The organism is Algoriphagus boritolerans DSM 17298 = JCM 18970 (assembly GCF_900108085.1).
In the GTDB taxonomy this organism is placed as follows: Bacteria; Bacteroidota; Bacteroidia; order Cytophagales; family Cyclobacteriaceae; genus Algoriphagus; species Algoriphagus boritolerans.
Genome location: NZ_FNVR01000007.1, coordinates 1 through 57,671, shown reverse-complemented (window position 1 = coordinate 57,671; position 57,671 = coordinate 1). Strand labels below are relative to the sequence as shown.

General features: G+C 42.7%; 43 protein-coding genes and 1 tRNA gene (1 of these 44 running past the window's edge). 30 read left to right on the top strand and 14 right to left on the bottom strand.

The genetic code is table 11. From position 1 onward, the window contains the following. Positions 1-4,276, bottom strand: the 5' portion of a protein-coding gene (locus tag C4S61_RS08545) for a CHAT domain-containing protein (RefSeq protein ID WP_103924377.1). The gene continues 1,136 nt to the left of window position 1, outside the view; 4,276 of the gene's 5,412 nt are visible here — the first part of the coding sequence; its start codon is at positions 4,274-4,276; the stop codon falls past the left edge of the window. Between the two features lie 500 nt (positions 4,277-4,776). Here C4S61_RS08545 and C4S61_RS08540 point away from each other — a divergent pair, with 500 nt between their 5' ends. Then, positions 4,777-5,436, top strand: coding sequence for a hypothetical protein (locus tag C4S61_RS08540; protein ID WP_103924376.1), 660 nt, complete (start codon positions 4,777-4,779; stop codon positions 5,434-5,436). 50 nt (positions 5,437-5,486) lie between these two features. Here the strand turns inward: C4S61_RS08540 and C4S61_RS08535 are convergent, their stop codons facing one another. From C4S61_RS08535 to C4S61_RS08520, 4 genes are all read right to left on the bottom strand, one after another. Then, positions 5,487-7,037 (bottom strand): alpha-amylase family glycosyl hydrolase, encoded by a 1,551-nt coding sequence (locus tag C4S61_RS08535; RefSeq protein WP_103924375.1) that lies wholly within the window; start codon positions 7,035-7,037, stop codon positions 5,487-5,489. A gap of 68 nt (positions 7,038-7,105) precedes the next feature. Beyond that, a complete protein-coding gene (gene fbaA, locus C4S61_RS08530; RefSeq protein WP_103924374.1) occupies positions 7,106-8,167 on the bottom strand; it encodes a class II fructose-bisphosphate aldolase in 1,062 nt (353 codons plus the stop codon). 105 nt (positions 8,168-8,272) lie between these two features. After that, positions 8,273-11,071 (bottom strand): alpha-amylase family glycosyl hydrolase, encoded by a 2,799-nt coding sequence (locus C4S61_RS08525; RefSeq protein ID WP_103924373.1) that lies wholly within the window; start codon positions 11,069-11,071, stop codon positions 8,273-8,275. 90 nt (positions 11,072-11,161) lie between these two features. Next, the gene (locus C4S61_RS08520; RefSeq protein ID WP_235009887.1) at positions 11,162-12,202 is read right to left on the bottom strand and encodes a SusE domain-containing protein; all 1,041 of its coding nucleotides are present in this window, start codon (positions 12,200-12,202) and stop codon (positions 11,162-11,164) included. 332 nt (positions 12,203-12,534) lie between these two features. Here C4S61_RS08520 and C4S61_RS08515 point away from each other — a divergent pair, with 332 nt between their 5' ends. From C4S61_RS08515 to C4S61_RS08500, 4 genes are all read left to right on the top strand, one after another. Then, positions 12,535-13,563 carry a LacI family DNA-binding transcriptional regulator gene (locus tag C4S61_RS08515; protein ID WP_103924372.1) on the top strand — a complete coding sequence of 343 codons (1,029 nt, stop codon included), beginning with the start codon at positions 12,535-12,537 and terminating at the stop codon, positions 13,561-13,563. A 196-nt stretch (positions 13,564-13,759) separates the two neighbouring features. After that, complete coding sequence (locus C4S61_RS08510; protein ID WP_103924371.1) at positions 13,760-16,198, top strand: glycoside hydrolase family 31 protein; 2,439 nt, start codon at positions 13,760-13,762, stop codon at positions 16,196-16,198. A 37-nt stretch (positions 16,199-16,235) separates the two neighbouring features. Next, positions 16,236-17,561, top strand: a complete 1,326-nt coding sequence (locus C4S61_RS08505; protein WP_235009885.1) for an MFS transporter — start codon at positions 16,236-16,238, stop codon at positions 17,559-17,561. Between the two features lie 72 nt (positions 17,562-17,633). After that, complete coding sequence (locus C4S61_RS08500; RefSeq protein WP_103924370.1) at positions 17,634-18,506, top strand: ABC transporter substrate-binding protein; 873 nt, start codon at positions 17,634-17,636, stop codon at positions 18,504-18,506. Here the strand turns inward: C4S61_RS08500 and C4S61_RS08495 are convergent. The 5 genes from C4S61_RS08495 to dnaG all read right to left on the bottom strand — a co-directional run bounded on the left by C4S61_RS08495 (position 18,456) and on the right by dnaG (position 25,285). After that, positions 18,456-20,360 (bottom strand): tetratricopeptide repeat-containing sensor histidine kinase, encoded by a 1,905-nt coding sequence (locus tag C4S61_RS08495; protein WP_146064366.1) that lies wholly within the window; start codon positions 20,358-20,360, stop codon positions 18,456-18,458. The two genes, C4S61_RS08500 and C4S61_RS08495, sit on opposite strands and share 51 nt — an antisense overlap. A gap of 171 nt (positions 20,361-20,531) precedes the next feature. Next, positions 20,532-21,317, bottom strand: coding sequence for a 5'/3'-nucleotidase SurE (gene surE / locus C4S61_RS08490; RefSeq protein ID WP_103924368.1), 786 nt, complete (start codon positions 21,315-21,317; stop codon positions 20,532-20,534). A gap of 5 nt (positions 21,318-21,322) precedes the next feature. Further along, positions 21,323-21,961 carry a hypothetical protein gene (locus C4S61_RS08485; protein WP_103924367.1) on the bottom strand — a complete coding sequence of 213 codons (639 nt, stop codon included), beginning with the start codon at positions 21,959-21,961 and terminating at the stop codon, positions 21,323-21,325. Positions 21,962-22,051: 90 nt separating this feature from the next. Beyond that, positions 22,052-23,263 (bottom strand): bifunctional 3,4-dihydroxy-2-butanone-4-phosphate synthase/GTP cyclohydrolase II, encoded by a 1,212-nt coding sequence (locus C4S61_RS08480; RefSeq protein ID WP_103924366.1) that lies wholly within the window; start codon positions 23,261-23,263, stop codon positions 22,052-22,054. Positions 23,264-23,347: 84 nt separating this feature from the next. Next, on the bottom strand, positions 23,348-25,285 hold the full coding sequence (gene dnaG, locus C4S61_RS08475) for a DNA primase (RefSeq protein WP_103924365.1): 1,938 nt from the start codon (positions 25,283-25,285) through the stop codon (positions 23,348-23,350). Between the two features lie 157 nt (positions 25,286-25,442). On the opposite strand from dnaG, the gene C4S61_RS08470 reads away from it, so the two are divergent. The 6 genes from C4S61_RS08470 (at position 25,443) to C4S61_RS08445 (ending at position 32,908) form a co-directional block, all read left to right on the top strand. Beyond that, positions 25,443-26,537, top strand: coding sequence for an Mrp/NBP35 family ATP-binding protein (locus C4S61_RS08470; RefSeq protein WP_103924364.1), 1,095 nt, complete (start codon positions 25,443-25,445; stop codon positions 26,535-26,537). Positions 26,538-26,542: 5 nt separating this feature from the next. Continuing rightward, positions 26,543-26,791, top strand: coding sequence for a NifU family protein (locus tag C4S61_RS08465; protein ID WP_103924363.1), 249 nt, complete (start codon positions 26,543-26,545; stop codon positions 26,789-26,791). Between the two features lie 13 nt (positions 26,792-26,804). Next, positions 26,805-29,885 carry a M43 family zinc metalloprotease gene (locus tag C4S61_RS08460; RefSeq protein ID WP_103924362.1) on the top strand — a complete coding sequence of 1,027 codons (3,081 nt, stop codon included), beginning with the start codon at positions 26,805-26,807 and terminating at the stop codon, positions 29,883-29,885. 126 nt (positions 29,886-30,011) lie between these two features. After that, the gene (locus C4S61_RS08455) at positions 30,012-30,767 is read left to right on the top strand and encodes a PASTA domain-containing protein (protein ID WP_103924361.1); all 756 of its coding nucleotides are present in this window, start codon (positions 30,012-30,014) and stop codon (positions 30,765-30,767) included. Between the two features lie 46 nt (positions 30,768-30,813). Next, positions 30,814-32,610, top strand: a complete 1,797-nt coding sequence (locus tag C4S61_RS08450) for a T9SS type A sorting domain-containing protein (protein ID WP_235009883.1) — start codon at positions 30,814-30,816, stop codon at positions 32,608-32,610. 1 nt (position 32,611) lies between these two features. Continuing rightward, the gene (locus C4S61_RS08445) at positions 32,612-32,908 is read left to right on the top strand and encodes a rhodanese-like domain-containing protein (protein ID WP_103924360.1); all 297 of its coding nucleotides are present in this window, start codon (positions 32,612-32,614) and stop codon (positions 32,906-32,908) included. Positions 32,909-32,948: 40 nt separating this feature from the next. On the opposite strand, the gene C4S61_RS08440 is transcribed toward C4S61_RS08445, so the two are convergent. Continuing rightward, positions 32,949-34,058, bottom strand: a complete 1,110-nt coding sequence (locus C4S61_RS08440; RefSeq protein ID WP_103924359.1) for a site-2 protease family protein — start codon at positions 34,056-34,058, stop codon at positions 32,949-32,951. Continuing rightward, positions 34,051-34,680 (bottom strand): HAD family hydrolase, encoded by a 630-nt coding sequence (locus tag C4S61_RS08435; RefSeq protein WP_103924358.1) that lies wholly within the window; start codon positions 34,678-34,680, stop codon positions 34,051-34,053. The genes C4S61_RS08440 and C4S61_RS08435 overlap by 8 nt, the downstream gene beginning before the upstream one ends. A gap of 99 nt (positions 34,681-34,779) precedes the next feature. On the opposite strand from C4S61_RS08435, the gene C4S61_RS08430 reads away from it, so the two are divergent. From C4S61_RS08430 to C4S61_RS08420, 3 genes are all read left to right on the top strand, one after another. Further along, positions 34,780-34,853 (top strand) — tRNA-Ile (locus tag C4S61_RS08430). Positions 34,854-35,325: 472 nt separating this feature from the next. Next, complete coding sequence (locus C4S61_RS08425; protein ID WP_103924357.1) at positions 35,326-36,183, top strand: alpha/beta hydrolase; 858 nt, start codon at positions 35,326-35,328, stop codon at positions 36,181-36,183. Between the two features lie 85 nt (positions 36,184-36,268). Beyond that, positions 36,269-37,405 (top strand): 1-acyl-sn-glycerol-3-phosphate acyltransferase, encoded by a 1,137-nt coding sequence (locus C4S61_RS08420; protein WP_103924356.1) that lies wholly within the window; start codon positions 36,269-36,271, stop codon positions 37,403-37,405. 14 nt (positions 37,406-37,419) lie between these two features. Here the strand turns inward: C4S61_RS08420 and C4S61_RS08415 are convergent, their stop codons facing one another. Then, positions 37,420-38,673: a GAF domain-containing sensor histidine kinase gene (locus tag C4S61_RS08415; RefSeq protein ID WP_103924355.1), complete on the bottom strand. Its 1,254-nt coding sequence runs from the start codon at positions 38,671-38,673 to the stop codon at positions 37,420-37,422. A gap of 139 nt (positions 38,674-38,812) precedes the next feature. Here C4S61_RS08415 and C4S61_RS08410 point away from each other — a divergent pair, with 139 nt between their 5' ends. The 16 genes from C4S61_RS08410 (at position 38,813) to C4S61_RS08335 (ending at position 56,875) form a co-directional block, all read left to right on the top strand. Continuing rightward, entirely contained in the window at positions 38,813-39,385 is a 573-nt protein-coding gene (locus C4S61_RS08410) for a peptidylprolyl isomerase (protein WP_103924354.1), read from the top strand. Then, positions 39,382-40,452, top strand: a complete 1,071-nt coding sequence (locus C4S61_RS08405; protein ID WP_103924353.1) for a Gfo/Idh/MocA family protein — start codon at positions 39,382-39,384, stop codon at positions 40,450-40,452. The genes C4S61_RS08410 and C4S61_RS08405 overlap by 4 nt, the downstream gene beginning before the upstream one ends. Positions 40,453-40,526: 74 nt before the next feature. Next, entirely contained in the window at positions 40,527-44,867 is a 4,341-nt protein-coding gene (locus tag C4S61_RS08400; protein WP_103924352.1) for a PAS domain-containing protein, read from the top strand. Between the two features lie 3 nt (positions 44,868-44,870). Next, complete coding sequence (locus C4S61_RS08395) at positions 44,871-46,865, top strand: ATP-binding protein (protein WP_103924351.1); 1,995 nt, start codon at positions 44,871-44,873, stop codon at positions 46,863-46,865. Continuing rightward, a complete protein-coding gene (locus C4S61_RS08390) occupies positions 46,858-47,292 on the top strand; it encodes a response regulator (RefSeq protein ID WP_103924350.1) in 435 nt (144 codons plus the stop codon). The genes C4S61_RS08395 and C4S61_RS08390 overlap by 8 nt, the downstream gene beginning before the upstream one ends. A 5-nt stretch (positions 47,293-47,297) precedes the next feature. Beyond that, positions 47,298-48,326: a PAS domain S-box protein gene (locus C4S61_RS08385; RefSeq protein ID WP_103924349.1), complete on the top strand. Its 1,029-nt coding sequence runs from the start codon at positions 47,298-47,300 to the stop codon at positions 48,324-48,326. Beyond that, positions 48,316-48,702, top strand: a complete 387-nt coding sequence (locus C4S61_RS08380; RefSeq protein ID WP_103924348.1) for a response regulator — start codon at positions 48,316-48,318, stop codon at positions 48,700-48,702. Before C4S61_RS08385 ends, C4S61_RS08380 begins: the two co-directional genes overlap by 11 nt. Before the next feature lie 76 nt (positions 48,703-48,778). After that, positions 48,779-49,537: an SDR family NAD(P)-dependent oxidoreductase gene (locus C4S61_RS08375; RefSeq protein ID WP_103924347.1), complete on the top strand. Its 759-nt coding sequence runs from the start codon at positions 48,779-48,781 to the stop codon at positions 49,535-49,537. Between the two features lie 257 nt (positions 49,538-49,794). Continuing rightward, entirely contained in the window at positions 49,795-50,658 is an 864-nt protein-coding gene (locus tag C4S61_RS08370) for a fumarylacetoacetate hydrolase family protein (protein ID WP_103924346.1), read from the top strand. Continuing rightward, positions 50,655-51,479: an amidohydrolase family protein gene (locus C4S61_RS08365; protein WP_103924345.1), complete on the top strand. Its 825-nt coding sequence runs from the start codon at positions 50,655-50,657 to the stop codon at positions 51,477-51,479. Before C4S61_RS08370 ends, C4S61_RS08365 begins: the two co-directional genes overlap by 4 nt. Positions 51,480-51,698: 219 nt before the next feature. Further along, positions 51,699-52,469 (top strand): L-fucose dehydrogenase, encoded by a 771-nt coding sequence (locus C4S61_RS08360; RefSeq protein ID WP_103924344.1) that lies wholly within the window; start codon positions 51,699-51,701, stop codon positions 52,467-52,469. A 10-nt stretch (positions 52,470-52,479) separates the two neighbouring features. Beyond that, a complete protein-coding gene (gene fucP, locus C4S61_RS08355; RefSeq protein ID WP_103924343.1) occupies positions 52,480-53,790 on the top strand; it encodes an L-fucose:H+ symporter permease in 1,311 nt (436 codons plus the stop codon). 256 nt (positions 53,791-54,046) lie between these two features. Next, positions 54,047-54,382, top strand: coding sequence for an L-rhamnose mutarotase (locus C4S61_RS08350; RefSeq protein ID WP_103924342.1), 336 nt, complete (start codon positions 54,047-54,049; stop codon positions 54,380-54,382). Between the two features lie 203 nt (positions 54,383-54,585). After that, a complete protein-coding gene (locus C4S61_RS08345) occupies positions 54,586-55,230 on the top strand; it encodes a SatD family protein (protein WP_103924341.1) in 645 nt (214 codons plus the stop codon). Next, positions 55,227-55,931: a DUF3307 domain-containing protein gene (locus tag C4S61_RS08340; protein ID WP_103924340.1), complete on the top strand. Its 705-nt coding sequence runs from the start codon at positions 55,227-55,229 to the stop codon at positions 55,929-55,931. Before C4S61_RS08345 ends, C4S61_RS08340 begins: the two co-directional genes overlap by 4 nt. 26 nt (positions 55,932-55,957) lie before the next feature. After that, positions 55,958-56,875, top strand: a complete 918-nt coding sequence (locus tag C4S61_RS08335) for an alpha/beta hydrolase (RefSeq protein ID WP_103924339.1) — start codon at positions 55,958-55,960, stop codon at positions 56,873-56,875. Between the two features lie 490 nt (positions 56,876-57,365). On the opposite strand, the gene C4S61_RS08325 is transcribed toward C4S61_RS08335, so the two are convergent. After that, positions 57,366-57,671 (bottom strand): sensor histidine kinase (locus tag C4S61_RS08325; RefSeq protein WP_146064365.1); only part of this gene is annotated, 306 nt, incomplete at its 5' end.

The following is a 57,671-nucleotide window of genomic DNA, read 5'->3' as shown; positions in this document are numbered from 1 at the left end:
CACAGAAATCCGACGCAGCGGCATCATCAATTGCCCAGCCGGCTACAATGACTGCCTTTACACCGATTTTAATCAACTGAGTTCCAATATTTGCAGCAAGCTTATTTCGGTTTTGATTTTCTTCCTCCGCATCACTGTTGATTTGCCCAAGGTAGCAGCAATTGACAAAGACGAACTCCGGCACTTTACTCATTTGCTCGATGTCACTGGTTGTCAAAAAATTACCATTTCCTATTACCATACCGGTTTCTTTGCTCTGATCTGTACTGAAAACCCCATGACCGGCCAGGTGAATGATTTTGTAATTCTGCGTGAAAAGCTTCAGGATAATATCAGGAGCAGAACTTTTGATCAAACTTTGAGTTTCAAAGCCCTGGTTTTTCAATAACTCAGTCACCAAAACCGCCTCCTTTTCCGCCCCGACAAGTTGGGGCATAAAACCTTTCAGCTCAGGATCTCCCACCACCAAAGCTTTCCTTTCCAATACATTGCTGACATTACTTCTAAAATCATCAGTAGCCAATTGGCGGACCATTCCGGAATGGATGCAAAGGGGCATTCCATTTAAGTCCTCTTGCAACATTTCCCATGGAAAATTGGCCGTACGCTTATCCACAACCCATGTAATGTTATTTTGTCGCTTCAGATCTTCTTTGAATCCATAGGGAATCAAAAGCTCAAACATCGTTTTTGCAATTTCCGGCTCATATTGGTTTTTATGAGTCATTTGCTCCAGGAGTGATTCGATATTTTTCACATTAGCCAATAAGGGCAATTCGTTCTCTTTTGCTCCATTGGTGGCAATTGCCATTACTATTTTCCTGGACTGGGTTTTATTTTCGGAATTTTCTTTTCCCTCCGTTACCTTGATCCTAGTCCACCAATCTGAAGTATTGTCAGATGGTATCCTGGAAAGCCTTCCCACTTTTTTGTTCAGTGAAAGGCTCGGGACACTGATATTGAACTCCCTGCTTTCATCTTGTTCGAGGTTTTTCACCGTACGGAGGATACCTAGCGCACGATCATGATAGAGTTCGATTATTTCTATTTCTTCTATTACCTGAACCTTTCCTTTGTAAGTCTCCCTGATTTTTCGGTTTGCATCCTGTATCCCAAGAATGATGGACCGAATGGAACTCTCATTGGAAAAACCCCCATAGGAATTTGCCAAAGCAATCACTGAAATACCCAAAATCTCTCTATTCACCGATGTCGCCTGACTTGGTTCATTTTTCCTTTTGTCTCCTTCAATTACAGGTTCATTTATTTCCTCCCTTACATTTCTGATGGTCAAATACCTGCAAATACCTCGTGAGACCGTAGTCATCAACTGAAAAGGGGTGAGTTCTCCAGGCACGCCCATTCCCACTACTACGGTGCCCTTGAAATCCTTGTCTACATTGGATACATCCTTGGAAAGCACAATTTGGTGGGTTCCGATAGGTCCAGGATAAAGACCTAAGTTTAAAAGTCTCGTCAATTCACCATCCAACTTCCGATCGATTACTTTTTCGGTGGTCAAAATTGCATCAAAATGAAAATGGCCGGCCAAAACAGGGAACTCTGCATGAACCAAATCTCCATGACAGACTTTCACCTGGATCGGTGCTTCATGTTCAATCGCTTCATCGTTTTCACCGATTCCAAGCAAAGTGTTGATCGTGTTGGCTTCACTCAGGTCAAAAATCTCCTCTTCTTTGGGCACAAAATCTTTCTCGCTCCCTCTCACCATCGGCAGCGTATTTTGCAGTCTGCCCGTTTTACCCTGATTCAAAATATCCTCAATTGCACCAAAAATCTTCTTTTCGGTGGACAATCCTCCATGAGTGACATTTGCATAATAAAAGTGATTCAGATCGATGATTCCTTTGGGAATTCCACTTGCCCAAGTCACGCTTTCATCTCCCTGATTTGTGGCATGGAAAACCAGCTTTTCATCCTTTATCTCCAAGTCCGAAACCGTGAATTTCTTCTTTCTACTTTGGCCGGCGATGTAAAAAATAGTATCATAATTGATGAACTTCTCTTTCTCCAGGATCATTTTCTGATATTCTCCAAATTCCCTCAGGTCCGTCTCATTTGGAATTGGCCAAGAATCATCACCGGATGCCTTTCGCAATTTTTCCCAAAAGTTACGATCCGAAAAATCATGTTTACCCGACTTATTGATAGGAAGTAAAGCCAGGATTCCCGGAAAATTCACAAAAATCCTCAGGAGGTCCTTGGATGAATTTTTGATATCGATTTTTGACAAAAGTTTGATGATTCCATCCTTTCCAAAAAGCACATAGGGAATCCTGTAGGAACCTCCAAGAGGGGAACCAAGAAAAAGGATTTTGAAACCCGGTCGGGCATTCAGTTCATGGTAGGTCTCAGGATGATAAAGCATAAAATCCCGGGTCAAAACACCTCCCATACTGTGTCCGACCATTTTAATGGGTTGATTTAAGGGAAGGAGTTCCTTTATTTTTTGATTGAGCAGGGCAGCATTTCCTTTCATACTGAGTCGCCAATCAAAAGGAAACGCCACTATATCATAGTTTCTACTCAAGTGATCGCCTAGGTTTTTATAGGAGGTTTTAATCAGCGAATCCGGATCAATCCCATCATTTTCGGAGGGCCTAAGGTTCTTCAAATCCCCCCTTAAGAACCTGATATAATTGATCCACAGTAGTTTCTCCTTACCTCCTTTTTCATCTCTTAGGTTCGACCCCATGATTCCGGGCAATAGGATCAAAATAGGCCTTTTGCCACTGATTACTTCGGAACCATTATAAGTGCCTCCCTCGAGGACTATTCCTCCCCGAACAAAAGTGATCCCATCGGTTCGCTTCTTCCCTGAAAACTCATCTAACTTACCCAGCAGACCGGTTTGTATGGTCTTCCGGATTTTAGGGGTTTTGAAATACGTAATGTGATCAATCTTACCCGTCTCTTCCAAGTAGAGGTAGACATTTCCCTTTTCCCGGAGGGCTCCAAACTCCATACTTGCAGTATCCACTACGAGATCATTTTTCCCACGGAAAAAGAACTTCCCGACTAGGACTACTAAACTCTTGAAAGTCAGGCTCAGCTCACTACTTCCTGCAATTACGATGAGCTGGGACCTGATTTTCTTTTCCGTGCCCTGAAAATTAAGTACTCGAATAAACGGCGAATCAGGATTCATTGACTCGATTCCCGGCAGTACTCCAACGTCGTCTTTTGTTTCGATCGATGCCAATGCCAATTCCTTCAATGTTAGGAAAACAGGGTTGGTAAGTCCTCCAATGGCTCCTCCCAACAAATTGATCATCACATTTAGGAACATATCCATCCGCTTGGAGGCTAGCGTAGTGCCGTTGGCCGGGCAAGCCACCCTGACTACCCGATCGATTGTTATGGATTTGGTTTTGGCGACTTTGGCGATCGCTTCGATCATCTTTAAGTCAGACTCACGGTCATTTTCTCTCAGTACATCCAGCTCTTCAGGTCCAAATCCATCTGGATGAGCAGCAAATCTGGCGAGCAAGTCAGCCACTAAACCACCCCTCGAATGAGTGATCAGATCCAGCTCGATTCCCTTTGGTAAGGCCTGAAAAGCATCCAACACATTCTGGAGTGGACTACACGTAAGCGTGCGATGCTGTAAGGCAAAAAGATTGGTCTCTCCGTAAAACTCGACCAATTTTTCCCATTCCGGCGTTCCTTTCATCTCGCCAAAAGATCCCAAAGAAGATGATCCTGTTCCATGGATAAGCAAAAGACTTTTCTTCGACTTATCCCATTTTGAAAAATCAGCATCCGCCAAATCAAAATCTTTGGAAACCGAAAGCACCGTAGCAGCACCGACGGAATCAAATCCCTTCCCGGCATACTTAAGTGCAGCATTTTCTGATTTGGTGGCAAGATTCCGTATGCCGGGCCGGATGACCTTGTTTTTTATGAAAACTTTAGCCCCCTTAATAGCTACTTTCTGGATTAAGCCGCGATCCTGCTCATCCGTCTCTATTTCTGAAAGATAAACCTCCTCGCCTCCCCCACTTCGTTTGAGGTCTTTTGCAAAAATCTGCCTGATGGAATCCGCATCCCCCAACCAAAATGTATTATCCTCAAAATCAAGTTCTAAAATCTCACCTTCGGCAAGTTCCAACACTTGCTCTGGCACATCACTTCTGGTCGAATTTACCACCGTAAAGGATTTGCGAACGGCAAAATAATCTAAGGCTTGATATTCAAGTTGGGCGATTTCTTTGGGAAGCTCCTGTCCCCTCAATTTGATTTTGAATGTTGACATGGTGTGTTGGGTTTTTAAAAATCCATTTTTATAAAAAAGACCTGCAATTGCCAAGGCACTTTAAAAATCGAACACCTCAATAAATTGCCGGCTAAGCCAAAGATTTACAATCAATTAAATCTAAACTTTATTCAAAAGAAAGCAAAAAACAAAACCGGGAAATTTAATACTAAATATTCATTAACACCAAACTATAAAACTTTGACAGAGGGGTTCTGCCATTCCTAGGAACTTCATTTTTGGGTTTTACCGATTTCCATCTGCCTCTCCGGGAAATTTTTGCAAAATTCCAGAAAAGTGAAGTAACCAAACCGGATTTTTCGCTTAAACAGCTAAAAATCAATTTTTTATTATCATTCCTTTAAAGTCCAACCCGGCTGATCTTTTTAATATCATCAAGGGAAAGCCCAAATCAGCAGACCTCATTCCTTCTTTTCCAATCTAAAAAAAATCAAACTTAACTGTGCGGGGTCAGCACAATAATCTCTGACAAAACAACCATGAAAAAATCATTCAACGTATTGATTGCAAGCTTTTTTGTTTCAGTGTTTCTGACAGTTACAAATGAGGCTTTTGCTCAGTATTCTTCCTTATTTCAGAGCGCTAAATCTGTAGGAAAAGGAAATGGAGAATTCACACTTCATTATTCCAATATTGGGTACTCCAGTGAGGAATTTTCAGAAAAGGTTTTTGACAATCTCGGATTTATGGCAGGTTTTGGAATTACCGACCTTACAGAAATCAGGGTCAAATATGATCGTTTGGGATATTTCTCCGAAGGGATGGATTTAGGGTTAAACACGCTAATGGCCGGCCCTAAATTTTCAGAAGAAAGTGGCTTATTTGCCATTTACCTTCCTGTGGGATTTGCATTTTCTGAGGGAAATGGGAACAGTTGGCTGGCCAATCCTGCTTTTCTTTTTTCGATAAGTCTTGGAGAAAAAGTTTTACTGAATATTAATCCCAATTATGCTTTTTCTCTGGAAAAAGGGAACAATTTTGAGGACGGGCTATTGGGTATTCCCTTAGGATTGGCAATAAATCTCGGGGAAAGTTGGATTTTAAGACCCGAAGGAGGAGTAACTTTCGAAATGGGCTATGAAGGAAAATTCTACAATTTTGGATTGGGTATTTCCCGAAAACTTGGTAAAAATGAATAAAAAAGGGCCCAAAATTAATTTTTGGGCCCCTATGAGCTTTTTTCTACTTCTTATTTTAAAAACACCCGACTTGAATTTCCCGAAAGCTTCAATTTTCCAGCACTTCGCTCCCCTTCTCCCAGGCTGAAAATTGCCGCTTCGAATCCTTCAGGAATCTCAACTTCCACTGTCGCCTTTCCAACATTATGTATCACGAAGACTTCCTGATCATCGGATTTTCTTAGGTAGGCCATCACGGTTTTTGGAAGTGCAGTTTCCGGTAATTCCAGCTTGCCGATTGCCAATGCCGGATAAGAATTTCTGAGCTGAATTAAAGTTTTGTAATGGTGGAAATAGCTGTTTTGATCCATGCGCTGCTGAGCCAAAGGAGTCACTGTCGAGTCTTTGGAGTATTTTGATTTAATCCATTGAGCCCGCCCGGTGTCTTTTGATTTTTGGTCCCAAAGAAACGGCTCTCGAATGTGCTCGTCCGGCTTCAGACCCAGCATTCCGATTTCCTCTCCATAATACAAATAAGGCGCTCCGGGCATGGTCAATAGGATTGCTGTGGCCTGTTTGTATTTAGCAGGATCAGATCCCAGCTCATTCAGGATCCGCGGCTGATCGTGATTGGATGAAAAGGTCGCATCGATAAAACTTGGTGTGATTGCCTGATAATAGTCCAAAACCTCCTTTTGTTTTTTAGCCAACAGCATCCCATCCTCCTTATTCACGGTTTCCAGCAAGGTATAGTGGAAATCAAAATTGAAAAGTGCAGGCAATCCCGGCAGGTAGGGCGCGACAATTTCTTTTTTATCATAAACCTCCCCTACCAGGTAAACATCCGGCTTGATAGCTTCCATCTTTGCACGAAACTCCTTCCAAAAAGCATGGTTGTCCAGCGGTCGGTCATCCGGAAAAATATGCTTGGCAGCATCCAGGCGAAATCCATCAACACCGATATCTTCCAGCCAGAAGCGTCCTATTTCATAGATTTCTTCCCGCACTTTCGGATTGTCAAAATTCAAATCAGGCATTCCTCCCCAGAAAAATCCATAGTAATAATCCTCTCCCTGTCCGGGGTCATGCCACTGCCGGATATTGTCTGAGTCCAGTGTGATTGTCTTCTTGTTCAGAAAGTCGGCTATGGTATCTTTTTGTGCCCAGACGTAATAATCCCGATACGGATTATCCCGACCTGATTTGGCTTCCAAAAACCAGGGATGCTCGTTACTGGTGTGATTGATGATCATGTCGATGACGATCTTGATATCCCGCTTATGGGCCTCATCAAGGAGCTTTCTGAAGTCATCCATGGTGCCATAGTCCGGATGCACCGCCTTGTAATCAGTCACATCATACTTGTGATAAGTAGGTGAAGGCATGATTGGCATAAACCAGATGGCATTAGCACCCAATTCCTTCACATAGTCGAGCTTTTGAGTGACTCCATTGAAATCCCCAATGCTGTCACCATTGGAATCATAGAAAGATTGGACAAAAATCTCATAGGTCACACCCGCCTCAGGCCAGTAGTTTTTAACCTCAGGAAGTTCCTTTTTTTCGCAGGAGGAGATTATTGTAAGTGACAAAAGAGAGGCTGCTAACAGGGTCTTTTTCATAAATAACTCATTGAAAAGAAAAAGTCACCTCTTCAAGTGACTTTTTCAATTAGGGATTGGAAAGTAAGTTAGTTTCTTCCCGCGGCATTCAGCATGTCAAAAGCAAGCTCGAGACGCTTCACAAAGTTCTCTTCACCTTTTCTCAACCAGTTGCGGGGATCGTAATATTTCTTGTTTGGAACATCAGGTCCTTCAGGATTTCCCAATTGAGTCTGCAGATAACCTTCATTTTTCTTGTAGAAATTCAAAACACCTTCCCACATTGCCCACTGCATGTCTGTATCGATATTCATCTTGATCGAACCATAGCTGTTTGCTTCGCGAATTTCCTCCACTGAAGAACCTGAACCCCCATGGAACACGAAGTTCAACGGCTTGCCTGTAGTTCCATATTTCTTATTGATAAAATCCTGGGAGTTTTTCAGAATGATCGGCTTCAAGCTCACATTTCCTGGCTTGTAAACACCATGCACATTGCCAAAAGCTGCTGCAACGGTAAACAAATCACCAATTTCTTTCAGATGCTCATAGGCATAAGCAACTTCTTCAGGCTGGGTATATAGTTTGGAAGAATCTACATCGGAATTGTCAATACCGTCTTCTTCTCCACCGGTCACTCCCAATTCGATTTCAATGGCCATGTCCAGCTTAGCGAATTCTCTGAAGTATTTGCAGGAGATTTCTACGTTTTCGTGAAGGGGCTCTTCCGATAGATCCAACATGTGGGAACTGTAAAGTGGTCTCTTATAGGCTGCATGATACGCTTTCCCAGCTTCAAGCAACCCGTCGATCCAAGGCAACAATTTTAATGCTGCATGGTCTGTGTGCAAAATCACCGGTACTCCATAAACTTCTGCCATTTGTTGAACGTGATGAGCTCCTGAGACGGCACCCGCAATACTGGCTTGCTGCTTGTCGTTTGCCAGGCCTTTTCCTGCAAAAAACTGAGCTCCACCGTTTGAAAATTGGATAATGACCGGTGAATTCACTTTTTTGGCTGTTTCCAGCACAGCATTCACTGAATTGGTACCGATCACATTGACTGCCGGCATCGCAAATTCATTTTCTTTTGCGTAAGCATACATGTCGCGAAGTTCGTTGCCGTATTTTACTCCAGGTTTAAATTTCATGTGTTTGTAATTTGTTTTTTGTTGTTCACATGGAATGCCCTAAAAAATTTCTCACTAATCGAGAAGCATTTCTTTTGGGCATTTCATAATCTGAATTAGGTTTGGTTATTCTTTAATGAAGCGCTTGTGAAGCACTCGTTTCGTATTGAATGACTCAAAGATATAAATACCCGCCTGAATTCCGCTTAAATCAAGCTCTAAAATCTGTTCACCTCGGCCTGTTTGCCCATCGAAAACAACCCTGCCTGCCATATCAATCACCCGATAATTTGACTGAATCATGTCCTGGGGTAGCTCAATGGTCAATTTTGATGAAGCGGGGACGGGATAAACATTAAAACCTCCCTCTGGTACAAGTTCCGGGATGGAAGTCACAAAATCTTCCTGCAAAATATCCTGATCAGGTGTCGGGAGCTTTTCACTCGTGTAGAGGACAAATTCACTGGGACGGAAATTCATCGTCAACGTGGTCCCAGCAAGAGTTAATTCTTCCCCGGTAAAATAATTGTACCATTTTCCTGACCTTGGAAAACTAACAGAGGCATTGCCTGCAGTACTCAAACCGAAATTCCCATGCATCACCACGTCCATATCGGGATGTTCCAATAGGATAGATTTGATTCCGGCACTGAGATTCAATGTGGTTTTTTCAGGTGAATTGAATGCCTTATGCTCGCTTTTCAGCTTGATCATTTCCTGATAAAGCCTGAAGAGGCGTTCCCGCTCGGGATCATTCAGATATTCCCATTGGGTAGGTTTGATTCCAAGTCGATCGTTATTGAGTTCTTGGTCATAGCCAAATTCCCCAAACTGCCAGATCATTTTTGGTCCGGGAATACCAAAATAGAATGCGGTGAGTAGCTGATTTCGATTGACGGCATTCTCCAGATTTCTCAGGTTCAGCGGTGAAGTAGCGCCAAAATTCAAGGTTTCCCACATCACCCGCTCTTCATCATGGGATTCCTGATAGGCGATCAGGTTACTTTTATTCCATCCTCGGTTCTTATAGTAAGCGTAGTCAAAGTTCTTATTTTGACCTTTTGCCATCTCACGAAAGTCAAAATTGATATTTCCCCAAAACATCATTCCATAGTCAGCCAATTCTTTTTCCTCGTCATTGGCAGACAGGTGCTCCAAAATCACATAAGCATCCGGATGATTGGCTTTGATCCGGTCGTAGATATGTTTCCAGATTTTGATTCGAGAAGGATCGTATTGTGACCAAAGACTGACATTGTCTCCGGTATTGACTTGGGTAAAGCCTTTGGAAAGATCAAATCGAAACCCGTCCACTTTATATTCTGTCAGCCAATAATTATTGACCGAGTCGACAAAAGCCTGGGTGTATTTACTTTCGTGATTGAAATCGTAGCCCACATTGAAAGGGTGCTTTGCCACGCGATTAAACCAAGGATTATCCTCCGTTGGGGCCCCGTAGTCACCGTCATTATAAAGTCTGACCATTGGGTTTTGACCAAAAGCATGATTGAGCACCATGTCCAATAGGATCATGATTCCTTTACCATGAGCCTCATCGATCAGGCGTTTCAGGTCATTTTTGGTGCCGTAGTATTTATCCGGAGCGAAGAAAAAGGAAGGATTGTACCCCCATGAAAGGTTTCCTTCGAATTCACCTATTGGCATCAGTTCAATCGCGTTAATCCCCAATTCTTTGAGGTAATCCAGGCGATCGATTACAGCATTGTAGGTTCTTTTTTCATCAAAATCACGTACCAAAAGCTCATAAACCACCAACTCCTCAGGCTGAGGCTTCTCGTACGAAAGGTTTTTCCAAGGATAAGGATCTTGGGATGTCTGAAGGTAAGTGGCCTGAAATTCTGTTTTTCCCGAAGGATAAGGTTTCAGCCCGGGATAGCGATTCTGATCGATAATCTCCTGATCATTGAATGGGTCTGAAGTTTTCTCGGCATAGGGATCACCGATTCGGATGGTTGCATCGACCAGGTATTGGAAAATGTATTCCTGCTTTGGGACGAGGTTGGATATTTTCAACCAGAAAATCTCTCCATCCGGGCTGCGCTTCATTTGGTACTCCGGTGAAACTTGCCAGTCATTGAATTCTCCAATTACATGGGCAATGCTTTTTCCTGGCGCTTGAAGTGCCAAAATAACTTCCGTATCAGATAGGTAATTGATCCCAAGCCTCGCTCCAGCAGGTAGCGAAGCGGTCTCTGAAGGAGCAAAAACAAAAATATTTACTGTCTGGGAATCTTCTTGATCTCCCTTTTTAGCTTTGGCTACCAAATCAAAATTCCCTGCTTCTGAAGCCGTAAACTTGAAAATAATTTCTTCGGAATTAAGGGCCTCAGCCACTTTTACGCCCTCCAGTTCAAAGCTAAGGTCAGCTGCTTCTGTTGCCGCAGCTTTGAAATCATAGCTCTCTCCTAGCTCAAGTGAAACTGAAGCTGCAGCCTGAGGGGAAACAAATGAAATATCAAACCCTTGGGCTAAGTCAACGAAAAAGTCTGTATTTGAAGCCGTTTTGCCTTCTTTGGTTCCATCTGTATTTCTAAAAACCATTCCCAGGCGGTAAATGGTCAGGTTATTGGGGTTTGCAAAAAATTCATTGGGAATAAGTTCGTATGTGTAAATATTAGGTTGACCATCGACTTTGGTCATTTTCGCAGCTGGATTGGAGGTACCCCATTCGAATGGAACTATCGTCCAGGTAGTAGAAGCCGCTCCACCCGTGACTGCGCCAATGTGAATGTAGATGTCACAATTACAATCCTTCAGTCCTGTGGTGCCTTTGGAAGCATCATAGATGATTTTTACACTTGCCGAAGCGCTGGGCACGGCAGGCTCGGTAGTAACCTGAGAGAAACCTTTCAGCCCAAAACAAAAAGTGAAAAGGAGAAAAACACCAATTTTGAAATTCTTCATTGATTTGTTGAGAATGAATAACCGGCTTTTCGGACAAACCCAAAAAGCCGGTAGATAATTTACACTGAAAATCAGACTTTGGCCGCAGATTTAGTTTTTCACAAGCGTGTAACTGGCTAGGCCAGCAGGGCCGAGATAGAAAGTAATGGTATAATTACCCGCTTCTGCTATTGTGATATTATCGCCTCCGGCTGTAAGTTCACCGTTGCTTCCGCCGTAGTTGAAGTCCCAGTTATTATTTGCTCTGAACTTCATTTCACCAGCAGCAAGATCTGTGGTGATTTTAAGTGAATTTGTCTCCCGATCGAATGTATCCAAAACTGTATCGGAATCCCATCCTCCTGCTGTTGCGCTTCCTACTATTCCCCATCTCTTGGCAGTACTGATGGTGTAAGTTTTGGCAGCAAGATCCACATTGAGCTCGTAGGTCCCATCTTCTGCAACTTTAATATTTTCTCCATTAAGGTCCAGGGTATTGTTAGCTCCGTCATCACCGTAGTTTACATCCCAATTTGGACCTTCGGTCAATTTGAATTCTCTGGATCCTCCAATGATATGCACAAACCCTTTGAATTTGTTATCGAAATTTTCAGAATACAGCACTGTCATTTCATTTTCCGGATTCCAGCCTTGGTAATCTCCAGGAACATACATCACCGGGAAAGCAACCGTGGCGTCATAAGGCGTGATTGAAAGTGTGGTTGGCTCACCTACAATTGGAGAAAGGTTTTGATTGATAGTTGCCCGAACTCTGAATTCCACATCAGAAGGAACCTCAAACGGAAGTCCTTTAGCTAAAAGGGCATCATTAAGTTCTTCCACATTTACAGCTATAATATTGGATTCAGTCTCAGCTCCCAAATTGACCGGTTCTGAAAAGTTTGAACCTGGGACATCCATTTGGAGGCTATATTTAACCACACCGGAGGTTCCGAAATCAGCAGCTGTCACTGTGAATTCAAGATCAGACTCCGCAGCACCGTCTTTTTGAAGGACAATTGAAGTTCCTGAAGCAGGACTGGAAAGTGAAGATGCGGTCTGGGGAACAATAGGAGGCATCTCATAAGTGTCACACCCCCAAAACATTGGGATCAGCACAACTGCCCAAGCGATTCGTTGAATTACTTTCATAGATTTTGAGTTTAAATTTGAATTAAGTTATATCTTGGATTAATGAAATTTTTTGTTCGCTAAGTCTTACTATATTTTTATTTTTCAAGACTTTTTCCCAGCAATTTTTGAAAACATAAAGCAGTATTTGTCCATTTCCAATAGGCTGATCTTTCATTAATGGGAATAATTTTATGCACACGTTTGCGGTGACGTTTGCACAACCAAACTTTTTTTCAGTTGCAATAATTTCTTTTTTTGGTATTTTAGAAATTATTCGAAAATCGATTGCGCTAACTCAATTCAGGGTATTTTAGCCAACCTGAAATAAATTCTGGGAATAGTATAATTCTATGAAGATCATCCAAGTCACAATCAAAGATATCGCAAGGGAACTCAACGTCTCCTCCTCTACTGTTTCCAGAGCGCTAAAGGATTACCCCGGAATCAGCGATGAAACAAAACGAAAAGTGCGTGAATTAGCTGATAAGATGAACTATCGACCCAATGCCATTGCTCTGTCACTTCAAAAAGGCAGATCTTACACGATTGGAGTCATCATACCGGAAGTGGTTCATTTCTTTTTTTCCACAGTAATCAGCGGGATTGAAGAGGTAGCTTTTGCCAGAGGATATAAGGTCATTCTCACACAGACTAATGAAAAATTGGTTCGGGAGAAATCCAGCATCGACACCATGCTTTCCAATCAGATAGATGGGGTGTTGGTGAGCTTTTCAAAGGAAACCACGGAGTTTGATCATTTCAGCAGTCTGTTGGACAAGGGCTTTCCGATCGTGTTTTTTGATCGGGTTCCCGATATTTCCAACGCAATCACCGTTACAGTCAACGACTACAGTGGTGCCTATGAAGCTACCAAGCACCTTCTTCACCAAGGGTATCGGAAGATTGTTCACTTATCCGGTCCTAATAATCTAAAAATATCCAAGGAAAGATTGAGAGGTTACCAGGATGCACTTTTGGACCACGGATTTACACCAGATCCTTCATTTGTTATAGAATGTAATCGGGGAACCGATGACGAAAGTCAAAAAATCGTCAATGAAATCCTTCAAACCTTCCCCATAAAACCCGATGCTTTTTTTGCCAATAATGATATGGCAGCTGTTGGGGCTATGTTGGCCTGTAAGGCTGCCGGACTGCGTGTTCCTGAAGATGTAGGAATCGTAGGATTTAGCAATTGGCAGTTTTGCTCCATGATAGATCCCTCTCTATCGTCTGTCTCCCAACCCGGTTTTAATATCGGTGCAAAAGCAACTGAAATTCTTTTGGATCTCATCGAAAAAAAGATTCAACTCCACGAAACAGGGAATTCTGTAGTCCTTGAAACAGAATTGCTCATCAGGAAATCTTCAGTCAGATAAAAAAAAAAGCGGAAATCTTGGATTTTAAGACACTGGAAGTGCAAACGATTGAATAGCCCTAATTTTTATTTCCAATAGGTTTTGGAAGTTTTGTGTTTCAAAATACGGATAACAAAGCCCTTCATGCCCGGTTTTTATATTCGGTTTCCTGGTTATTTTAGCGCAATTCATTTATAAATTTTGATTTCCTGCATCCATGACTAGTAAAAGCGCTATTTCTTATCCTTCTCGCAATTCTTCCCAACACTTGGGTTTTGGAAGCATCCAAGAATGGAAGCAAACAGAGATTGGTCTTGAAGGAAAAAGTGAGGTTGGTCGATTTAGAATATCGGTTTATCAGGGAGGCATTATCAGAATCCAGGCAAGTAGATATGATTCATTTGAATCTAATCCCTATTCAGTCATCTCCGAGCCCGATAAAGTTAATTTTAACCTTGAAGAGGGTGACAATAAACTTTACCTGACTACCTCATTGATTCGATTGAAGGTGGATTTGGATAAGTTTACCTTCTCATTTTTTGACCTAAATGGAAACCTGCTCAACGCCGATGATTCGCTGGGAACCTCTTGGATTGGAACTGAGGTAACATCCTACAAGCAAGTTCAAAAAGAAGAAAAATTCATCGGTTTGGGTGAAAAAACGGGGAATCTAGACCGATCAGGGAGAGCCTACACCAACTGGAATACCGACTATTTCGCATATGGCATAGGGGATGATCCGCTTTACATGAGTATTCCATTCTACATAGGTATTCATGATAAAGGAGCCTATGGGATCTATTTTGACAATACCCATAAATCCGTTTTCAATTTCGGCGCTTCAACCAATCGATTTGTTTATTTCAGTGCCGAAGATGGAGATTTGGACTATTACTTCATTTATCAGCCTACAGTGGCTGAAATCATCAGCGCTTACACTTGGCTGACCGGGAGGATGCAACTGCCGCCAAAATGGGCTTTAGGTTTTCAGCAATGCCGATATTCCTATTATCCGGACTCGGAGGTGTACACTCTTGCCCAGACATTTCGGGATAAAAAGATGCCCGCTGATGTCATCTACCTGGACATTCATCACATGGAGGCGTATAAAGTATTCACCTTTGACGGGGAGAAATTTTCCGATCCCAAGGGCATGATTACCCGCCTGAAGGAAAAAGGGTTCAAAGTCGTAGTGATCATGGATCCCGGCATCAAAACGCAACAGGGTTACTTACCCTACGACGAAGGGCTTGAAAATGGACTTTTTGTAAAATACCCGGATGGAAAAACCTATGAAGGTCAGGTTTGGCCGGGCTGGTGTGCATTTCCTGATTTCACAAAAGAGGAAACAAGATCTTGGTGGGCTGAGAAAATGGCTTTCTACACTGATGCCGGAGTGGATGGGTTTTGGACAGACATGAATGAACCAGCCTCATGGGGACAGTTTACGCCAAATTTGATCGAGTTTGACTATGAAGGAGAGAAAGCCTCCCATCGAAAGGCACGCAATATCTACGGCATGCAAATGGCCCGAAGTGCTCAGGAAGGATCGTTTTTTCAAAATCCAGACAAAAGACCCTTTGTCCTTACCCGATCAGGTTTTGCAGGAATTCAGCGCTTTGCTGCTGCATGGACCGGTGACAATGTGGCCTCAGAAGAACACATGCTCGCAGGAATCAGACTGGTCAACAGTATGGGATTAAGCGGAGTTTCCTTTGCCGGATATGATGTGGGAGGTTTTGCGGCTGAGGCAAGCAAGTCTCTTTTTGCACGTTGGATGAGCCTCGGAGCTTTTGCCCCTTTCTATCGAGCCCACTCCATGATCAACAGTAATGATGCGGAGCCCTGGGCTTTTGGGGAAGAAGTAGAGGAAATCAGCAGAAACTATATGAAGCTGAGATATAGACTATTACCTACTATCTACAGTAAGTTTTATTCAAGTAGCCTTAGCGGCTTGCCAATTTCAGAAAGCCTGGCAATCCAGTATCCTCTGGATGAAAACATCTACCTCAGTGCTTTTCAAAATGAATACCTCTTCTGTGATGCCTTTTTGATTGCACCGGTGGAAAGCACCAAAGAAATCACGAAAGTCTACCTGCCTGCCGGTGATTGGTATTACCTTTTCTCAGATAAAAAACATAGCGGAAAGGAAGTCATTTATCAGGATTGCCCGCTGAATTATTTGCCAGTTTATGTCAAAGGAGGTCAGTTGTTTGCTTTACAATCTGATGTAAACTCAGCCTCCGAACAAACGGATGGAATCCTGCGAATTCACGTTTATAAAGGCAAAACGGGTTCAGAATACTTACATTACGAAGATGCCGGGGAGGGATTGGGGTATCTGGCGGGTGAATATTTGAAGCGAACCATCAGCTACAATCCAGAATCCGAAACGTTGGAATTTGGAAATGTAGAGGGTTTGTACCAAAGCAATTTCGACAGGCTGAAAGTTTATTTCCATGGGTTCACCCTAGACTCGGTAAGTATTGATGAGGAACGTTATCCATTGAAAACCGAAGCTTATGCATTCCTCGGGAAACTGACCGAATTTGATCCTCTGCCGGAAAACGATCATCCTTATTTTGAAATAAATAATCTCCCCTACCTGGACCTGGATCATCTTAGTTCGGCTTTTGTGATCAAAGGAATCGTCTAGACTAAAATCCAAAATACCCCTAACCTTCCCTCCCAAAATGACTCAAAACAAAAAGCGGCTGAGTTTCTGGCAAATCTGGAACATGAGCTTTGGATTTCTTGGAATTCAGTTCGGATTCGCCTTACAGGGTGGATTTATGTCCAGAATATTCCAAACTCTTGGAGCCGACAAAGATGCTATTCCTTTCCTTTGGATTGCGGCACCATTAACTGGACTTTTAGTGCAGCCGATAGTGGGTTATTTGAGTGACAGGACCTGGCATCCTAAATTTGGCCGAAGGAAACCTTTTTTCTTCATCGGTGCGGTGTTCAGCACAATTGCCTTGTTTTTCGCTCCCTATTCTTCCGCTTTGTGGATGGCTGCGGGAGCGCTTTGGATCCTGGATGCTTCGATCAATATTTCGATGGAACCTTTCCGTGCATTGGTGGCAGATAAGCTCCCCGATGCTCAGCGTTCTTACGGGTTTGTAGTTCAGACGTTGATCATCGGGATTGGTACTTGGATTGCCTCCAATCTTCCTTTGATGATGACTCAGATCGGAGTGCCAAATACGGCGGCGGAGGGTGTGGTACCGGACTCGGTAAAATATGCTTTTGCCATTGGTGCGCTGGTACTTTTCTGTTCAATCCTGTACACAATTCTCACCACAGATGAATACCCTCCAGAGGATTTGGAAGAATTTGAAAAGGAAAAATCTCTGAAAAAGGGCTTTTTCAGCGGATTTGGAGAGATCATAAGAAACATCTCGGAAATGCCAACAGTCATGAAGCAGCTTGGTGTGGTTCAGTTTTTCTCCTGGTTTGCCTTTTTTACGATGTGGAGTTTCGCCACCCCTGCTATCACCGAACATATTTTTGGAGCCACAGACACCACCTCTTTGGAATATAACAATGCGGCTGACCGTGTGGGGAATTATTTAGGGACATATGGATTGGTTTCCATGTTCTATGCCTTGATTCTTGCCTTTGTCGCTTCTAAAATCAAAATTAACCGCAAGCTTCTCCACATGGTAAGCCTGATTGCCGGGGGTAGTGGCTTTATTCTTATCTACTTCATATCAGAGCCCTGGATGCTCCATATTTGCTTTTCGCTCGTAGGAATCGCCTGGGCAAGTATTTTATCCATGCCTTATGCCATGCTATCCAGCTCAGTTGAACCAAAGAAAATGGGCGTTTACATGGGTATTTTCAATATGTTCATTGTCATTCCTCAAATCATCGCAGCACTTGGAGGCGTCAATTTTCTGTATAAAATCCTCTTTGGTGAGGCTGTGATCAACACGATGCTCTTGGCCGGGACCCTTTTGATTTTGGCTGGTTTTTCCAATCTTTTGGTAACCGATCGAAGAGCCACCCACGACTAAAAAACCACAAACCATCACAAAGGCCAATTCCGTTCGGAATTGGCTTTTTACATTTATGTAAAATTCAATTCTATGAAAACCATACGAATTACCGGAGTCCCTGAGCATTTCAATTATCCGTTTCGGATTTTGGAAAAAAACCAGCCATTCTTGGCAAGAGGAATAAAAATCCAGTGGATTGATGAATCCAGAGGTTCGGGTCAAATGAATCAAGCCTTGAGAAGTGATGAAGCTGATATTGCTGTTCTGTTGACCGAAAGCTTTCTCAAGGATGTAGAAGCTGGAAATCCGGCTAAAATGATCGGATATCATGTAGAAACACCTCTAAATTGGGGGATTCATATTCGAAGTAAATCTCCGGTAGATGAGCTGTCGGAATTGGATAAAAAGCATTTTTTAATCAGCAGAATGGGTTCCGGATCTCATCTGATGGCCTTTGTTTTGGCTAAAAGAGAAGGATGGAAACCGGAGGAGCTGACTTTTGAGATTGTCGGAAATATGGATGGAGCTAAAGAGGCAATGCGAGGAGGAAGTGAGGGGATATTCCTGTGGGAAAAATATACTACCGCACCGATGGTTAAAAACGGCACCATGAGGCGAATTGGTGAACTACCCAGCCCCTGGCCTTGCTTTGTCATGGTGGCTTCAGACAAGGCTCTGACAGACTTTGGAAATTGGATTTTTGAGGTGAGAGATGAAGTGTATAAAATAGCTCAATCGCTGTCTAAAGCTCAAAATTGCGCTACGGTCTTGGCTGATTTTTATAAATTGGAAATACAGGAAGTGAAAAAATGGCTGGAACAAACTCAATGGTGCTTTTCCCCAAAAGTATCCCGCTCTGAGTTGCTACAAGCTATGGAGGTGATGATAGATCTTGCTATGCTCCAAAAGAAATTACCCCTTGAACTCTTCCTCGTTTCGGACCGATTGCAGGTGGTAGATTGAGTTTGCTAACGGCAATCGGATACAAAATTTGGTTCCGTGACCGAGGTGGCTGTCGATTGAAATTTCCCCTCCGCATCTTCTGGTAAATTCCTTTGCCAACTGTAATCCTAAGCCCGAACCCTTTTCTTTGTAAGTTCCGGGTCGGGATTTAGTTAAGGAATAAGAGTCTGAAAGCAAAAGCTGAATTTGTGCCTCTTCCATTCCTATTCCTTGATCAAGGACATACCAATGTGCCCATTCCCCATCCGTTTCCGAAAAGATGGTTACAGCATCTTCGGAATTTGAAAATTTCACCGCATTATTCAGGATATTTCTGACCACCACTTCAATCAAATCCCGATCTGCATAGACTTCCACCCTGGATTCCATTTGGTTGAAGATGGAAAGCTCTTTTTCTTTGAATGAAGCCTGGAGTAAATTCAGCGAATTATCCACTACTTCTCTTAGGTCAAAAACTGAAAGGTTAACCTTAAATCCATCCATCTGAGCCATGGACCATTGCAGGGTATTGTTCAGGGTGAAATTTACCGAATCGATATCCTTGTTAAGGACCAGCAGGAGTTCGTTGAATTCTTCCTGATTGAGATGCCCGGCCAGAAGCAAATCTATCACCGATTTGACTTGGGAAATTGGCCCCCTTAAATCATGACCCAGGATCGAAAAAAGTTTATTTTTGGTATCATTCATTTCCTTGAGCTGATTGGATTGATTGGCCAGCTCGAGGTTTTGTTCCTCGATTTTGCGCTGCTGCTCCAGCAGATCAGCATTGAATTTGGAAACGTTCTTATTCAGGAAAAATAGCCGAATTCCAAGAGCACCGATCAGTAGGGCTGTGACGGCAAAGAAAATGGTATATCGTCGGGAAGTTTGCAGCCTGTAGGACTGATTTTCATTTTGAGCCTTCAGAAGTTCCAATTCAGATTCTTCCAGATTTCTCTGAAACATCTCCTGCAATAAGCCAAGCCTGTCACGATTTGACTTGTTCAGAAGTGAATCATTTAATACCAAAAATTTGGATTGGTGAAAAAATGCTTTTTGGAGGTCATTATTTTCCTCATAAATCTTAGCTAAATAGCGGTGACTTTTTGATAATTCATCCAAAAAATTATTCTCTTCGCAAAGTTCTATCGAGTATAAAAGAATTTTCTCGGCCTGATCGAGCTTTCCGTCCTTAAGGTAAGCATTTCCCAATCGATGCAAAACACCGGCCTCAAATGATTTTACTCCTTGAATCTGAGCTATTTGAAGAGAACGGTTAAAAATCACCTGGGCAGAATCATAGGCTCCTTTTGCCAAATAGACATCCCCTATAACCCGATCTGCAAAAGATGTCAGGTAAGGTGAACCCGCATTTTCATTCAATTTGATGGATAGCGATGCATAAGCCATCGCAGAATCAAGTTGATTGGTTTGGACCATGTTGAGGGCAACATTATTCAATGACCGGATTTGGGTGGAAAGATCATTGACTTTGGTGGCCAACTCATACCCTTTTTTGAATTGCTGAATAGCCATGGGGTAGTTTTGTTGCTCGAAGTACAAAGCCCCCATATTATTCATCAACCTGGCAGCCTGCAGCTCGTCCTTGGCTTCTACCGCCAGATTGTAGGCTTTCTCTGAATATTCAAAGGACAATTGCCATTGACCCTGACGATAATATATCCAACCAATATTTTCCAAGGCTCTGCTTTGCCCTGATAAATCACCTAATTTTTCAGCCAATGAATCCGCTTCGAAAGAAAATGTCATCGCCTCCTTTTGATAGCTTTCGCGGAGCGATGTGGCCATCTCATTCAGAAGATTGACCCGATCCCCTTTGGTTTTACCAGACAGGAGCGAATAGAGACTATCCATGGATGAATCTTGTGAAAATCCACTCAAGGGAAGCCCAAGAAATAAAATAAGCGTAATCAGGTAGAAAATCGGGCGACTCACTATTCGTTTTTATTCAAAATGCTCTGCAAAATAAAGATTATCAGAGACAAGATAATGTATATCAAAAGGAAAAATCATAAAATGCCCCGATCAGGATTGGAGACTTTCCCAATCCCAATCTTTATTCATTTGTTTTATTGCGTGGTGAGCTGTGAGATCGTATTGACAGGGTACAATGGAAATGTAATTATTTGCGATGGCCCATTCGTCGTTATCCTCACCTTTGTCAAAATTTACAAAATTACCTGCCATCCAGAAGTATTTTCGACCCGTGGGATCATAGCGCTCTGCAAACTCCTCCTGCCACTTGGCATCTGCCTGACGGCAAACTTTGACCCCTTTGATTGCCTCATTTTGTTTGGGCGGAAAGTTGACATTCAAAGCTACCCCTTTCGAAATTCCCTTTTCGAGGACCTGACGGGCAATTTTCTCAACCCACTCTTCCACATGGGAAAAATCCGCCTTGGATGAATAGTCACATAAACTGAAGCCAATAGAAGGCAACCCTTCAAGTGCTCCTTCGATCGCTGCCGACATAGTTCCTGAATATAAGACAGATATAGATGTATTGGAGCCATGATTGATCCCACTGACTATCAAGTCGGGGGTTCGGTTCTTCAGGACATAATGCTTGGCAAGCTTGACACAGTCAGCTGGAGTTCCGCTGGACTTGAAAGCCAAGACATCTTCAAAAATATCCTCTTCATACAATCTCAGGGTCTCTCCTATCGTAATGGCGTGGCCCATTCCGGATTGCGGACTGTCTGGAGCAACGACTACGACGTCCCCGATTTTTTTCATCACTGAAACTAATACTCGGATACCTTTGGAGGTAATTCCATCGTCATTGGAGACGAGGATAAGTGGTTTGGACATAAAAATTAATTCTTCAATTCGTTGTAGTAGGCGGTAATTCTAAGCAAATCCCCCCGCTTGTCATGCTCAAGTCTGTTTTTTCGCATGAAAAGATCTATTTCATCATCGTAACCCGGAAGTAGCGCAAAAAGGTCTTTCTTTTTCAAACTATAGCGCTGCAAACGACCATTTTTGAAGAAATAATAGTTGAAAGCAAGTCGATACCCAAAGCTGTTCTGAGGCCCCCACAGCGGATTCATCCCCATTGGCCCCCAATAATTCATGCCTCTGGTATCCGTGGCGACATATTCTCTACATAGCAGTGCCAGGTCGTTGCCTTCAGTGAGTACCTCAAAAAAAGTTGGGCTCTCATATTCCCCATTGATTGCATAGGGAAGGCTGTAAAATCTTCGAATGCCACCAAAGATTTCGTCAAATATCTCAAAATTGGAGACATTGGAAGCCGTGAATGTTTCTATGGTTTCATTTTGGAGTTGTACCAGATTATTATCCAAGTCGTATTTCACAAGACCTGATCGTGTTGAACCATCATTAAGGTATATATTTCCTTTGTGCCAAACTTGTGACGGAAACTGGCTATTCTGAGCGAAGACTGCTATCACGCCCAGAAAAACAAAGCTTAGTGTGATTATTGCCTTTTTCATGGTGACTATTGTGCTAAGAATAAACGATGGAAAGTTATTTGGGTTTTTTTAAATGATTTTCCGACTCTCAATTAAGTTAGCAAGTTTCTGTCACTTGAGGATGTTGTGGCCCATTTTATCTCTTTTGGTAGTGAGATATTTCTCGTTGTGTGGATTGGGTCTAATTTCGATTGGGATCTGCTCCACGATTTCGAGACCATATCCCAGCAAGCCAACTCTTTTTTGAGGATTGTTTGAAATAAGTCGGATTTTACTCACTCCCAAATCGCGTAAGATCTGTGCACCCACACCATAATCTCTGCTATCCATGGGGAAACCCAAAGCAAGATTAGCCTGAACGGTATCCATCCCCTGTTCCTGTAACTTGTAGGCTTTGAGCTTATTGATTAGGCCGATTCCTCTGCCTTCTTGATTCATGTACAGCACCACGCCTTTACCTTCTTTCTCTACCAACTCCATGGCAGTATGCAGTTGCGGTCCACAATCACATCTACAGCTTCCGAAAATATCACCTGTAACACAGGAAGAATGGACCCGCACCATAACAGGTTCGTTGGGCTCCCAAGTCCCTTTGATCAGCGCCAAGTGAATTTCCTGTGTGTTAGTTTGCCTGAATGCGATCAAATCAAAATCGCCCCAAGTAGTCGGTAAATCAACACCAATCTCCCGCTTGATTAGCGATTCATTTTTTAATCTATAAGCAATAAGGTCTTTTATAGATACCAATTTCAATTTGAAGCGCTCAGCAACTTTAACCAAGTCAGGTAGCCGGGCCATGGATCCGTCTTCGTTCATGATCTCTACCAAAACACCCGCAGGAGGCAGTCCTGCCAATCTGGCAAAATCTATCGCTGCCTCGGTGTGACCTGCTCTTCGAAGGACGCCACCCCGCTTTGCCTTGAGTGGGAAAATATGTCCCGGTTTGCCCAATTCAGAAGGATGAATTGAATCATCAATCAGCGCCTTAATAGTCTTGGCTCGATCCGAAGCCGAAATCCCGGTGGTACATCCGTGCCCTACCAGATCAACCGATACAGTAAAAGGCGTCTCAAATGCCGCCGTATTATTACCCACCATCAACTCCAGTCCCAACTGATCACACCTATCCTCAATCAGCGGAGCACAGATCAATCCGCGTCCGTGAGTGGCCATGAAATTGACGATTTCTGGAGTTACTTTTTCGGCTGCACAGACAAAATCACCTTCATTTTCACGGTCTTCATCATCTACTACAATGATTACTTCACCGTTTTTGATGGCTTCAATGGCATCTTCTATTGGGTCGAGGGGATAATTTTTCACAGGGGTAGTTTTTGGAATAATAGTTTCTCGCGCAAGTTAGGCGTTTTCCCTGTAGAACCGGATCAAGCCAAAGAAAGTTTGGTTTTATCCGATTACAATTCCGAGTTCCTTGTCAATTTGGAGTTGGACTTTTTTCAGTTCAAAATAAACCTGCTGAAGCTCATATACCTTATCCGCATCAAAATGCTCATGTTCGGCTGATTTGATTTTTTGTTTTGCCTCATCCATCATTTTATGGACTAATCTTCTTTTGAGTCTCAAAATGGACTTGAAGGCTGTACCCGCCAAATCATCTGACTCGGTAGTAATAAAAATCTGATGACGATCAAGCCAATGTACTGAAACCTCATGCCTCGGAGAAATCAAGTCAATCACTTCCTGTCGAATCTCGGCATCGGAATAGGAGACAAAAAAATCTGTTGTAGGTATCGTGCCATTGGAAAGGCTATCGCGATAAATTTTTAAAATCTTTTGATAGACAGGTGTAAAAAAAACGATGTCAGCTGTCTCAGACATCAAATAGTGACACAGGTGTAGGTCTTCATCGTCCAACTTTTTCCAACCGTAATTCAGCAATAAACGAATGGTCTCTTTTTCCTGAATTCTGAGTGTGTCCTCTACTGATAGCAGGTTTTTGGAAGGGACCAATTCCTCCAGTTTCTCCTCTGCTTCAGCTTCTTCCTTTGCTTTCTGAAAGTGCTCTTTTTGACTCTTTATCAGAGACTTATTCAGCTCCGTATGAATGATTTCTTCTTCTATCTCAAGCAGTCCCGAGGCCTCTTTGGTATAGACAGAACGAATAATTGGATCAGGAATTTTACCTATGCTCTGAACGATCTCCCGGATTACTTCTGCCTTTCGGATGGGATTTTTCTCAAATTCTTCCTGATACAAACCAATCTTGAATCCGATAAAGTCCCGACTGTTTTCCTTCAGGTAATCCTGAAATGCCTGTGAGCCTACTTTTCTGGAAAAACTGTCCGGATCATCTCCATCGGGAAAAACGACCGCTTTGACATTCAACCCGCCTTCCAGCAACAAATCAATCCCTCGAATGGAAGCCTTGATGCCAGCGGCATCACCATCATAGAGTACTGTCACCTGATTGGTAAAACGCTTGATCAATTTGATCTGCCCATCGGTGAGAGACGTACCTGAGGAGGAAACAACGTTTTCGATCCCGGATAAATGCATCGAAATGACATCGGTATATCCTTCCACCAAAAAGCAGTTATCAAAATCCCGAATGGCTTTCTTTGCCTGAAACATCCCATAGAGCACGTCGCTTTTATGGTAAATCGGGGTCTCAGGAGAATTGATGTACTTGGGTTGGTTTTTGTCTTTGGTCAGTATTCGAGCACCAAATCCAATGGGCTTCCCGCTGATGTTATGAATCGAAAAGGTAACCCGACCACGGAAACGGTCATACAATCTACTTGGATCTCCCTCTTTCTGAAGAATCAACCCTGCTTTTAACAAAATATCTTCTTCAAAACCAGCTGCTTTGGCAGCTTTCAAAAAATAATCCCAGCCATCCATAGCATAGCCCAGATCAAACTTTTCGATGATCTGCGGGTTAAATCCCCTTTCTTTGAAATAGCTAAGACCAATCGCCCTCCCCTCTTCAGTCTGGAGATTTTTTACAAAAAAATCCTTGGCAAAATTCAAGGCAATAAATAGGCTTTCCCGTTCATTTTGCTCGAGATTTTGCTCAGGTGTGCGGGCCTCGTCTTCCTCGACTTCTATACCGTACTTCCCTGCTAGATGACGAATCGCTTCCTGAAAGCCAACTCCCTCGATGTCCATCACAAACTGGATCGAATCCCCGGCTTTGCCACATCCGAAACATTTGTAAATCTGTTTGGACGGTGAAACAGAAAATGAAGGTGACTTTTCTCCATGAAATGGGCAACAAGCCCACATATTCTGTCCCTTTTTTTTCAGCGGCACATAGTCTCCCACTACCTCGACGATGTCGGCGCGTTCTTTTACTTTGTCAGAGGTCAATTTACTTATCATCAGGAAGCGAATTGAAACAAAGTTAAGCGCTGAGATTAGATTAAGAAGGACAAAATCGAGAACTATTTACAAGAGCGCTGAGTTTCACAATCACTAGACTAGCATGTGGTTTTAGAAACCCACATTCTTAAAGTAACTTGTGAAAAATTTAGAGAAAGCAATGCAATTGACTGCAGAATCGATAAGAAAATCACTATCAAAAGTACAAGACCCTGATCTCAAACGCGATTTAGTGACTTTGGGCATGATCCAGGGAATTCATATTGAAGGTAAAAAAGTGAGTTTCAAAGTAGTCCTCACCACCCCGGCATGTCCACTCAAAGAAGTAATTAAAAACAACTGCCTCGAAGTGCTCGAACAGGACCACGGCAGTGACTGGGAGTGGGATATTTTTATGACCTCCCAAGTGACAACTATGCGGGATGCAGGTCCTATTTTGCCTGAAGTAAAAAACATAATTGCGATTGCCTCAGGCAAAGGAGGGGTAGGAAAGTCCACCACAGCTGTGAATCTTGCCGTTGCCTTGGCACAATTAGGAGCAAAAGTAGGGCTTATTGATGCTGATATTTCAGGTCCTTCGGTACCGCTCATGTTCAATGTAGAAGGTGAACAGCCTTCTGTAAAAAAGGTCGGAGAAAAGAACATCATCATCCCGATTACCCAATATGGAGTCAAACTGATGTCAATCGGTTTTTTGACACCTACTGACAGCGCAGTGGTGTGGAGAGGTCCTATGGCCAGTTCCGCACTGAGACAATTTATTACGGATGTCGAGTGGGGTGAGCTGGACTATTTACTGATAGATTTACCTCCCGGGACTTCAGATATTCACCTCACCATGGTGCAAACAGTCCCAGTGACTGGTGCAGTTATTGTGACCACTCCTCAAAAAGTTGCTTTAGCCGACGCCAACAAGGGTTTATCTATGTTTAGACAGCCACAAATTAACGTTCCCATCTTAGGTGTTATAGAAAATATGGCTTATTTTTCACCCGAAGAATTACCGGGAAACAAATATTACATTTTCGGCAAAGAGGGAGGTAAAAAGTTAGCCGAAAAATATGATGTACCGTTCTTAGGAGAAGTACCCATTGTACAAAGTATCCGAGAAAGTGGAGATACGGGATATCCGGCCGTCTTGAAAAACGGATTAACCAAAGATGCTTACATGGAATTGGCAGAATCTGTAGCACGACAAGTAGCCATCCGAAACGCATCAATTCAAAAAACATCCATAGTAGAAGTAAAAGCATAAATAAAATGGAAGCTGGACTCAGAGAGAGAATTGAATTTGCACTTGATACGATTAGACCTTATCTGGAAGCAGATGGAGGAAATGTGCGCATCGTAGAACTGACAGAAGATCTGGTTCTAAAAATAGAAATGACGGGTAACTGCGGATCATGCCCTATGTCTTCCATGACTTTAAAAGCAGGAGTAGAAGAAGCAATCATGCGTGCGATTCCAGAAATCATACGTGTTGAAGCTGTTAACCTTACCGTCGTCTGATTAATTTGATTTAATGAGAAAAGGCTTACAGTTTTTTGGTGTACTTTTTTTTCTGAAAGGATTTTTATTCTTTTCTATCGCTTCTTTCGGTCAGAAAATCACTCCTACAGCAATTGATCAACCCCAAGTCTTTGGTTTCTCGGCGTCCCATTCTCATTCAGAGAAGTGTGCTCATACGCTGATCGAATCAAAAATCGAGAAAGAGATGGGCTATTTTGGTTCCAAATCATTTTTTGAAGATTGGATCGACCAAAAAATAACGGACAGAAGAACCAGAAATATACCTCTTGCAAAAACCCTTGAAGGCCCCAGACTGATCCCTGTAGTCGTCCACGTAATTCATAATGGAACTCCCCTTGGTTCAGGGGCTAATATTCCCGATTCTCAAATCTTCGAACAGATCAGAATTTTAAATGAGGACTTCCGAAGGCTTAATGCGGACGCCGTTCGGACTCCGGCTGAGTTTCTCCCTGTAGCTGCAGATGCCGACATAGCGTTTGTCTTGGCCAAGCAGGACCCGAATGGTTTTCCTACCAATGGAATTGTAAGACTTCAGGGTACCAAAAATTCCTATGATCCCAATTCTGATGCTGTTCTGATTGGCCAATTAAGTCAATGGAATCCAGCAGAATACATGAATATCTATGTAGTTCCTTTGGTTCAGCCATTTATTGGATATGCGTCATTTCCGATCTCTGATTTACCCGGTTTGAATTTCTCACCCACCCCGGCGATCATCGATGGAGTCACTATCGATTACCGTTTTTTCGGAGTTGGAGGAAATGCAACCTCCTCGTCCTTAGGCAGGACAGCCACGCATGAAGTTGGCCATTATTTTGGCCTAAGGCATATTTGGGGAGATGGAGGATGTGGGGTTGATGATTTTGTGACTGACACTCCCGAGCAAGACAATTCCAACAGCACCTGCAATGCCAACCCAAGTAGGTTTTCATGTGGCTCGAATGACATGATCCAAAATTACATGGATTATACCCCGGATGCATGTATGAATTTGTTCACTCGGGGTCAGGTCGAACGATTTAATGTGGTTTTGGAAAATAGTCCGCGGAGGGTGACCTTGGTAAACAACAGAGCTACTCAAGAACCCCAATTGCTGGATCTTGATTTGTCGCTTAACCGGATTATTCAGCCCGTGGATGCAATTTGTGATTTGATTATTACTCCCGAAATAGAAGTTCAAAACGCGGGCTCCATGACCGTCACTTCAGCGCGAATCGAGTATATCAAAAATGGAACAATTGTAGAAAATAAAAATTTCTCCCTAAACCTCGAAACAGGCGAAACTGCCATCTTGACCTTCGCTACTACTCAATTAGACCCTGGAGATAATGAAGTGGAATTCCGCATCACCCAGGTCAACAATCAGGCTGATCAAAATTCAGAGAACAATTCCAAACTATCCAATCCGGTACTTCAGGGTGAAATCGATTTGCCTTACACTTTTGATATCCAAAACTTCCCAAGTGATTGGGTAATTAGCAATCCTGATCAAGCATTTACTTGGGAAAGAAGGACTATTTTCATCGGAGGTGAGGCGCAGCAGTCCGTGTATATCAGACATTTCGAATATGAAGGAATCGGCGAGTTGGATTATCTCATTTCGCCTATCCTAGATCTTACTAAATATCCCAATTCGCAATTGGTTTTTGAGGTTGCTCATGCGCCTTACGATCAACCCGGCTATCAGGATGAATTGATCATTTCAGTGTCTGAGGACTGTGGATCCAACTTTGATTTAGTGGATGTAAACTATCAAAAATCAGGACCAAGGCTCGAAACCTCCCCTCCTACACTAGATGAGTTTATCCCTACTTCCAATGAGCAATTCAGAACGGAAATATTCAATCTGAGCGATTTCCAATCCTTGGGGAAAGTGCGTGTTTCCATCACTGCAAGAAACTCATACGGTAATAATATTTTTCTCAGAAATATCCGAATTTTACCCTCCGAGGAACTGCGATATGGAATCAGGGTAGAAGAAATTTTGAACCCAACTGCTATCAGTTCAGGCGACCATGAAGAGGAAGTGATCCGAGTTACCAATACCGGGAACCTGTCTCTAAATAAATTCCTGTTAACCAGAACTACTAATTCCAATTTACCGGAGACTTATTTGGTATCTGAAATAACTTTGGCCCCCGAAGAACAACTGGATTTGGACATCAACAAGTCTACCTTCAATGGCAAAAATAGATTGCGATTTTCTGTGAGTGAGCCAAATTTTGATCAAAACCCAACATTATCTATTGCAGTTGGTCGCTATCATCTTGAAGCTACCGAATCTGTGCTCGTTCCATGGCGTCAAAATTTCAATAGTAGCACCACACTAACTCCCTGGACTGCGATTAATCCTGAAAATGACTTACAAACTTGGACTATAACTCCCATTGCAAACGGTTCAGGGGTAAATAATGCCACCCGACTGGAAAATGGATTAGACGGAAACTCTTATTGGTTAGGCAGTCCGGTCTTCAATCTGTCAGGAAGCCGACAAGCCAGTATTTTCTTTGATCTGGCAGCCGGTCAAGTGAACCCAAGTACCAAGCTATCCTTATTGGCAAGCAGGGATGGAGGATTAAATTACGATACCGTCTGGATGGCAAGTGGTCAGGAATTAGCTACTGTCACGGCAGGAGAAGCTAATCCGAATAGTCCGGGAGATTACAGCCGTAAATATGCCAACCTAAGTGACTTTGCCGGTTCTGAGGCGCTGGCCGTGAGATTGGCCTTTGTTTTGGAAATCACAGGAAATGAAAACGATCCGGTTTATCTGGATAATCTGGAACTCTTCCTCAATGCAAATCCCGACCCCGTAATTCCGGCTCAAGGTTCGACGGTATTGTATCCTAACCCTGCCAGAGATTACTTTAGTCTAGCATTCAATCTTCCCGATCGCGAAAATATCACCATTCAAATCATTTCCGCTACAGGGGCTATTGTTCATGAAGTGGATTATCCCGGGACTCTCAACCAGACCTACACGTTCAGCACAGAATTATTCCGATCAGGGGTTTATATCATTCGAATCAGCAGTGATACATTGCAAGAAATGAAGCGATTGCTTATTAATTGATCTTAAAAAAGAGCCGAAGATGAACGCTTCGGCTTATTTTTTGCCTGCGGATTCGTATAGTTTTTACCATTTTTGTTCGTTGATCGATCAAAAATCCCCTTAACTTAGTCTGATCCTATCGTATTAATGAATTCATTCAATTCCTCAGTCAAAAAAATCCTTCTTAACCTACTGGTCATCATTTTTCTGACTGCCCTGCTTGGTTTTGTATTTTTGAAAGTCTATCTCCCGCTGTACACCCACCATGGAGAAACAGTCACTGTACCTGATCTGTCCGGCTACCAATACCTCGAAGCAAGTGAACTGTTGGAAGACATGGGCCTCCAATATGAGGTATCTGTGGACTCAGGTTTTAGCACAGAATTGCCTGCACTCGCCATTCTCAAGCAAATTCCGGATGCAAGCAACCAAGTAAAAACGGGAAGAAAAATCTATTTGACGCTGAATGCCCGAAATGCCCCGTTGATCAAAATGCCAAACTTGGTCAATCTTCAATTAAAGAATGCTCAGGAAATCCTATCTAATATCGGCTTATCCAGAGGTGATATCATTTACGTACCGGATATCGCTATCAACGCAGTGTTAGAGCAGCGTTACCGTGGAATCACTGTCAAAGAAGGCTTTGAAATTCCAAAAGGAGCAACCATTGACCTAGTCGTAGGCGATGGTATGGGAAATCAGTTGTTATTTGTACCCGATCTCAATGGAATGGAAGAAGAAGATGCTGAATTTCTGATCTTAGGCTCAGGACTTCGAGTGGGAGATAAAAATTACGCTTCGACAGATTCGGTTGCAACGGGAAGAGTTTTCTTACAATCCCCACCGGCGGGAATGGAAGTCAGAACCGGTGAGTTAATTAATATTTGGATAGCGAAAGACTAGGCAGTTGAAAAATAACTACAAACCTTGGGCGTTCATTTTTTGCTTTGTGATCCTGTCATTACAAGGCCAGAAATCCTTTGCTCAGTTTGTTGAATTTGGCCCCATTCACCGGCAAAAATTCGCTGACACTTCAAATTTCGGCTCTTCAAGACTTCAAAACACCAACGCACTTCCATTTTGGGATGATTTTTCAAAAGGATTAGATACCCTTAAGTGGACCATAGATGGTGCCTCTTACACCGAAACCATCGGACAAAATGCCCCCTCCTTAGGAGCAATCCTTTTCAACGGAGTGGATGAAAATGGAAGGCCTTATTCAAATCAAATCGGAGATCAAGGTGAAAGTGATTACCTGACAAGCAAACCTTTTGATTTAAGCACGCTCACCCAAGCTCAAAAAGAAAGCCTTTACCTTAGTTTTTTTTGGCAAGCAGGAGGAAATGCGGAAGCCCCGGATACAAACGACCGCCTGACCCTCCAGATATTTTCGCCTAATCAAGAGTGGGTAAACGCATGGGAACAAAACGGGGGCAGCGATCTTGACAGGACAATTTTTACTCAGGAAATCATCAAAATACTTCCGGAATGGCAGCATGATGGATTTCAATTCAGGTTTCTCTCTTCCGGCCGTCAAATCGGGCCATTTGACAGTTGGCTGATTGATTACCTTTATTTTAATTTCAACCGAACCGAAAATGACCTGACCTACAGAGACCGGGCTTTAACTCTTCCTAATCTGCTCAACTTTGGGGATTTCAGTGCCTATCCCCTGGAGCTCCTTCCTACAGATCAGTCTGGATTTTGGTCTCCAGTTCAAAATGAATTCCTGAATCTTGAAGATCGCTTTCGGGCCATGGAATTTTCGATTCAGATCGAAGATAGTCTCGGCAATCCCGCTTTGATCGTGAATGATGACACCCCTTTCAATCCAGTTCCAAATTCCCTCGAAAGAAGGACTTTTCTAAGCAGAGAATTTAATGAAATCCCTCGTCCTACCACAGAAACAACCCTCGTAATCACCTCCTCCCTCACTTCGGGTGATGGCCTATTGTTTGATATTCAAAATGGCGACACTACTCGATACAGTTCTGTGGATTATCGAATAAATGACACGGTAAAGACAACTTTCCCGCTCAGGGATTTTTTCGCCTATGACAATGGTTCCGCTGATTATTCTGCCGGAATTAATCAACGGTCCGGACAGCTCGCAGTAGCATACAATTCTCCCGAATCTGTTTATCTCAAAGGAATTTCTATAAATTTCACCAATGCCAGTCAAGCCAATCAGCCGCTCGATATTGTAGTCTGGGATGAAATTGACCAGCAGCCCATTTTCTCAAAAGAGTCATCGATCCCCGAAAAAATCCCCGGCCAGGATTTCATCTACTACCCCTTGGACACTAATCTCAGAGTCTCAGGGACATTTTTCATAGGCTTCACTCAATTTTCCAACGATTTCATCCATGTGGGATTGGATAAGGTTAATGATCGAGGGGATAAGATATTCTATAATGTCGGCGGAGCTTGGGCCCAAAACGAGGAGGTAAAAGGTGCCTTAATGATCCGACCCCATGTATCACTAGCACCACCATTTGAGGAAAGCCTACTACCTGATTCAGGTTTTAGAATTTATCCCAATCCAGTGGTGGATCGACTCTTTGTGCAAGGTCAGTTTGTGGAACTTGCCATTTTTGATTCCTTTGGTAGGCAGATTTTGTTGCCCATTGAGCGGGTCAATGATGGGGAAATTGTTAATTTTGAAGGGCAAAAACCGGGTATTTATGTTATAAACCTGATTTCAGGTTCCAGTTCAAAATCATTTCGAATTTTAGTCACCAAATAACATGGAAGATATCACCGTATCAGAACTAAAAAACCGACTCGAAAAAGGGGAGAAATTCCATTTTCTTGATGTCAGGGAAGAATGGGAATATGAAGAGGATAACCTTGGCGCTGAAAACATTCCATTGGGCGAACTACCTCATCGTATTTCAGAACTTGAAAAATATAAAGATGAAGAAATCGTCGTCCATTGTAGATCCGGAGCACGAAGTGGGAATGCCAAAAAATTCATGGAGAGCAAAGGATTCAACCAAGTCAGAAATGTTTTGGGAGGCATCTTAGCCTACAGATCTCTTTGAAACCAAATCCCGGGTTTAATTTTTAACCCGGGATTTTTTTTCACTCAAAAATAAATGGCTTCGGGGAAAAGCAGAGTGCAAATATCAAGATTGCAAGCCATCCCACTATTTTTCGTTTGGTATCCAAGGTATGAAATCCGGATACCTCAGGGTGTCTAAGTCCCATCAGACGTCCCAATAGAAAAGCGAAGAACAGCCAACCCTGATACCCCTCCCATTCAGGTTTCACAAAAGCCAAGACATACTGGACTGCGGCAATGGAAAGTGAAATTGTAATTTTTGTTTGGGCTGTAAAATCCGTCCGGGAATAGCAGATATATAAAAACCCAAGGTAAAGCGGAATCCGGATCATAAGTTCCTCTACTGGCATTCCGGGACTGATCATTCCTACTCCTGCATACCCCAGGAAAAGCGTAAAGACTCCCATAGAAATCTGCTTGTGATGCTTAGGAAACAGTCCAAAAACCACGTGTCCTCCATCCAATTGCCCTATTGGAAGCAAATTGAGTGCAGTAAAAAAAAGCGCCAGATATCCTGCAAAAAGGAAAGGATAATGGATCATTTCTGACATCTCCGGTAGTCGGTCTGGATCAGCCAACACTTTTCCCATTGCCCAAAAGAGGAGATTTCCTCCCAATTCGAAGTCCAGGACATCTTCTCCATACCCTTTAAAATCAGGATCGGCATATTCAGGATGCACAGAATAGATGAAATCTGAAGGCGGCAAGGTAGTAAACCCGTAAACCAACACTCCAAGGGCAATTACAAAGCCTGCCAAGGGTCCTGCCACTCCAATATCAAAGAATTTTTTACGACTGTTGACAAAACCTTTCATTCGGATGATCGCCCCAAAAGTACCAATGGACGGCGCACCTATGAATCCCAGCCAAGCCGGAATAAAGAAAGGAAGACTACACTTCACCTTATGATACATCGATGTAAAAAAGTGCCCCAGTTCATGAATCAGAAGGATTCCAACAAAGGGGATCGAAAAAGCCATCGACTTGAGAAAATACTCCCAAGTAAGGAATGAATCGCCTTCTCCGATTACCGATCTTCCATACACCCACTCTCCTCCTGCCAGTGTGGTAGTGATGAGCGTAAGTACCAGAAGTAATCCGTGAATCAGGTACTCTTTGGCTTTATACATGCCCAAAAAAGTCAAAAATCACAGTCGGTCCAGTCACCTGTATGGCGTGGATGCCGACGGACTTTGCCCCAGCTACATTTTCCTGCATATCATCAAAAAAGACCACCCGATCTGCAGTCGTTCCCAACTCATCCAACATCTTAACATATATCTCTTTGGTAGGCTTGGCTAGTCCCATCTCGTGGCTGTAAAATACCCGGTCAAACAATTGCTCAAATCGTTCCATCCCAAAATCCCGCTTCAACATGTCCTGTACCGCATCAATGTGAATCTGGTTGGTGTTGCTAAGTACTCCTACCCGGAAAGATTGTTTCAATTCTGATATCAAATCCAACCTTTCTTTTGGAATTTCCCCAAGCAGACTGTTCCAAAGACCATCTACTTTTTCATCATCCCAATCTTGTTCAAAATAGGCCCTCACTTCATTACGGAACGCATGAGAATCTATTAAGCCTTTTTCATAGGCTTTGTGAAAATCAGTAGCATAAAAAGATTCAACTTTCGGATGGAAGGTAGCTGGCAAAAGGGACTTAATCAGATTCAGAGATCGTTGATAATCAATATCAATAATCACATTGCCCAGATCAAAGATCAAAAATTCAGCATCAATGGCCTTTTTCATTCGCAATTCTGGTTGTGTATATGAACTCAAATATGTAACATTGCACTCCCAAAACCAAGGTTTAAGGCCAATTGAGCAACAAATTTCACGTTTCAACAGGGGCCTATAGCTCATTCGGTTAGAGCAACTGACTCATAATCAGTAGGTGCTTGGTTCGATTCCAAGTGGGCCCACTAAGCCATTCAAGAAATTGGATGGTTTTTTTATTAAAATGGATTTTTTTTTACCTACATCCTCTACTCCAAATCTTTGAATAGATTGTATATGCAAAGAGCCTCTTTGAATTTGACTTGGTTTTTATAAAATAAGCCGGCAGATTGGGTGTAATTGACCTAGATGAGGTTGTCATCAGTAAAGAATCCTGATCAGGTTTTATAATCCCTGTCATATTAAAATCAGGAGTGCTTCCCCCTGCCTCAATAGGTCCGGGAAGGAATAGCCACATTGCTAAAAGTGACACATTTTCAATGGATTAAGTCGAACACAAATTCTGATTTTAATTGGACAATTATTGAGCAAACGAAAAAAAAAATTCCAATTTCAAAAGTCAAAACACCTTCCGTATTTCAATTTAATTGACTTCTTAAATTAAAAGGGTCAGTTAACTTTGGCATTCTCTTACAGCCAAATTTCCATCTAAGCATTATGAAAAAGTCACTGCTATTCTTCCTCCTGTTACTTCCGTTTGTGACGGTAGCTCAAGTAAAAACAGATACCATTCAAGTCTACAGTCCTGCAATGAAGAAGAATCTCAAGGCTGCTGTAACTACGCCATCTTCGTATCAGCTTGGATATGAGAAATATCCGGTAGTATATCTCCTTCACGGAGGAAGTGGTGCATTCAGTGACTGGCACCAAAAGGTCACCGAACCGGGAATGGTAGAGCGATTGGCAGAGGAATATAATCTGATTATTGTTACCCCGGGTGTGGGACCTTCGAGTTATTATTTCGACAGCCCAATGCTTGATTCGGTCATGTACGAGACTTATATCACCGCTGAGCTCATTCCTCACATCGATCAGGCCTTCCGAACGCTGGCTAAAAAGGAATCCCGCGCAATCACCGGCCTTTCCATGGGTGGACATGGTGCGATCATGCTGTCAGCCAAGCATCCGGAACTGTTTGTCGCAGCAGGCAGTATGAGTGGTGTCATGAATATTGATACCCGATTGTGGAAGGTCAATGATGAGTTCAGAGTTTTGCGACAGCAAGGGCAGCAGGATATGCTAGGGCAAGACCTGAATTATGATGCACCGACTTTCAGTAATTTCACGGCTGTTGGATTGGTAGAACGGATGAAAACCAACGGTTTGGCACTGATCATTGACTGCGGTGTGGACGATTTCCTGTTAGAAACCAACCGACAGATTCATCAATTGCTCCTGGAAAATGGAACCCCGCATGAATACATTGAGCGGCCGGGAGCCCACACTTGGCCCTATTGGACAGCCGCTTTGCCTGTGCATTTCCTGTTTTTTGACCGGTACCTGAAGCGTGACTGATTCTGGATTCATCTTACCCCAAAGGTAAATTTCCTTCGATTATTCAGCTAATTTTTGCTTTTTGCAGAAGCATACTCACCCCACTATGTCCAAATTTGACTCAATAAGACCTTTTTATGATGCGGAAGCCAATAAAGCTATCCGCCAGATAATAGATGATCCGATGATGGAGGCAATGATGAATTTCACCTTTCCGCACGAAAACCCCGCACACTGGAAAGATTTGATGCGGCACACTCATTCCCTTCGGGATTTTCAGATCAATTTTATTTATCCTGCTTTGATGAAGGTATTGGAAAAAAGCTCAGATGGACTTACCACAGGAGGATTTGAGGTACTCAAGCCAAATACAGCCTACCTTTATATTTCAAATCACCGCGATATTATTCTGGACACCTCCTTACTGAATGCCTGCCTGTATGAAAAAGGTCTGGTGATGACCACTTCGGCAATCGGTGATAACTTGATCAAAAAGCCATTTTTACATACTTTATCCCGGTTGAATCGAAACTTTGCCATTCGAAGAGGGCTGTCCGGTAGGTCGCTGTTTGAAAGTTCCTTGGAGGTTTCCGAATACATACGAAAATCTCTTTTGAACGAAAACAGGTCTGTATGGACCGCCCAGCGTGAAGGAAGAACCAAGGATGGCAATGACATCACCCAGAAGGGAGTCCTGAAAATGCTCACTTTGGCCGAAGGAGGGGAAAATCCATTTGGCTATTTTGAAAAAATCCAGGTGGTTCCCGTTTCCATTTCCTATGAATATGATCCGACTGACAGTTTGAAAATGCCTGAACTTCTGGCCAAATCCAGGGACGAAAAGTATGTCAAACATGAAAATGAAGACTTTGTGAATTTACTCCGTGGCATAATTGGCACTAAAAAGCGCATTCATATTCAAGTCAACGGAATCTTGGATAAAGAAATAAAAGCCATTTCTTCCCTTGATACTACACAATCAGAGAAACTAACCCATTTAGCAACACTGATTGACCATAAGATCTGGAGTGGATATAAGCTTTGGCCTAGCAATTATATCGCCCATGACTTACTCTATGGAAGTGAAACCTTTTCGGCTGAATACGCTCCTGCGGAAAAAGACGCATTTGAAAAGCGGATGACCGGAAAAGTAGATACCAGTGACCCCGTTTTACTCAAAAGCTTCCTGTCTATGTATGCTTATCCTGTGGATAATAGCCTGAAAGCTAAAGAAAAATCCTAAAATCTAAATAATCTTTAGTCCAAAGGAAGTATGAATTCGAATTCTGTCCCCTTTCCCAGTTCTGATTTTACATTTAGCTTACCTTTAAGTGAATTTACCAAATGGTGAACTAGATTCAACCCAAATCCGAATCCTTTTTCTCCTGAAGTTCCCATAGAAGAGTTCGTTCCTCCTGCCTGGATCTCCTCGATTTTAGTTTGATCAATCCCAACACCATTGTCTTTTACTTTAAAAACAAGTTTCCTGATTTGATCCAAAACTTCCATATCGAGCAGAACCTCTATTTTGCCATGAGTGGGAGTAAACTTAATTGCATTGGAAATTAAATTCCCCAGTATTTGGAGAATCTTGTTTTTAGGAAAAGGAATCTCTTCAAACGGAGGATTGGCTTTTACTTCCAATTCGACCTTTTTGGATATTGCCTGAGGATTATACATATCCTTCAGTTTAGTTTTTAAGGTTGAAAGAGAAAATTCATGCTCTTTAGGGGACCTGTGGATGACTTCCCCTGAGTCCGCACTATTGGAAAGGATTTCATCTGCAAGTTCCAAAATTGACTTTCCGCTTTTTTGAATCAATGAAATGAAGGAAAGCACTTCCTCCAGTTTATTTTTATCGCCCTGCATTTGGATTATCTCAGCCAAACCAATGATCCCTCCTATCGGACCACGGATATCATGTGCAACCCGGTTTTTTATCGAGTTGGTTTCTTGCACTTTCCTTTTAAGACTCGAAATAGCATGGTGGATTTTGATTCGATTGACCACTTCCCCTGCAATAATCTCCAGCATTTCTTTTTTTTCAGCACTCAGATTTTTTTCACCATCATGTATCACACAGAGCGCACCTAAAGCGATGTTATTTTCAAGTTTTAGCGGCACCCCATAATAATACTTAAGTTTAGGAGCATCTGTGACATAGAACTTATCCTTAAATCGCTCATCTACCGACAGATCTTTTATTTCAAAACCATCAATATTCTCCTGTAAAATGGTGTATTGACAAACCGAATCTTCCCTCGGCATTTGCTGGATATCGAGACCGAAAGATGAAGCGCTCCATTGCGTAAAAGAGTCAATCAGATTGATCAAAGAGATGGATGTTCCTGCCACTTTTGCGGCCAGCTTGGTAAGATCCTTAAAAGAATCATTCAGTTCCAAATAGTCCAAATCCAATTCACTTAGAGCCAATAAGCGATCCATTTCATTCTCGGGAATTGGCGTGGTAAGATCCAGATCGATAGATTGAGGTGATTTTTCTTGAGTCATGGTAGCTTGCGATTTCAACAAATCAAGTCACAAATATTCAATACTGATACAAGATTCCCTTCTTTTCTTTCATGAGAAAAACCAGTCACTATCTTGTGTATATTAAGTGCATATTTCATCGATTAATTCTAGCCAACCCATGATTACAAGTTTAAATTTCAGTATATTAGTTTTCATTTTTTCATACTTTGAAACTATCCCTGTCGGAAAAATCAGCACCCCATTGGGAGATATTTGGATCAGCTTGGATAACCGTACCCCCAATCACCGCGAAAGTTTCATTGAACTTGCCCAAGCTGGATATTGGGATTCACTTACTTTCAATCGGGTCATCCCAAACTTTGTCGCTCAGGGAGGCTGTCCCGATACACCTGCCGGATTCACTGATCCGGAATACTTACTCGACCCCGAATTTCATCCCGAACTGACACACGTATATGGGGCCCTAGGAGCCGGAAGAGATGATAATCCGGGCAAGCGCTCGGCAAGGTGCCAGTTTTACATAGTCCAAAACCCCCAGGGAATTCATCGCCTGGATGGAGATTATACCGTATTTGGGCATGTGATCAAAGGAATGGATATCGTCGATCAGGTGGTAAATGTAGCCCGAAATCAAGCAGACGAACCCGAAACTCCGATTACCCTAAAAATTGAAATAATTTATCTTAACGAGATAGAATACTCAAATCTTATCAATCAACCCAAGAAATGAATCCCATCAGAATACTCATTGTAGGATGCGGCAATATGGGAGCGTCCCATGCAGCAGCTTACCATTCCATGCCTGAATTTGAAATTTGTGGTCTTGTGGCCCGAGGAGCCAGCAAAGTGCGACTCAACGAGAAGCTCGGCACCAATTATCCGCTTTTTGATGACTTTGAGGAAGCTTTGACCAGGACCCAACCGGAAGCGGTTTGTATTTCTACCTATCCGGATACCCATGAAGAATTTGCATTGAAGGCGCTGGAGGCAGGCTGTCATATTTTTATCGAAAAACCGCTCGCGGACACAGTTTCAGGCTGTGAAAAAATCATTGCAAAGGCTAAGCAATCCGGAAAAAAAGTAGTGGTAGGATACATCCTTCGGCATCATCCTTCCTGGATCAGATTCATTGAAGAAGCTCAAAAACTGGGTAAACCACTCGTGATGCGAATGAATCTGAATCAGCAAAGCCAGGGATACATGTGGGATGTCCATCGCAATTTGATGAAGTCACTCAGCCCAATCGTGGATTGCGGGGTTCATTACATTGATGTGATGTGCCAAATGACCCGATCCAAGCCTGTGTGGGTGTCGGCCATCGGTGCCAGATTGACTGAGGACATCGCTACTGAAAATTATAATTACGGGCAATTGCAGATCAGATTTGAGGATGGCTCGGTAGGTTGGTATGAAGCAGGATGGGGCCCGATGATCAGCGAAACTGCCTTTTTTGTAAAAGATGTGTTTGGGCCCAAAGGAGCTGTCTCCATCGTAGCCAAAGACGCGGGAGCTTCCGGAAAATCCGACCAGGTCGATAGCCACACCAAAACCGAATCCATTCGAATCCATCATGCAGACATCGATGATAAAAACCATTTCCTGAAAAAGGACACTTGGGTAGATATGACTGACGAACCGGACCATCAGGGCCTTTGCGATCGGGAACAAGCCTATTTTCTAAAAGCCATCAGGGAAAACATGAATTTAACCGATCATTTGGATGACGCCCTCAATAGCCTCAGAATCGCCTTTGCTTGTGATGAATCTGTGAAAACGGGAGAAGTAGTAAGGCTGTAGGTTTACACAAAAAAGCACTTGGTAGGTATCAAAATCCTATTGACTTATATTCATGAGTTAAAAGTCATCATCACATGGGTAAATCCTCTACGACTAGAGATTCTCAGTTTTTTAATAATTCCACTCAAACTTTAGAACGATCTGAAGAATTGCTCAAGCAAATTGAGTCATTGGGAGGAATTGGACATTGGGAAATCGATCTAAAAACAGGGGAAAACAAGTGGTCGGATCAATTTTACAGGATTTTGGGATTGGATCCGAATCAAGTCAAGCCCTCGATAGACTTAGCGCTTTCTGTCGTTCATCCTGACGATCGGGAATTGGCCAGATCCCACTACATGAATTCGATCAGGACAGGTCAACCTTTCAAAGTTGAAAAACGGATCATTCATTCCAATGGAGAAGTTCGGTATATCATTTCTGAAGGGATAGTGGAGTTGGATGCCGATAAAAAGGCAACTCGTCTTTTTGGCGTATTCAAAGACATAACTCAAGAAAAACAGCAGGAGATCGAACTTCAAAAAACCAATCTCCAAATCGAAAACATCCTGAATACAACGCAGGATTTGATATTTTTAGCCAACGAAGCGGGCTACTATCAGAAGGTTTCTAAGTCCAGTTTCAAGATCTTGGGTTATCAACCCGAAGAACTCATCGGGAAATCCTTCCGGGAACTTATCCACCCGGATGACTTTCAGGCGACCCTAGAGATCAGGAAGCAAATAATGGCAGGTATTCCTTCCGCTGATTTCAAAAATCGCTATTTCAAAAAAGACGGGTCAATCATTCACCTGAATTGGTCTGCCACACTTGACCGAATCACCAATACCGTTTTTGCCATCGCAAGAGATATCACCCAGCTCGTCCAAACAAGAGAAACTCTTCGTCAAGACCGTCAAAAACTTGCCATTGTTCTGGACTCCTCTCCGGAAACCATTTGGGCAGTTAACCGCAATTATTGTTTGCTCACTGCAAACGACAAATTTCTTTCGGCAATGAAGGAAATTGGGAATTGGGAAATTAAATCAGGTGACAATCTGATCGTTAACACCCCATTACCAGACTTTTTTATTCAAGAATGGAAAGCCTGGTACGACCGGGCATTGGCAGGCGAGGCCTTTTCTGTCGTGAGAAAAGTCTCTCTTATACAAAAAGGCGGCTACATGGAAGTTTATTTTAAGCCAATTTTTGAAGAAAATAAAGTCGCCGCAGTGGGGTGTTATAGCCTGGATGTCACCAAACTAATACTGGAAGAACAAAAGCAAAACGAGCTGCTGGAGCGTCTGAATCTTGCACAAAAGATAGGAAAACTCGGGTACTGGGAATTTGATGTTCAGACAGAAGAAATTTACTGGTCTGATGAAATCTTTGTCATTTGGGGAATAAACAAAAGTCGATTCAATCCAAACTTTGAACTGTTTTTTAATACGATTCATCCGGAGGACCAGGCCAGTTTTCTTGAACACCACAATCGGGCGCTGTCCGGAGGTGAACCTTTGGATGCCGTACACAGAATCCTACTTTCCTCCGGAGAAATCAAATACATTCACGAAAAGGGGGGAATCGAATTTGATCCAAAAACGAAATCCAAGCGATTCCGGGGTACCGCACAAGATATCACCAAGGAAAGGACGATCGAGCGGGAGCTGCTTGAGCGAAATATCTTCATTGAATCAACTCTCAAAAATCTCCCCTTAGGCATTGCAGTAAACAAAATCAGCACGGGACAAACCACCTATGTCAACCCCGCTTTTGGTGAGATTTATGGATGGCCTGCTGATTTGTTTCTCGATGTTGAAAGTTTTTACCAAAAAGTATTCCCGAACCAAAAAATCCGGGAATCCATCACACAAAGGATATTAGAAGATATCCAAAGCGGGGATCCGGGGAGAATGATCTGGAAAAATATTCCAATCATGACCCAAAGCGGGAAAGAGAAAATCATCACTGCCAAGAACATTCCGCTCCCCGAACAGGATATTATGATCTCGACGGTAATGGATGAGACGGATCGCTTTTGGGCGGAACATTCGCTGATCACCAGCAATGAACGCTTTCACTTGGCCACCCAGGCGGTATCAGATGCGATTTGGGACTGGGATATCAAGAAGAATTCGATTTTTTGGGGTAAAGGATACCACCGCCTTTTTGGCTATCCGGAAGAGATGGACCATGTTTCGGAGGATGTATGGCAAACTATGATTCATCCGGAGGACCTGCCGGCCATTTGGGAATCCATTAAAATCGCCCGAAACGATAAAAATCAAAACCGCTGGTATGGCGAATACCGCTTCAAAAAGTTTGATGGAACCTACACCATCGTCAAAGAAAACACGGTCATTCTGAGGGATTCGGATGGAGAACCCTACCGAATGGTCGGGAGCTTGACTGACATCAGCCAAGAAAAAGAAAAGGAGCTGGAGATTCAGAAAAAGACCAACCTGATAGCCGCCATCTCTTACATTATCCAATCGCTTCTTGAAACTGAAAATTGGCAAGAGCTGCTGAGCCCGATTCTTCAATTAATGGGAGAATCCTCTGGAGCTGACCGGGTTTATTTCTTTAAAAATTTCCAAGACCCTGTATCGGGGCTTCATTTTACCCAACAAACCCATGAATGGACAAATGGACTGGTGAGTTCAGAATTAGATAATGCTGAATATCAGGCCATACCACTCCAGGAACATCCGATCACCTATCAGGCGGTACTCCAGGGGAAACCATTAATCGTGGTAACCGAGGAAGCAGAAGAGTCCATGAAACAAATTTTGGAAGCTCAGGGAATCAAGTCCATCCTAATCATGCCAATCTTTGTAGATGGGCAGTTTTATGGCTTTATAGGATTCGATGACTGCACTACTCATAAAATATGGTCCGAAGATGAGATCGGATTCCTGGCTTCAGTCACCACGAATTTATCCCTTGCCATAGAGCGAAAGCAGAATTTGGACCGAATCCGTGATGCCTTCGAGTCCAGAGATTCACTTTTGGAAAGTATCGGTGACTCATTTTATGCTTTGGATAAAAACTACACGGTCACCTACTGGAATAATGTAGTGGAAAAGCTTACCGGGATTAAGCGGGAAAGTATTGTCGGCCGGAGCCTATGGGATTTTGTTGAGGTCGAAAATGAGCAATTCAAAAAAGCCTATGAACTCGTTTTTCAGGAAAACCAATCCCAGTATTTTGAGGCATTCGACTCCTGGATTAATAAATGGCTGGAAGTGACCATCTACCCTTCACAGGGTGGACTCTCCGTGATTTTGAAAGATATCACCTCCAAAAAAGAATCTGAAAAGCAAATCCAGGAATTCAATGAGCGCTTTAGATTAATCTCTCAAGCTTCCCACGATGCGATTTGGGATTGGAATATTGAGACCGGCGAGCATTATTGGGGAGAAGGTTTCAACGCTCTCTTTGGAGAGGAAATCGCGGGCATTTATGACAACTACGACAGGTGGCGGGACCATATTCATCCGGAGGACAGAGAACGGGTAATTTCACTTTATCAAAACGTCCTGAGCAGTCCTGAGAACACTTTTTTTGAAGCTGAATATCGCTTTTTGAGAAAAGATGGGGCAATGCGTTATTTAGCTGATAAAGGCACAATTCTCAGAGATTCTAAAGGAAAAGCCACACGAGTCGTAGGGGCAATACAGGATATCACCCCAAGAAAATCCTATGAAGAATCATTGAAAGCACTGAACACCGAACTTGCCCTTGCCAATAGCAAATTGGAAGCTTCAAATAAAGAACTCGAACAGTTTGCCTATGTAGCCTCTCATGATCTTCAGGAACCCCTACGGATGATTTCCAGCTTTCTGGGACTCATCGAACGAAAATATGCTACGATTTTGGATGAAAAAGGACTTCAATACATTCATTTTGCTATAGACGGAGCTAGACGGATGAAGGAAATCATTCTGGATTTATTGGAATTTTCCAGAATAGGAACTATCGCCGGCACCAAAAAACTCAGTGCCTCCTCTGATCTAATTAATGAAGTTCTATTACTGAATGGGAAACTGATAAAAGAAAAAGGAGCGATTATCCATCTTGGCCCGCTTCCTGATATCCATTGTTATGTCAACGCGATCATTCAGCTATTTCAAAATCTCATTTCAAACGGGCTGAAATATCAGGAAAAAGGAAATAGACCCGAAATCTGGATTGAAGGCCACGAATATGAATCAGAATGGAAGTTTTCGGTCAGAGACAATGGAATCGGAATAGACCCAGAGTATCAGGATAAGATATTCATCATTTTCCAGCGTCTACATCAAAAAGAGCAATACTCCGGATCAGGAATTGGCCTGGCATTGTGTAAAAAAATCGTTGAACTACACGGAGGAAAAATCTGGGTAGAATCATCACTTGGTGCCGGAAGCAATTTTTATTTCACCTTAGCAAAATAAACTATGGCACTTTTGGAAAATTTGAAAAATTGGGTGAAAAACAGATTTTCTGCAAACCCTAGAAACACCGGATGGATTGTTTTTATTCTGAGCTTAACGCTCAGCATGTACCTCTCCTACACAGAGTACAAGCTCAGGCTGTCCATCGAACGGGAGGAAGTCCTCTTCAAATTGAACGAACTTGAAAATAACCTGTACTCCGCCTTAAACAACGGCGTCTCGGCAGTTAAAACGCTGGGATTTTTTGCTCAAAATCAGGAAAACATCGTCGATGATTTTGATAAAATCGGTAAAGGAATTTTAGAAAGCAATCCACTGGTGGATGTCATCCAATACCTGGATAGCGGTACTATCGTGGCCGTTTACCCGCTAGCCGGCAATGAGACAGTCATTGGATACAATGTGCTCGCTGATCCTACGACAAACAAAGAAGTAATGGAAGCCGTCCTTAGAAAAGATGTCTTTTTCTCAGGGCCAATTCATCTCAAACAAGGCGGGGTGGGTATAGTCGGAAGGTATCCCATTTTTGAAAACGAAAAACTCAAAGGCCTGTCTGCCATCATCATTTACATGGAAACGATCTTTGAGGCAGGGAAATTAAATGATGATCCGGACGGGGATTTTACAATCAAACTAACTAAAATCAATCCAAACACCCGTGAGTTGGAAAACTACATCCCATCAGATGATAAATCAATAGCAACGGGATTTCTGGCCAGTTCCCCTATTGATATTGGAAACTGGACACTTTCAGTTCAACTCAAAAAAAGTAAAGCATTTTCCGCGGGACTTTTCACTGTTTTCCTTCGGTTTATCCTCTCATTTGCGGTGGGCTATTTAGCTTGGATCCTCGCTCGACAACCTGCCCTTTTGCGAAAGAAGGTTGAAGAACAATCCAAGGAAATACTGGAGGCGAATGAACGTTTTGAGCTGGCTACCAAAGCGACATCCGACGTGATTTGGGACTGGGATCTGACTTCAAATAAGGTCTTCCGGTCAGCCCACTTTTTCAAGATGTTTGGGTACCAAATGGATGAAAGGACAAAGAATCATGACTTTTGGAAAACAATAATCCATCCCGAGGATGCAGTGAAGGTTTCGGAAAATCTGGAAAAAACACTCCGAAGTGATGCCCAATTTTGGGAACAGGAATTCCGGGTAAAACGAGCTGATGATACCTATGCCTACATTATCGACAAAGGTTACATCCAACGAGACGATATAGGAGCACCTATTCGAATGATCGGTGCCACTCAGGACATTTCCAAACGTAAAAAGGCTGAAATCCAGGTCATGGAAGCGAATCAAAGCTTGGCCAATGCCAATGAAGAATTAAAAGTATTTGCTTTTCTGGCTTCCCACGACCTGCGGGAACCGCTCCGAATGATCAGTTCATTTATGTCCTTGCTGGAGAAAAAGTACAGTAAGGATTTGGATGCAAAAGCCAACCAATACATCAACTTTGCCATAGACGGTTCCAAACGCCTAACCACCCTCATCAATGATCTCCTGGAATATTCCAAGGTTGGATTTCATCCCAATTCGTTGGAAAAAATAAATGCTAACGAATTGGTAAAGAGCGTATTGGAGCTAAAATCAGATTTGATCAGGGAATCCAATGCAAAAATAATTGTAGATGATTTGCCTGCGATCATGGGGATCAAAACCCCGATTCAAATCTTATTTCAAAATCTTATCGGGAATTCGCTGAAATACAGAAAAACTGACACAGAACTGATAATTAAGATTTCCGGAAGAGTGGAAAATGATTTTTTGGAATTTTCTGTTGAGGACAACGGAATTGGTATTGAAGGTGAGTATCTAGAATTTATCTTTGGTATATTGAACAGAGTGCATCCAAAAGAAAAATATCCCGGAACAGGGATGGGACTGGCTACTTGTAGGAAAATAGTGACCCAGCATGGGGGAAAAATTTGGGTAGAGTCAACTCTTGGTGCTGGAAGTAAATTTTTATTTACACTGAAAAATTATGGATAAAAAACCGATGAAAATCCTTTTGGTGGAGGACAACGAAGGGGATATACTTTTAACTACCGAAGCCTTGGAAGAATGCAAAGTCAAGCATGAATTACGGGTTTCCAGAAACGGCAGTGAGGCCTTAAACTTCCTGGTGGACTGCCTGCACAATAAGAAACAAGACTTGCCGGATCTGATACTTTTGGACATTAATCTGCCTAAGAAAAACGGACATGAAGTGCTGCAAAGCTCTAAAAATCACCCAGATCTGAAACATATACCCATCATAATCCTGACTACATCTTCCTCAGAAATAGACATATTCAAAGCTTATCAAGAGCATGCAAACTGCTATATCATCAAGCCACTTGAGGTATCAGAATTTGTAAATGTTACTTGCAAAATTGAGGAGTTTTGGTTTGGCACCGCTATATTACCCAATAACTGAAACGCATGAGAATGGACGAAAAATCCTACAATTTTCTGATCATTGAAGACAATCTGGGAGACTTTATCCTCATCGAGGAATACTTGACGGAGAATATCCTAAATCCAAGACTCACCCGCGCGGAGACTTTTCTATCCGCTAAAAAAATCCTGGAGGACAAAGCCAATCACTTTGATATCATTTTTCTGGACTTGTCGTTACCGGATCTTTCGGGCGAACAGTTGATTGTCGGAGTTTTGGAGTTAGCAGTAGGGACACCTGTAGTGGCACTTACCGGCTTCTCAGATCTTGATTTTAGCATTAAGTCTTTAGGACTTGGTGTTTCAGACTACTTACTGAAAGATGAGCTTACTCCCATCATACTCTACAAGAGCATAATTTATGCGATTCAGCGTAGCAAGTTTGTAGATCAAATTCAAAAATCAGAAAAGCGATACAGTGATCTATTTCAGCTCAGCCCATTGCCAATGTGGGTTTACGATTTAGAGACCTTTCACTTTTTGAATATCAACCAAGCTGCAATAGCTCACTATGGATTTAGCGAAAGTGAATTTTTAAGCATGCGGATCCATGACATCCGGCCAGAAGAAGACATCAAATTAATGGAAGAGGCAGTTGCGGATACACGCAAGGGAATCGAGTTGAAGCCAAAAACGGTCTTTCGTCATAAAAAAAAGAACGGAGAAGTAATTTTCGTAGAAGCTACCACCAACCCGTTGGTATTCAATGGCAGGAGTTCCGTGCTCGTATTGGTGAATGACATCACCGAACGATTGAGATACGTAAACACCATCGAGAAGCAAAATGAAACTTTCCGCGAAATTGCCTGGATTCAATCGCATGTAATCCGAGCTCCATTGGCAAGATTATTGGCTCTTGTCAACTTACTTGAAACCGAAATTCCGGAGACTACGGAAGAATGTGCCAGTCTTATCGGCCATATCAATGATTCTTCATTGGAACTGGACCAAATCATTCGTGATATAAGTCAACGATTAGAAAATATTGTATCCATCCAAAAAAATGAAGCTTGAACTTGTTTTGGTGGACGATGATGAAGTTCTGTTAACCATCTTGGAAAAGATGTTTTTAAAAGTCCGGTCTGATGTCAAAATTACCCTATATAATTCCGGACAAAAAGCCCTCGACCACCTTACCAATACTCATTCTGTTTCCGGCAAAAGATTTTTGTTGGTCGATATTTATTTGAATGACATGAGTGGTTGGGATTTATTGGATGAACTCACCAAGAGAAATGATGCGGCATCCAAAGTTTTTATTCTCACCTCATCGGTAAATCCGATTCACTTAGAAACTGCTAAAAATTATTCTCAGGTGATCGATTTTTTTGAAAAACCCATATCTTTTGATAAAATTCATCGAATCTTCGAATTGATAGAGAAGGAATAGCACGTCTATTTTTAATCTTTTAAATTAACTTGAGAAGATCCAGTCCATGATTTGCAATTGACCCAAACCTATTGAAATGAAAACAAGTAATGTCCTTATCACCGGAGGAGCCAGCGGAATTGGACTTGCCATGGTCCGAAAATTTGCCTCCGAGGGCTGGCACGTCTTTTTTATCGATACCAATCCTGTCGAAGGAACAAAACTCCAGGATAAAGAGCATGAAAAAGGCTATCCGGTCAAATTTCTGGAAGGAAGTATCGCTTCCTACACGAAAGTGGAGCAGCTGATTAATCAGATTCCCGGCAAATTAGACGTATTGATCAATAATGCAGGAATCTCACACATCGGAAGAGTGGATAACACTACAGAAGAGGACTTTGACCGCTTATTTCAGGTCAACGTCAAAGGGATGTTTAACTGCATCAAAGTTGCTCTGCCCAAATTAAAAGAAAATGGAGGCGGCTCTATTCTCAATATGTGCTCTGTGGCAGCAACAATCGGGATTCCGGATCGCTTTGCCTACAGCATGACCAAAGGAGCGGTCCTTTCCATGACACTCAGTGTGGCCCGGGACTATGTTCAGGAGGGTATTCGATGCAACTGTCTTTCACCCGGCCGGGTTCATACCCCCTTCGTAGACGGCTTTTTAGCCAAAAATTATCCCGGACACGAAAAGGAAATGTATGATAAACTTGCCGCGTCTCAACCCATCGGTCGGATGGGAACTCCCGAGGAAATCGCCGAATTGGCCTATTTTATCAGTTCCGACGCTGGAAGCTTCATCACTGGAGCCAACTTTAATATTGATGGAGGATTTATGGGATTGAAGATGTGATTCTAGAATTGGAAGATTGAAAAATTTCAAAATTGTAAAATTTGATACCGGAGATCAGAATAAGCTAAATTATGAATATAAGGAATGGTACCAATAACCATATTATATTCGGATTAAACCTCGAATTCCCGCCGGTCGACTGACAGGTACTCCTATTCAATTTCATTATTCTTGTTATCGAATTCGATATTTTAATTTCTTGGTTCTTGGTTCTATAAATCTTGATACTTGATTCTCACTACTAGATACTAAAAAAAATGAAACTCATTCGATTTGGAGAAACCGGAAAGGAAAAACCCGGAATTCAGGATAGATCAGGAATCAACCTAGACTGTTCCGGCTTTGGAGAGGATTGGAATGAAGCTTTTTTCAACAACAATGGCCTGGCACGCCTAGAGGATTGGCTTGCTGTGAATCAGAGCACCCTCCAAGAAATTCCTAAAAACGCCCGAATCGGTTCTCCAATTGCCCGTCCATCCAAAATCATCTGCATCGGGCTGAATTATCGAAAACACGCCGAGGAAGCCGGAATGGCAGTACCGGAAGTTCCGATCATTTTTATGAAAGCTACTTCTTCGCTTTGCGGACCGTTTGACCCGATTTACATTCCGAGAAATTCCGTTCAAACCGACTGGGAAGTGGAACTGGCTGTGGTGATTGGCAAGCGGGCGAAGTATGTGAGTGTAGAAAACGCCAATGACTTCATCGCAGGATACTGCCTGCACAACGATGTCAGCGAGCGGGATTTTCAACTTCGACATGGAGGTCAGTGGGTCAAGGGAAAAAGTGCCGATCACTTCGCTCCTCTTGGACCGGTTTTGGTCACAAAAGATGAAATTCCAGATCCGCATAACCTCAGACTTTGGCTCAAGCTCAATGGTAAAATCCTTCAGGACAGCAATACTTCTGATCTGATCTTTGACATTCCCACTATTGTTTCCCATCTGAGCCAATACATGACTTTATTGCCGGGAGACGTGATTTCGACAGGAACTCCAGCAGGGGTAGGCATGGGACTCAAACCCGAACCTCGTTTTCTGGAACATGGCGACATTGTGGAGCTGGGAATTGAAGGATTGGGTGTTTCACGCCAGGTGGCAATGAAAGATCCGGAACAATGAGACTTGACGGTCATCAGCATTTTTGGGAGTACGATCCCAAAAGACAGGATTGGATCACCCCCGAAATGAACCGAATAAGACGGAATTTCCTTCCTGCTGATCTTTATCCGCATTTACAGGATGCCAAAATGGCGGGTTGTATTGCCGTGCAGGCAGAAGAAAGCCTTCGTGAAACCGATTTTTTGCTGGATTTAGCTGATCAACATGAATGGATAGTCGGCGTAGTGGGCTGGGCAGATTTGAAAAGTGACAGCTTGGACGAAGTACTCGACACCTATTCTGATCAACCCAAATTAGTGGGGTTTCGGGAAGTACTCCAATCCAAAGATCCGAGATACATGCTTCAGGAAGCGTTTATTCGAGGCATCCGTAAACTAGGCGACAGAGGCTACCCGTATGATATTTTGATATTTCCCAATCACCTTGAAGCTTCTTTGGAGTTGGTAAAAAAATGCCCCGATCAGCACTTTGTGATCGATCATCTGGCAAAGCCATTCATTAAATCAGGCGAATGGAAAGATTGGAAAAAAACCATGGCTCCCCTTTCAGAACGGGAATTGGTTCACTGCAAACTCTCCGGTATGATCACCGAGGCCGATTGGAAATCCTGGACGCCGGAGCAGCTTATTCCCTATATGGAAATTGCCCTGGAGCTATTCGGTCCAGATCGGCTGATGTATGGAAGTGATTGGCCCGTTTGCTTGTTGGCAGGTGAATATGAGCGGTTTTGGCAGGTGATTGAAGAGTTTACGGACTCACTTTCTGCATCTGAAAAAGCGAGAATCATGGGCGAAACTGCCGGGGAGTTTTATAAGATTTGAAAATCCGCAATGCTGCTATGGAGATAAATAAGAGCAAATTAAGTTGCGGATTTTCGTCCACTGACCACAGGCGACTGTCCACAGCAAAAGAATCCGACGTCTATTGCCCTTTCTTGAACCTTAACAAGAATTTGAAAAACTAAATTTGCAAAACGAAGAGAACAAAAATACGTGCGCCTTTTCTTACTGAAAACTAAGACTGCTTACTTAACACTAAAAATGAACCTAAACCTACAAGACAAAGTCATCCTGATTTCCGGTGGAGCCAAAGGCATCGGAGGAGCTATTTCCCGAGGATTGATCGAGGAAGGAGCTATTCCAGTAATGATTGATCCCTCAGAGAAGGAAGCCTTGGAAATCTTCGAGCTGTCCAAGGGAAAAGCACTGCATATTCCCATTCGGTTATTCTCCGAGGATGATGCTCGATTGGCGATTCAAAAGACCGTTGAGGTATTTGGACGAATTGACGGATTGGTCAATAATGCGGGAGCAAATGACGGAGTCGGACTGGAACATGGAACACCGGAAGCTTTTGTCCATTCTGTAGGTAAAAACCTTTTTCATTACTATTACTTAGCTCATTTTGCTTTGCCTTTTTTGAAAAAAAGTAAGGGATCCATTGTCAATATTTCCTCCAAAACAGCGGTAACAGGTCAAGGCAACACTTCCGGCTACATTGCTGCCAAAGGTGCTCAGTTAGCGCTCACCCGGGAGTGGGCAGTAGAACTTCTCCCCTATCAAATCCGAGTGAATGCCATTCTACCCGCAGAAGTTTTCACTCCGATGTACGAAAACTGGATCCAGTCTTTCCCAAATCCTGATGAAAAACTAGCTGAAATCAATGCCCGAATTCCACTGGGGAACAGAATGACCACACCCGAAGAAATCGCTTCCATGGCCATCTTTTTACTTTCAGATAAAGCCTCTCACATCACCGGTCAGCAGCTGTATGTCGACGGCGGATATACGCATCTTGATCGAGCCCTTTGACCTTCAATCCATGACCCAAAAGCCAGCCCTAGTCCCCAAAAACCTGTTAATCCCTTTTATTCTTGTCACCTCCCTGTTTGCACTTTGGGGATTTGCCAATGACATCACCAATCCGATGGTAGCGGCTTTTAAGCGGGTTTTGGAGCTAAACAACACCCAAGCTTCCTGGGTACAGTTGGCATTTTATGGGGGATATTTTACCATGGCTTTGCCCGCAGCATTTTTTATCAAAAAGTACTCCTACAAAACCGGAGTCCTGCTTGGATTGGGGTTTTATGCCATTGGTGCCTGTCTATTTTATCCTGCTGCCGCTTGGGAGAGTTACGGCTTTTTCCTCGCCTCACTTTACATCCTGACTTTTGGATTGGCATTTTTAGAAACCACTGCCAATCCTTACATTCTGTCCATGGGACCGGAAGCCACAGCTACCCAGCGTCTCAATCTTGCCCAAGCCTTCAATCCGATGGGCGCTTTGGCAGGGCTTTTCGTTGCCAAAACCTTTATCCTCAATGCCTTGCAATCCAACCATGTGGATGAAAATGGCAACATCGTTTTTGACACCTTGGATGAAACGGCTAAAGCTGTCATTCGAACTAATGATCTCATGGTCATCCGTAATCCCTATGTGATGCTCGGCTTGATCGTGATCGGGATTTTTATTGTGATTTTGATGGTCAAAATGCCTGAAAGCAAGGATTCAACAGGCAAAATTGACTTTGGGCCGACGATGAAGCGCCTAATGAAAAACAGGAATTTTGTCGAAGGAACTTTGGCACAGATGTTCTATGTCGGGGCGCAGATTATGGTCTGGACTTATATTTATCAATATGCGGAATCGATCGGAATCAGTACTTATGATGCGGTAAATTACGCTTATGCCTCCTTGGGGATTTTCTTGATAGGACGATGGCTATGCACTTTTTTGATGCGAGTAGTAAAGCCAAGAAAGTTGCTTTCTGCATTCAGTGTCTTAGCGATGATTTTCACCTTAGGAGCAATATTGCTAACAGGAATGACCGGGCTTTACAGCTTGGTCATGATCAGTTTTGCGATGTCGCTGATGTTTCCTACCATCTATGGAGTCGCCCTTGAGGGACTGGGTGAAGACTCCAAATTTGCGGCGGCCTTTTTGGTCATGGCTATAGTGGGGGGAGCGATTATGCCAATCCTTCAGGGAATGATTTTGGACTGGGGAGGAAAAGGCTACACCGATGTGATAATTCTTGGAGTTCCTGAGGTGAATTTCTCGTTCGTTTTGCCCCTGATTTGCTTCTTGATGGTGCTGTTGTTTGCCATGAGGGTGAAGGAAGTTGGGAGGTAGCTGTGGTTCATTACTTCATTATTAGATATTCAGCATTCGGTGTTCATTATTGAAATATTGGAAAATTAAGTTGGAAGGTTGGAAGGTTGTAATGTTGAAAAGTGGTAAAGTTAGTATGGTGCCTTTCTTCATCATTCGGTGTTCGACATTCAATATTCGATATTGATCTAAAAGCTGAACAAAGTCTGAATTATTAAATAAATAAAATTTCGAATATCGAACACTTAATGTCGAATATCGAAGTAAACAAATACCCATGAAAACCTACCTCCTCATCTGCGACCTCAAAGATGAACCCGAAGCGATTCAGGCTTATGTCGATTGCCACAAAGCCGTGGCACCGGAAATTCTGGAGAGTATCCGAGTGGCCGGCGTATTGCAGATGAGCATTTACCGCTGGAGAAACCGACTCAGCATGATACTGGTTGGTGATGAAAACTTTAGCTTTGAGCAGAAGGCTAAGCTCGATAACGCAAACCCAAAAGTTCAGGAATGGGAAGCATTTCTCGGTCAATACCAAACCAACCTACCGGGAACGCCCGAAAACTGGAGGTGGGCTTTGACGGAGAAAATATTTGAGTTTAAGGTTTAATTGATTTGTTAAGAGTTAATAGTTAAGTCGTTGAATTCTACCTTCTCCGTTTAGCTGCCCATTCTAATCGATCCGGATTGGAAGTCAAAGGATCGCCAATTTCAAAGATAAATCTTATTATCGTCTAAAAAGACGATAATGTAATTTATCGTATTTTTAAGCGATATTTGATATTATCATTTAAATAGACGATATTCCCAGCTATGATAGCGGTAATCAAAGGCGACATCATTCACTCACGCAAACTTAAAAATCCTGAAGTCTGGCTAAAGCCCTTGCAGCAGCTTTTTTCTCAATGGGGTGAGACACCAAAAAACTGGGAGTTAGTTTGGGGAGACTTTTTCCAGCTGGAAATTGATCATCCTGAAGAAGCCATACACCGGGCTATTCAGATCAAAATTTTGATAAAAAAGATCCAATCCGAGGAAAGTCGAAAGAATTCCAGCCCCATAGATGTCCGAATGGCGATAGGGATTGGTGAAAAAAACTATTCAGGAAGCAAAATATCCGAAAGTAATGGACCTGCATTTGTGTTTGCAGGGGAAAAATTTGACCGGCTAAAAAAAGAGAAAATCAACCTCGCTATCCAAAGCCCCTGGAAGGAATTGGATGAAGAAATCAATTTATATCTAAAGCTGGCCGGAATACTAATGGATAGCTGGACAATTTCCTCGGCTGAACTAATGGAAGTAGTACTAAATCACCCAAACATTACGCAGGAAGAAATAGGAGCCAAACTGGGTATAAAGCAGAATTCAGTCAGCGGAAGATGGAATCGTACCCACGGGATTGAGCTAATGGAAATAGAAAAAGTTTACCGTAAAAAAATCAAAAAACTGATCCCATGATCATTCTTTTAAAACTTCTACTGGCTCATTTGATTGGAGATTTTTTGCTCCAACCAAAATCGTGGGTTACAGAAAAGGAAAAGAAAAAAGTAAAATCCCCAAAAATCTATCTTCACTTTCTGATTCACGGAGCACTCGTAGTAATTCTGCTTGGAATCGAATTTTGGGATTTGGCACTGTGTTTAATGCTAATTCATGGCTTGATTGACCTAATAAAGCTCTACTTTCAAAAAAGCAACAACCGGGTTTTCTGGTTTTTTGCAGATCAAATTACCCATCTCACCGCAATCTTAGGTTTATGGTATCTTTGGTTCCAACCCGAAATAAACCTGTCAATATCACCTGCTTTCTGGATTTACCTGACTGCCCTGATTCTGATCACTCAAGCAGCAGGCATCACAATACAGCTCTTATTGGAAGGCTGGTCAAAAAAATTGGATCTATCTGAGGGCGCTTCACTCCAAAATGCCGGAAAATATATAGGAATCTTGGAGCGCTTGTTCGTCTTTGTATTTGTCATCACCGGAAAATGGGAAGCTATCGGTTTCCTATTGGCTGCCAAATCGGTTTTCAGGTTTGGAGATCTCAGGAAATCAAAGGACAGAAAATTGACAGAATATATTTTAATTGGCACCTTGATCAGTTTTGGCATTTCAATCCTTTCAGGAATAGCAGTGCACTGGTTGGTTGAGAAGATTTAAAATCAAGCATTTAGCCCAAAAAACCCATGAAAAAACCCATCCTAACCCTCCTAGTTAGCCTATTTACATCTATGGCATTTTCTCAAAATCACACCCTTCCACTTTGGAATGGCACTCCTCCCCTTCAGAATGAAATGGACCTGAAGGAAGAAGTGGTGTCCGAAGGCATCATTCGAATCAACAATGTCCAAATTCCCACGATCGAGGTATATCTCCCTGCCAAACAGATCTCAACAGGCAAAGCCGTGGTCATTTTTCCCGGAGGAGGATATGGAATTCTAGCCTACGATTGGGAAGGGACCGACTTTGCCAAGTGGCTCAATGCACAGGGAATTGCAGGAATTGTGGTCAAATACCGCCTTCCCGGTTCTAAATCCCTGACTGATCCCAAGGAAGTTCCACTCCTCGATGCGCAACGGGCCATCCGTCTTGTCCGGCAAAATGCCGCAGCATGGAATATCGACCCGGCTAAGGTTGGAATCATGGGTTTCTCAGCCGGAGGACATTTGGCCTCCACTGCAAGCACCCAATACAATCATGAAGTAGATCGTCCAAAAGATGGGATTGATGCACTTTCGGCCCGGCCTGATTTTTCAGTTTTGGTGTATCCGGTGATTACCTTTCAGGATGATGCAGTTCATGGGGGCTCACGAAAGAATCTGATCGGTGAAAATGCTTCCCAAGAATTAAAAGACCGCTTTTCTGCTCAATTGAATGTCAATGCTGAAACCCCACCAACCTTCTTGGTACATGCACAGGATGACAAAGGCGTTCCAGTTGAAAACTCGATCCTCTATTACCAAGCCCTTCACAAAAACGGAGTGAAAGCTTCCCTTCACATCTATCCTTCCGGTGGACATGGCTTTGCTTTTGGTTTGGGCAAAGGAGCTGTAGAAGGCTGGAGAGAGGTGTTATTGGCGTGGATGAAGGAAACAGTGATGTGAAATTTGTAAAAGGTAAGTAGTAAGTAGTATTTTCCTGTGAGACCACTCACTTTTCAACACTTACCACTTACTTTCCTTTTTGAAGCCATTCCAACAGTCACAAATAATGCCTATCAAAGTAATTGCCTTCGATGCTGACGACACGCTCTGGGTAAATGAACCCTTTTTTCGCGAAGCGGAAGAAAAGTCTGGAGACCTACTGGTTGACTTTTAATCTAAAATTCTCCTTTGGTTTGATACTAAAGTAAAATGATTGTTTGATTCTAGTTTTACGGTCAAAAAAATAACCGCCGGAAATAATTCCAGCGGTTATCCTGTATTATTGAGTCTTACTTCTAGTTTTTTCTTTAACAATCGTTCGGTTATCACTGGGTATCCGATCTTGACCTGAACCATATACATGCCCGGTGCCAATCCATCCAAGTTTTAGGTTGGATGAAAGTTTCTTCACGTATTGTATTTAGTGGGAAGCATAGCCATTGCTTAAAGATTAAATCGGTAAGGTTATATGGAAGGTGGTCCCTAATCCTTCTTGGGATTCCAAACTAATATCCCCTCCATGGGCCTTCACAATATCATAACTCAAAGAAAGTCCTAAACCCGTCCCCTGTCCGGTTGGCTTGGTGGTAAAGAAAGGCTGGAAGATTTTGTCTTTGATGGCATCGGGGATGCCGGGACCGTTGTCGGAGACTGAAATCTCGATTTTGTTGCCAAGGTTTTTGGTGGAAACGGTGACTGTTGGTGTTAGACCTGTCAGGTTTTCAAAACCTGACAGGTCTTGTTCATTTAATTCATT

What these genes read in the sequence shown, in the direction of transcription:
- fbaA (WP_103924374.1), bottom strand. Translation starts at nt 8,167, where the DNA reads ATGAAATTTAAACCTGGAGTAAAATACGGCAACGAACTTCGCGACATG.
- C4S61_RS08510 (WP_103924371.1), top strand. Translation starts at nt 13,760, where the DNA reads ATGACTAGTAAAAGCGCTATTTCTTATCCTTCTCGCAATTCTTCCCAA.
- C4S61_RS08470 (WP_103924364.1), top strand. Translation starts at nt 25,443, where the DNA reads ATGCAATTGACTGCAGAATCGATAAGAAAATCACTATCAAAAGTACAA.
- C4S61_RS08535 (WP_103924375.1), bottom strand. Translation starts at nt 7,037, where the DNA reads ATGAAAAAGACCCTGTTAGCAGCCTCTCTTTTGTCACTTACAATAATC.
- C4S61_RS08340 (WP_103924340.1), top strand. Translation starts at nt 55,227, where the DNA reads ATGATCATTCTTTTAAAACTTCTACTGGCTCATTTGATTGGAGATTTT.
- C4S61_RS08425 (WP_103924357.1), top strand. Translation starts at nt 35,326, where the DNA reads ATGAAAAAGTCACTGCTATTCTTCCTCCTGTTACTTCCGTTTGTGACG.
- C4S61_RS08435 (WP_103924358.1), bottom strand. Translation starts at nt 34,680, where the DNA reads ATGAAAAAGGCCATTGATGCTGAATTTTTGATCTTTGATCTGGGCAAT.
- C4S61_RS08375 (WP_103924347.1), top strand. Translation starts at nt 48,779, where the DNA reads ATGAAAACAAGTAATGTCCTTATCACCGGAGGAGCCAGCGGAATTGGA.
- C4S61_RS08365 (WP_103924345.1), top strand. Translation starts at nt 50,655, where the DNA reads ATGAGACTTGACGGTCATCAGCATTTTTGGGAGTACGATCCCAAAAGA.
- C4S61_RS08455 (WP_103924361.1), top strand. Translation starts at nt 30,012, where the DNA reads ATGAATTCATTCAATTCCTCAGTCAAAAAAATCCTTCTTAACCTACTG.
- C4S61_RS08485 (WP_103924367.1), bottom strand. Translation starts at nt 21,961, where the DNA reads ATGAAAAAGGCAATAATCACACTAAGCTTTGTTTTTCTGGGCGTGATA.
- C4S61_RS08505 (WP_235009885.1), top strand. Translation starts at nt 16,236, where the DNA reads ATGACTCAAAACAAAAAGCGGCTGAGTTTCTGGCAAATCTGGAACATG.
- C4S61_RS08515 (WP_103924372.1), top strand. Translation starts at nt 12,535, where the DNA reads ATGAAGATCATCCAAGTCACAATCAAAGATATCGCAAGGGAACTCAAC.
- C4S61_RS08525 (WP_103924373.1), bottom strand. Translation starts at nt 11,071, where the DNA reads ATGAAGAATTTCAAAATTGGTGTTTTTCTCCTTTTCACTTTTTGTTTT.
- C4S61_RS08445 (WP_103924360.1), top strand. Translation starts at nt 32,612, where the DNA reads ATGGAAGATATCACCGTATCAGAACTAAAAAACCGACTCGAAAAAGGG.
- C4S61_RS08350 (WP_103924342.1), top strand. Translation starts at nt 54,047, where the DNA reads ATGAAAACCTACCTCCTCATCTGCGACCTCAAAGATGAACCCGAAGCG.
- C4S61_RS08465 (WP_103924363.1), top strand. Translation starts at nt 26,543, where the DNA reads ATGGAAGCTGGACTCAGAGAGAGAATTGAATTTGCACTTGATACGATT.
- C4S61_RS08420 (WP_103924356.1), top strand. Translation starts at nt 36,269, where the DNA reads ATGTCCAAATTTGACTCAATAAGACCTTTTTATGATGCGGAAGCCAAT.
- C4S61_RS08405 (WP_103924353.1), top strand. Translation starts at nt 39,382, where the DNA reads ATGAATCCCATCAGAATACTCATTGTAGGATGCGGCAATATGGGAGCG.
- surE (WP_103924368.1), bottom strand. Translation starts at nt 21,317, where the DNA reads ATGTCCAAACCACTTATCCTCGTCTCCAATGACGATGGAATTACCTCC.
- C4S61_RS08385 (WP_103924349.1), top strand. Translation starts at nt 47,298, where the DNA reads ATGAGAATGGACGAAAAATCCTACAATTTTCTGATCATTGAAGACAAT.
- C4S61_RS08390 (WP_103924350.1), top strand. Translation starts at nt 46,858, where the DNA reads ATGGATAAAAAACCGATGAAAATCCTTTTGGTGGAGGACAACGAAGGG.
- C4S61_RS08345 (WP_103924341.1), top strand. Translation starts at nt 54,586, where the DNA reads ATGATAGCGGTAATCAAAGGCGACATCATTCACTCACGCAAACTTAAA.
- C4S61_RS08440 (WP_103924359.1), bottom strand. Translation starts at nt 34,058, where the DNA reads ATGTATAAAGCCAAAGAGTACCTGATTCACGGATTACTTCTGGTACTT.
- fucP (WP_103924343.1), top strand. Translation starts at nt 52,480, where the DNA reads ATGACCCAAAAGCCAGCCCTAGTCCCCAAAAACCTGTTAATCCCTTTT.
- C4S61_RS08370 (WP_103924346.1), top strand. Translation starts at nt 49,795, where the DNA reads ATGAAACTCATTCGATTTGGAGAAACCGGAAAGGAAAAACCCGGAATT.
- C4S61_RS08540 (WP_103924376.1), top strand. Translation starts at nt 4,777, where the DNA reads ATGAAAAAATCATTCAACGTATTGATTGCAAGCTTTTTTGTTTCAGTG.
- C4S61_RS08500 (WP_103924370.1), top strand. Translation starts at nt 17,634, where the DNA reads ATGAAAACCATACGAATTACCGGAGTCCCTGAGCATTTCAATTATCCG.
- C4S61_RS08520 (WP_235009887.1), bottom strand. Translation starts at nt 12,202, where the DNA reads ATGAAAGTAATTCAACGAATCGCTTGGGCAGTTGTGCTGATCCCAATG.
- C4S61_RS08395 (WP_103924351.1), top strand. Translation starts at nt 44,871, where the DNA reads ATGGCACTTTTGGAAAATTTGAAAAATTGGGTGAAAAACAGATTTTCT.
- C4S61_RS08380 (WP_103924348.1), top strand. Translation starts at nt 48,316, where the DNA reads ATGAAGCTTGAACTTGTTTTGGTGGACGATGATGAAGTTCTGTTAACC.
- C4S61_RS08460 (WP_103924362.1), top strand. Translation starts at nt 26,805, where the DNA reads ATGAGAAAAGGCTTACAGTTTTTTGGTGTACTTTTTTTTCTGAAAGGA.
- C4S61_RS08415 (WP_103924355.1), bottom strand. Translation starts at nt 38,673, where the DNA reads ATGACTCAAGAAAAATCACCTCAATCTATCGATCTGGATCTTACCACG.
- C4S61_RS08495 (WP_146064366.1), bottom strand. Translation starts at nt 20,360, where the DNA reads ATGGATAGTCTCTATTCGCTCCTGTCTGGTAAAACCAAAGGGGATCGG.
- C4S61_RS08400 (WP_103924352.1), top strand. Translation starts at nt 40,527, where the DNA reads ATGGGTAAATCCTCTACGACTAGAGATTCTCAGTTTTTTAATAATTCC.
- C4S61_RS08335 (WP_103924339.1), top strand. Translation starts at nt 55,958, where the DNA reads ATGAAAAAACCCATCCTAACCCTCCTAGTTAGCCTATTTACATCTATG.
- C4S61_RS08410 (WP_103924354.1), top strand. Translation starts at nt 38,813, where the DNA reads ATGATTACAAGTTTAAATTTCAGTATATTAGTTTTCATTTTTTCATAC.
- C4S61_RS08360 (WP_103924344.1), top strand. Translation starts at nt 51,699, where the DNA reads ATGAACCTAAACCTACAAGACAAAGTCATCCTGATTTCCGGTGGAGCC.